Origin of the sequence: Leptolyngbya sp. CCNP1308, assembly GCF_034932455.1 — a bacterium.
Classification (GTDB): Bacteria; Cyanobacteriota; Cyanobacteriia; order Phormidesmidales; family Phormidesmidaceae; genus Nodosilinea.
In genome coordinates this window covers 57,672-113,602 of the sequence record NZ_JAYGIH010000105.1, presented here as the reverse complement: position 1 = coordinate 113,602, position 55,931 = coordinate 57,672, and the positions used below count along the sequence as shown (strand labels likewise).

Below are 55,931 nucleotides of genomic sequence, written 5' to 3'. Positions count from 1 at the left end.
CGCTATGCCGACGAGTAGATGCGCTAAATCAAAATCAAAGCATTTAGCGATCGCACTCCAGAATCAACGCCCCTCTTTTTGGGGATGAGAAAACCCGCTAGCCAACTGTGGTTGGCGGGTTTCTTGAAAGGGCACCGTCATGGGATAGATATTAATTAGAGGTCATGCGATCGCCCCAATTAATACTTATTTTTTTGGCGATCAGATGATTTCATCGTGGATGTTCATCCTCAAGGAGATCTTTCAAATGCATGGGGATCATCTCCTCCCTGGGGAAGACTTCACTTTGTAAAATTATCCTTACGTTGTAGTGAGAGCTTGTGGAGCTTAGAGCTTTAACTCTCGCCTTTGCGATCAATTTTTCTAAGCAAAAACCCTTTCAGCTTGGCGAAAAAGCATCGAAAAGCAGATGTAAAGACTTTTGGATCACAAGCCAAGATTCTTTTGCTAGTAGAAAGCAACAGCGAATCTTGTACAAAATCCAATTTTGAGGTCCGCGATGAAACGACTATCTATAGGCACAATTTCAGCACTTTTTCTCGCAGGGGTAGCTGCGCCTGCCGCCTTTGCCGAAACTCAAGGAACTTTGCAGTCTCAAGCTCCCGGTCAGCAACAAACTCCTGGGCAGATGCAAGCTCCCAACCAAGCGCCTGAGCGGGTGCCTGGGCAAAATCCAGAGTCTTATCCTAACCAAACTCCGGGCCGCCAACAGCCGCGATCTCAGGATTCTGGGCAAATGCAAACCCCTAGCATGGATCGGACTCCCAGCCAGGCTCCTAATCAAGCGCCTGAGCGGGTGCCTGGGCAAAATCCAGAGTCCTATCCCAACCAAACCCCGGGCCGCCAACAGCCCCGATCGCAAGATTCTGGGCAGATGCAAACTCCCGGCATGGATCGGACTCCCAGCCAGGCTCCTAATCAAGCGCCTGAGCGAGTACCTGGGCAAAATCCAGAGTCCTATCCCAACCAAACTCCGGGCCGCCAACAGCCCCGATCGCAAGATTCTGGACAGATGCAAACCCCTGGGCAAACCTCAATGCCCAGCACTGAGTTGAACAGCATGGGCATGGGTGAGTCTCTCTCCACTGATCTAGTGAGCCCGTTCCAGCTGGCCTACATGGCCGTTAGGGGCGAGCTAAACCAAGGCGGCGGCGAAGGTTACTCGGCTCACAAGGCGCGCCAAGGCAATGCCGAGGGTCAAAACATCGTTGAAGCTGCTATCAACCAGGGCTATATCAGCAGCGCCCTCATGGAAGACCAGGGCTACATTGACAGTGTTAACCAAGTTCTGAGAATGCGAGCTTCTGACTGGAGAGGCTAGAGTCCTCCAGTGGTAAGGCTCTAGGGTCAATCTGCCATCCATAGGTCTCCCCCGCCTGGCGCGATCACAATCGCACTGGTGGGGGAGACCTGTTGCTGGGGGGCTAGGCGCTGGCTGGGCAGAAACGTTGTCTGAAGGCAGAGGCTATGTCAGCGATCGCTCAAAATGCCCCGGCTAAGTCGTAGCGAATCCGACTTTGTGCCGGTAGAATAGTTAGAACCGATACATTTATCTGATCTGTTCCAGAGTCGAACCCGCTTCCTGTGGTCATCGTCTGGAAAACGATCTACCGTCGATCTAGCACCCTTTACCGTCTACTCCGTGGGAGTCACCATGAGCAACCCGCCCAGCCCCGATCGCATTCTCATCTTCGACACCACCCTGCGGGACGGCGAGCAGTCTCCTGGGGCCACACTGAATGTCGAGGAGAAGCTGGTGATTGCGAAGCAGCTGGCCCGGCTGGGGGTTGACATCATCGAAGCCGGGTTCCCCTTCGCTAGCCCCGGCGATTTTGAGGCGGTGCAGAAGATTGCGCGGGAAGTTGGCACCGAAACTGGCCCCACCATCTGCGGCCTGGCCCGCGCCACCAAAGGCGACATCGAGCGAGCGGGCGAGGCAGTTAAGCCCGCCGCTAAAGGGCGCATCCACACGTTCCTCGCCACCTCCGATATCCACATGCAGTACAAGCTGCGCAAGAGCCGGGAAGAGGTACTGGCGATCGCCCCAGAGATGGTGGCCTACGCCAAAACCTTCACCGACGATGTGGAGTTTTCGCCCGAAGATGCGGGGCGATCTGATCCAGAATTTCTCTATCAGGTGCTGGAGGCGGCGATCGCGGCTGGGGCCACCACCGTCAACATCCCCGACACCGTGGGCTACCTCACCCCCACTGAGTTTGGCGACCTGATTCGCGGCATTAAAGCCAACGTGCCGAACATCGACCAGGCGGTGATCTCCGTCCACGGCCACAACGACCTGGGCCTGGCGGTGGCCAATTTCCTCGAAGCGGTGAAAGCCGGGGCGCGCCAGCTTGAATGCACCATCAACGGCATCGGCGAGCGAGCGGGCAACGCGGCGCTAGAAGAACTGGTGATGGCCATGCACGTGCGCCGCGCCTTCTACAATCCCTTTTTGGGTCGCCCCGCCGAGTCGGAGGAACCCCTCACCAACATTGACACCCGCCAGATCTACAAGACTTCGCGGTTGGTGTCGAACCTGACCGGCATGTTTGTGCAGCCGAATAAGGCGATCGTGGGGGCCAATGCCTTTGCCCACGAGTCAGGCATCCACCAGGATGGCGTGCTCAAAAACAAGCTCACCTACGAAATCATGGACGCCCAGTCCATTGGCCTCACCGACAACCAGATCGTGCTGGGCAAGCACTCGGGCCGCAATGCCTTTCGCACCCGCCTGCAAGAGCTGGGCTATGAGCTGGATGACCAGGCCCTCAACCGCGCCTTTTTGCGGTTCAAAGAGCTGGCCGACAAGAAAAAAGAAATCACCGACTGGGATATTGAGTCGATCGTCAACGACGAAACCCGGCAGACCCCTGAGCACTTTCACCTCGACCTGGTGCAGGTTTCCTGCGGTGACAGCGCCAAGCCCACCGCCACCGTCACCATTCGCACGCCTGATGGGCAGGAGCTAATGGATGCTGCGATCGGCACTGGGCCGGTGGATGCGGTCTATAAAGCGATCAACCGGGTGGTGGATATTCCCAACCAGCTGATCGAGTTCTCGGTGCAGTCGGTGACTGAGGGCATTGATGCGCTAGGGGAAGTGACCATTCGCATTCGCCACGAAGACCGGGTGTTTTCGGGCCATGCGGCGAATACGGATATTGTGGTGGCCTCGGCTCACGCCTATCTGCACGCACTCAACCGGCTGTACACGGCGTTGCAGACCGGGCAAGCCATCCATCCCCAGCGAGAAACGGTAACGGCTTCACTGTAAAAGCCACGGGGTAGATGTGAGGCTGATTCACTGTGTAGCACTGTTTCAGCCTTTCGCCCTCCAATTCTAAGGGAGCAGAGCTAGGGCATAAAGTCTTAGGGCCGGGTTGCGCCAACACCCTTGTGTTTGGCACTTTGAGAATTGGGGCTGTGTGATTTGAATTTGATATAACGTTGGTGCGCATGAACTGCGTGCAACTCACTTATTGCAAAGGGAGACACACCCCGGCTCGATGTGCTTGTTAGCTAGGGGCGGATTAGAACTTCGACTAGTAGCTCGCCCGACGTCTTACGTAGATCATTTTCGATTCCACGTGGATTTGCAATCCGGCCGTCGGGATCGTAGACGAAGCATACGAGAACATCACAGTTAGGGTGAGTCTCGTATCGGGCGATATCCTCGATGAGCTGGCTACCGAGCTCTTTGGCACCCAGACCCGGCCGCGTTTTTTTGATCTCGATGACCATCTGCTCTGACTTCAGCAGAAAATCCATACGAGACGTCTTGCCCGCGTAGCTTGGGCACCACTCCTCGGGACGGATGTCGTCAAAGTACAGTTGTAGCAACGCGTGCATTAGGTCTTGAACATCATATTCGTCTTGTACATCAAGGGTGGCGCGGTCCTCGCGCCTCGACCTAAGTTGCCGCGCAATTAGATGGAACCGCTCGCAGATCGAGCCGACAAGCTGAATCGGGTTGTATTCAGCCTCAGCAGAGCCAATGTCTCCGGATTCAAGATCTTCCTGAACCGCTCGTAGCACACCTAGCCCCGACTTAGCACTGCCGATATATTCCTTGTGCCCTGTAGCGGATCGGAATGACTCGATGTAAGGACTGCCTGGAGGAAGCCGCGATTCAAGGAACTGGAGGGTCTGGCTTCTCCAAGACGAGAAGGCGCCCGAATCGAGTGTGGGAAAACCGATAACGTTCGGTGGGTTAGGACGATGAGTCTGAATGACTTCCTCGCCCTTCTGAATAAGGCGTTGAACTTTCTCCAAGTCGTCCAAACTTTCACCCTAGCTAACTGTGTATTATGTGTCAGATGTGACGGATAAGTCCCTGATTGTAAGGTGTTATCTGTCACTTTTTGTGGTCCATTCCCCGGTAGGGGGTGTTGTTTGTCAATTATGTTGTATAAACTCTCTAAATGGGTGCTTATCCAACAGCCTTTAGTCTTACAATCTACAAAAGCTTGCGTTGGTAAGCAAAAGTGCTGTTGCACGGTTGACGGGGAGCGATCGCACCAACAACCTCTCCGCCAGTGTGGTACATGGGGTGAGGTCTGAGGTCACCCTACCCTTCACCTATTCTTACAACGCAGCCACCATTTCTGCGATATTACCCCTTTTTCTGCATTAGCGTCCAAATCGTTTGCAACAACGTTTCTGGCTCAATTGGTTTAGTAATATGCTGCTGAAATCCGGCTGCTAATACTTTCTGCTGATTGCTTTCTCCAGCATAGGCGGTGATGGCGATCGCCAAAATATCTCTAATCTGGTCGGACGATCGCTCCCTAATGTGCCGAATCAATCCGTAACCATCCATATCGGGCATGCCGATATCGCTAATGAGCAAATCAAACTCTGCTTGCTGCAGCTGACTTAAAGCCTCACTAGCCGACCCTACCTGAGTAACCTCTGCACCCTGCTGTTCTAGCAAAAAAGTAACTAGCTCTCGCGAATCTCTTTCGTCATCAGCAAAAAGCACTCGCAATCCGTTCAAATGCAGCTCTGAATGATTGTCAGACGAGGGATGATCTGGACGCAATTTTGAGCTGTCAATAATGGGGAGCCTCACGATAAAGGTTGAGCCTTGCCCTTCTCCTAAACTCGCAGCCTGAACGGTGCCGCCATGCAGTTCAACCAGGTGACTGACGATCGCCAGCCCCAGACCTAACCCCCCAAAACTTCGAGTGGTTGTGCTGTCGGCTTGCCGAAAGTAGTCAAAGACATAGGGCAAAAAGCTAGTGGTAATGCCTTTGCCAGTATCACTGACCGTAATTTGAGCATAGGTAACGGGGGGGCGTGGGGGTACAGCATGTTCTTCTTCAATTTTCTCTAGCCGTACCTGTACATTGCCACCCTGGGGTGTGAATTTAACGGCGTTGGAGATTAGGTTCCAAATCACCTGCTGTAACCGGCCAGAATCTCCTAAAACTTGCCCAACATCAGCATCAAAAACCGTCTCAATTTGAATGGATTTTGCTTCAGCCGCGAGTTGTACAGTCTCAAGCGCAGATTCAATCGTGAAGGGTAGATTTACTGGAACTGTATTTAAACTCAGCTTGCCTTGAAGGATACGAGAAACATCGAGTAAATCTTCAATCAGCTGCGCCTGCAATCTAGCGTTGCGCTCGATTGTTGCCAGCGCATATTGCGTTTTTGCGGCGTCTTGCTGTTTGGTTTGTAGTATTCTTGCCCAGCCTAAAATGGGGTTCAAGGGCGATCGCAACTCGTGAGATAAAACGGCCAAAAATTCGTCTTTGATACGATTTGCCTGCCGTAGTTGATCCGCTTGCTCACGGGTCATTTCATACAGTGCATCTAGGCGTTGATTGCGCTCTTGCAGAGTAATTTCTGCCTGCTTGCGTTCATCCTCGATCTGCTTGCGATTTGTAATATCGACCAGAGTCAGAACCGCACCGGTAAAGGTGCCAAATTCATTTAGCACTGGGTCCATTGTTTTGGCAAACCAGCGTGCTTGACTTTGCAATTCTAACAGCTGGCGCTGGTACGTTTCCCTAGCGCGGTAAAAGCAAGTGCCGTCTCCTACCCCCAAGATGGCATTCATTAACTCATAGTGAATTTGCCCTAAAATCTCTTCAGCAGGCTTATTGAAAAGCCGCATCATGGCCTGATTACAGCGCAAGATCTTACCCTGCTGATCGAGCAGGCAGACGCTATCGTTAATGGCATCAAAAGTGGTTTGCCACTCCCGCGCTGAAATTAGCGCTAACTCCTCGGCCTGGCGAATTCGAAAGAGCGATCGCACCGTCGCCAGTAGTTCAATCGGTTCAACGGGCTGGGCCAGATAGCCGTCAGCACCGCTGTCTAATCCTTCGGCCTTATCCTGGCTTTTGACAAAGCTAGCTGAAAGATGCAGCACCGGAATAAAGCGAGTTTGCGGATTGGCTTTGATCTGGCGGCAGACTTCAAACCCGTTTAGATCTGGCAGTTGTACATCTAGAATGACCAGCGCTGGGTCATGCAAGGCGATCGCCTCTAGCCCTTCGGTTCCTGTGGCTGCTTCTACGACAGCAAACCCCGCGTTCTGCAAAATTCGCTTCACGATGTAACGATTGGCTTCGTTGTCATCGATATGCAGAATGGTTTCGCTGGGCACAAACATCACGCATCCTCAAGCATCTAAAACGAGTCCGGCTTTAGCGAGGGCTTCTCGAAGGTGAGAGGCGGCTTCTGCTTGAGATGTTTTCTCCTTAGAAAGGATAGCGACACCTTGTTGAGCTAAACGACTCTGGGCTTCTACAGTTAGCTGGGTTGACGAATGGATGATCACCGGAATGGCCTGAGTAACGGGGTTGTGCCGCAGCTGCTCAAGTGCGTCAAACCCGCTCATCTCAGGCATTTCCAGGTCAAGCAGAATCACTGTGGGTTGTTCACACTCTGCCACCGCCAAGCCTTCCCGTCCACTTGCAGCTTCCAAAAACTGTAGCGGAATATCCGTCAACAACTGTTTAACCACGTATCGGTAGGCCGGGTCATCATCAATAAGTAAGAGTTTCTGAGTCTTGCCCTGACCCACGAGCGTATTGAGTTTGGTGAGCAAGGGCAATTGATCCACAGGCTTGATTAGGAATCCATCGGCTCCTAGGGCGATGGCCTGTTTTTCGTTATCCACGACCGTAATCACCAGTACAGGAATGTCGCGGGTCGCTTCATCACTTTTAATCTCTCGCAGGAATGTCCAGCCGTTTTGCCCCTCTAGCAAGATGTCGAGCACGATCGCCGCTGGCTGAAGCTGCTGTAGGGCCGCTCTGGCCTGAGCCAGGGTGCGGGTGGCGACCAGCTGATATCTAGACGCTTGCAGGTGTTTCTCGTAGATAAATAGCGTTTCAATGTGGTCTTCGATCGCCAGCACGGGCAGACGGGCTGGGTTCAGGGTGGTAATCGGTTGCAGTGAGTCGGGCAGTTCTGCCACGTTGGGGTAAGCGATTGGAATGCAGACCGAAAAGGTCGACCCTCGACCCAGCTCACTGTCAACGGAAACGCTGCCCCCCATCAGCTCGGCTAGCTTGCCCGATATCGGCAATCCTAGCCCCGTCCCTTTCACCTGCTTTTGTAGGTCAGACTCAATTTGCACAAAATCCTCAAAGATGCGCTCCTGATCGGCTGGTGCAATGCCGATGCCGGTATCAGACACCGAGAGCTGAATCATTTGACCGACTTGCTCGGCGGTGACGCGCACCTCTCCCCGCTCCGTAAATTTGAGCGCGTTTGAAATAAAGTTTCTGAGGATTTGGGCAATTTTCCCTTCATCGCTGTAGAGCGAGGGTAGGCCCTCAGGTTCGTCAAACACCAGCGACACCGAGGAACCCTGAACCAGCAGCGGCCGCAGCATGCCTCGCAGGGTGGCAAACAGGTCGCTCACGTCAAAGGAGCTAGGATTCACCTCGGTTTTGCCCGCTTCTACCTTGGCTAAGTCCAGCAGATCGTTGACCAGCTCTGACAACCCATCCGCCGCTTTTTGAATGAATGTCACCTGCTTTTCTTGCTCTGAGGACAGATCCCCATCCATACGAGTCAACAGCATGCGAGATAGCGACAAAATCGAGTTGAGCGGCGTGCGAAATTCGTGGCTCATGTTGGAGAGAAAGCGGGTTTTTAGCTCGTTGGCCTGTTGCAGAGAGCTGGCTTTCTCGTCTAACTCAGCATAGAGAGCAATCACCCCTCGGTTAGTGTCTTCTAACTCGCGGTTGAGGTAGGTGAGCTCTTCCTCTCGCTTGCGGAGTTCGGCCATTGCCCCCAGCAATTCCTGGTTTTGCCGCTGAATTTCGTCGTAGGGGTTTTGGGGCGATCGCCCCGCGACGGCCTCCCGAATCTGCTGGAGCTGTAGGTCTGTGAACAGGGGCGATTCTCTTTCAGAGAGGCTGCGCCAACGCTTCGGCAGGGCTTTGCCGATCCGCACGGTAGTCCCTTGCTCGGTCGATTCAATTTCAAAGGCATCCATCAGTCGGCGCGTGCCAACGATCCCGAGCCCCATGCCGGTAGCAGACTGGTAGCGTCCGTTTAAAACATCGCGCAGATGGGGAATGCCCCCGCCCTGATCCTCCACCTGAATCAGAAAGATTTGGGGGCTTTCTTGTAGGTCAAACGTCACCGTGCCACCCTGGGCGTACTGAAACGCATTGCGGGCAATTTCTGAAACCGCCGTTGCCAGCCGCGCCTGATCTTGTCCGTCAAACCCCAGCTGTTCGGCCAGCTCGCGGGTGCGCTGCCGCGCCTGCACTACATCCTGTTCGTAATGAATTTGCAGGGTGAAGAGGGTGGTCATGCGCCCGTTCCTTTCGCCGCCAACATAGTTACATCGTCGCGCTCACGGTGGAAATCGCGGTGCAGCACCCCGGCGATCAAACTGGGATGCTTTTGACTGAGGCCGGGGTAGCGATCGAGATTCCACTGCGTACTGATGCCATCGGAGTGCATGGTCAGCAGCCCATTGAGGTACCAGGGGTAGGTAAACTCCTTAATCTTACGAACTTCGTGCCCCACGGTGCCGTTGTAAGACATCAAGTTGTGGTGTTCGGTCGCCGAAGAAATGCTGGCCGCAATGTTGCCAATGCCCGCAAAGCAAACGGTCTGCTGCTCAAAGTTGATTTCGGCGATCGCCAGGGCTGCCCCTCGGGTGCTGCGTAACGCCCCATGGGCCGCTTCAATAATGCGCTGCGGCGACTGGTGATGGTGATCGTGAAACACTCGAACAGCGGCGGTCGCCGCACTGGCCGCCGCTGGCCCATGCCCTAACCCATCGACAACGAGAAACAGGCTGCGGTGCTCATCCCCGTCCCAGGCCCAGGCATCCCCAGAAACCTCTTCTCCCAGCTTGGGTAACGCGACCACACCAATTTCAATGATTTTTGGTGGCGAATGAGTAGACGATTTTGCCCAGATATGGGCGAGCAGCGCCGTGCCTTTGTTGGGCTGCGAGTAAATTTCAAACAGGTCAGAGAGGCGGCGAATGGCACCCAGCCCGTTGCCTGATGTTCCGGCGGTAGAAAAGCCGTCTTGTAGGCATTCTTCCACATCTACCATGCCAGACCCTTGATCTAGCCCCAAAACTTCGATCCCGATGATGTCATTTCGTTCGAGCGCCCGCAGCAGCACCACGCCGCCGCCTGCGTGCCGAATCAGGTTGTTCGCTACCTCGGTCACCAAAAGGCCCACCTTGCCCCGCTCGGTTTCTTCAAAGCCAAGCCGGGTGGCCAATGCTAGAGAGGCGCGTCGGGCTTCCCCCGTTTGACTCTGCTCTGTGATGGCGATCGCCGTAGATTCATTCAATTGATATCCTCGAATTACTTCCAGCGTACGATCATTACCTTCGTCCCCTCTCCCACCACAGACTCAATTTCAAATTCGTTGGCCAGCCGTTTTGCGCCCCCTAGCCCCATCCCCAACCCTCCCCCTGAGGTAAAGCCATCCTTAAGCGCCATTTCAATATCCGGAATGCCCGGCCCCTGATCGTCAAAGGTGAGCTTGAGACCGCGCCGCCCGCCATTTTGAAGCGTTTCTAAGGTGAGAGTTCCTCCACCGCCATAGTCTAGGGTGTTGCGAGCCAGCTCGCTGGCAGCGGTGACAATTTTGGTTTGGTCTACTAACCCAAAGCCAAGCTCAATGGCAAACTGGCGCACGGCTTGCCGAACCAAAACCACGTCCGCAGAAGATAAAATTTTCATCTCCTCAATCTTCTGCATCGTCCTCTACGTCCCATTTCGTAGCCGTGACCTGGGCATTTGCGGATTTGCCCGCCGTCGCTTGCAACAGTGCCATTCCCTTTTCTACATTCAGTGCGGTGCGAATGCCGGTGAGGGATAGCCCTAGCTCCACCAGGGTAATGGCGACGGCGGGCTGCATGCCAACCACCACCGTCTCAGCATCCATGACCTGCGACATTTTGGCAATATTGCCTAAAATTCTACCGATGAAAGAATCAACGATATCTAGCGCAGAAATGTCAATTAAAACCCCGTTTGCATTGGTTTGACTAATGCGATTGGTCAGGTCATCTTGTAGCGTCATCGCCAGACGATCGTGCATATCGACCTGAATAGTGACGAGCAAAAACTCGCCCATTTGAAGGATGGGAATCCGTTCCATCAGTCTCTCCTTTAACCTACTGCTCTCCTCCAGCCTACTTGCGGGCGATCGTGGTTCCCATGCGCTTTAGCGCCATCAGAAAGGCATCCGCTAGGGTTGCTTTTGTCGTCACATCGGTCAAATCGATGCCGAGATACACAATCGTTTGGGCAATTTGCGGTCGAATGCCGCTGATAATGCAGTCGGCCCCCATCAGGCGAGCGGCTGTAACGGTTTTTAGCAGATGTTGAGCGGTCAGCGTATCGACGGTCGGCACTCCGGTAATGTCAATAATGGCCACTTCTGAGCCGGTTTCAACAATCTTCTGCAACAGCGATTCCATCACCACCTGAGTGCGGGCACTGTCAAGGGTGCCAATGATCGGCAAGGCCAAAATGCCGGCCCACAGTTTGACCACTGGGGTAGACAGTTCCATCATTTCTTCTTGCTGCCGCAAAATCACCTCTTCCCGCGACTTCTGGTAGGCTTCTACCACCAGCAGCCCGAGGCGATCGAGCAGGTCAGTGGCTTGCCAAATCTCTTCGCCTAGCTCAGCCGGGTCGTGCAGCTCCTGCCGCAGCCGATCAAACAGCGGTCGCTTAAATGAAAAGACAAAGGTAGCCGTTTCAGTAGGCGTAAAGCCTTTGTGGGAGCGCGATCGCGAAATGCTGGTCAGCATCTCCCGCACCTCTCGCCATTCGGTCGCCTGAACATTGCTCAAGTTGCCAGATTGAGCCGCGCTGCGAAGCAGCTTGATAAATTCTCGGCACTCTACCTGTAGCTCTGCTTCTTTAATTAACCCTTTGCGGGTATTGGTCGCGATCAGCTCTTGATTCCACTCCGACAGCAGTTCTGCCTCATAAATTTTCAGTATCTCGGGTATTTTGCTGCTGCGAGTCATTTCCATGGGGCATTTCCCTTCATCCATCAGCCGAGCGTTGGTTTTGTTCTAAATCTGCCATTGAGGGGCAATTAGCGCGCCTTCAATGGCAAATCTCGAACATCACCATCAGTGTATGACTATTCCAGCCGAGTGGTTTTCCCGAGAAGTGATTGCGCAACGCGATCGCCCAGGTTCACTGCGGCAGGGGTTTGGTGACCTTCACCAAACCCTTGCCGCAGTGAACCTGCCCTCCCTCGGATCGGCGGCCAGTGGTTGGCCGGGTGCCCCCACCCGGCCAACCACACCCAAACCCCCGTCAAAAAGAACACCCGGTAAGCCGATAAAATAGTGACATCGAGCAGCAGGTGATCGCCCGTGGTACAAGCTCAGCCCCAGCTCAAAACCTTTAGCGACTTTCTCGCCTACGCCCAGGAGGTCGAAGGCTACTACGAACTCACCAACGGAGAACTGGTTGAAATGCCGCCAGAGTCTGATGAAAACCTATATCGGGCAATGCGGCTCTATGAAGCCCTCAAGTCCGTTATCGATATGCGGCAAATTCGCCTTCAAGGTTTGGCGATCGCCATGCCGGGGCAGCCCAAAAATCGCTATCCCGACCTCACGGTCTTGCGTCCTGAGCACCCAGAGCAGATGCGCGAGCTGGGCCAGGCCGCCATCACCCTAGAGATGGCCCCTCCCCTGCTGGTGGTAGAAGTAGTCAGCCCAGGGGCCGAAAATCGCCGCCGCGACTATTTAGAAAAGCGCAACCAGTACGAGTGGCGCGGCATTGGTGAATATTGGATTCTCGACCCCGTAGTGGGCCAGGTGACGGTGTTGAGCATGACCACCCAGGGCTACAGTGAAGCCACCTTTGCGGGAGAGACGGTGGTGGTCTCGCCCAGCTTCCCCGACTGGGCGCTAACTGCTGAGGCCATGCTGGCTTTGGGCTAAGGCTACGATTTGCGATGCAATCCGCTGCGGCACCGTGCCCTGTCTACCGGCCTAAAATCCTTCACTTAACCTAACAGTGGCAATTTTACCTCTACCCTTAGAGTAAAATCTCGACACACCGTTGAGGCTGGGCCAATGCTAGATCGCTTCTGGGAAGTGCTGGGTTATGTCTTTGCCCTCAACGCCGAGGCCTTTCGCATCGCCATCACCGTACCGGCGGGGCAAAGCCTGGCGCTGCTGGTGGTGCTACTGGCGGGGCTCTCCCAGGGCATTGGCCAGAGCATTATTCTATTTGTTAATCAGGTGCGGCCTGCCCGGTTTGCCATCAGCCTGGGCATTAACGCGGTGCTGTTTGCCTTTGGCTTTTTGGCCCTGGTGCTGAGCACCTGGCTGGTGACCCTGACGCCCTGGGCGCAGAATATGCCCTTTGGGCAGCTGGTGACGGTGCTGGGCCTGGCCTACGCCCCTTTGCTGTTTAGCTTTTTGGGGGCGCTGCCCTATCTGGGGGTACCCATTCTCAATGGGCTGTCGGTGTGGCATTTGCTGGCCATGGTGGTGGGCTTTGGGGCGATCGCCAACCTCGGCATTGGCAACGCCTTTAGCTACGTAGCCCTGGGCTGGATTTTGCTACAAGTGCTGCAAACCACCGTCGGTCGCCCCGTGGCCAGCCTGGGCAAGCGCATTGCCAACCGGGCGGCGGGGGTCGAGCTGGTGACCCGTCGCCGCGATCTAGTTGAGTCTTACCGCGATCGCATGGCTGACACCCCCACCCGCTGGCAGGAAGAATTTACCCAGCGCATTGCCGCCTTCAACCAGGGGGATGTGATCGCGGCAGTTACTGGAGAACCGACCACTTTCGCCGCAGCGGGGGCGGGAGCGGGGGAATCTGCGATCGCCGTAGACCCTGGCCCCAATGCCGAGCGCCTGGGCAATCGCTTCAACGCGCTGCTGGGGCTAGCGGCCATGGCGGTGCTGACGGTGGTGGTACTGGCGCTGCTGCGGCCCATTCGGGCCTGGTGGTTCGGCTGGTTGAGCGGCCTGCCCAGCCCGGCGCTGCTGCTGCTGAACTTCATCTGGATTGGGTTTGTTGCCCTGGTTGTAGCCGGGCTGCTGGCCCCGCTGGAAACCCTGGGCTGGTGGGCGGGCTGGTACGACGACGAGGTTAACACCACCGTCAACGCCGGAGATCTGGCCGAGCCCGTGGCCGACCCCAGCCAGGTCAGCCGCTACGTGGTGTATCTGGATGGCATCGGCATCTCTAGCTTTGAGTACCTGCCCGACATCGAAGAATTTCTCGACACCCTGACCGCCACTTTGCCCAAGGACGTGGCCCTGATTCGCGGCATTATGCCCTACTCGGTGATGAACGCGCCCCTGGACCAAGACCGCCCGCTCTCATTCCTCTGGCGCTACGCCGACAAGCTGCGGTTCGCCAACCCCATGAGCGTGCTGGGGCTGCTGGTCAACATTCGCAACGTGCTGATTGTGGGGGTATCCGCCGACAAGCGCTACGGCCCGCTCTACAACCAGGGCATCGCCCAGGTGGTGTTTAACGGCCTGGTAAAGAATGGCTACCCCATCGGCAGCGGCACCCCCGTCACCCTGATGGGCTACAGCGGCGGCGGGCAGATGTGCTGCGCCAGCGCCCCTTACCTCAAGCGCGCCCTCGGTGCCCCCATCGACGTGATTTCCCTGGGCGGGGTGATCAGCGCCAACATCAATATTCTCAAACTGGAGCACCTTTACCACCTGTCAGGTGAGAAGGATGTGGTCGAAAAACTGGGACCAAAGATTTTTCCGGGCCGCTGGAAGCTGTTTCCCCTCTCCTACTGGAACCGGGCCAAACGGCGGGGCAAAGTCAGTTTTGTTTCCCTAGGGCCGGTGGGCCACCAGGTGCCGGGGGGCATTCTCGATCCCAAGCTGGTGCTGCCCGATGGCCGCAGTTCCCTAGGGCAGACCATCGACACCATCAACGCTATTCTGCGGGGCGAAATTTTAGAGGCTGAGCTAGAGCGGGGCGGGAAAGCCAACAATTACGACATTTTTGCTGCCAATCCCCTGGTGCAGTACCAGAGCTACCCCCTCAACCAGCGGCCCGACCCGAGCCGTTATGTGCCCATCGGCGAGTGGGTCGGGCGGCTAATTTTGCCCAACAAAGCCGAGCGCTTTGGCGGTGTCTTCTACGAAATTCACCACGCGCCAGAGGATCATCGGCGGCTGGTGGGTCAGGTGGTGAAGCTGCGCTGGTCAGACAACCCCCTCACCCAGCTGCTGGTGCAGGCCGTTACCCACGACGTGCACTTTAGCGCCGATGCCGAGTACGCCAGCCGCTTTGGCGGGGTAATTAACCCGGTGCGGCTTAACCACTGGCTGCGGGTAGACCCGCTAGAATCCCTCGCCGGGTCGCTGCCAAGCGACGACCTGATCGTAGTGGTAGAAAATCCCCAGGTGGTGCTGGATCGAGATGGGGTGACGCTCTTAATCAGCGCTCAGCCTATGGAGGTGACGGGGCGCTACTACGGCCTGGTGCAGTTTTTGGGGCCAGAGGTCGGCGATCAGTGGCGTGTGCGGCATTTTAATAAAGCCAGCCGCGCCTTCGACGGCCCTGAGGAGACGGTGAGCCTGCCCCCCGTGGCGACCATGGATGCCTACGGCAGCGATCCATCCACGACCAAGGATCTGGAGCGATCGCCCTACAACGAGTCGGGCTGGTACATCTACGGTGCCCAGAACGCCAGCGGCACCTTTGTGGTGCAGGCCCTCGGCCCCCGCGCCCTGTTTCGCCTTCAGCCGGAGCGGGTGGTATTTGGCGGGGCTAAAGTGGCCTACCGCTACATTCGCAAAGAATCCTGGGCCAACGTGGTGGCCCAAAAAGGTCGGGTGAGTTCGGTGCTCTGCACGGCCAGGGATAACGGTCGCCCGGAGGCGATCGCAGAGGCCATCGACGAATGGCAGGTGGGCGATCGCGCCCTGCTCCTTCACACCTACGGCGGTATTGGCGGCAACCACAAAGAACCCGCCGCCTTTAGCCCGATTTTCTTTGGCCACTTTGCCTACGGGCGGGCCGAGGTGGTGCACGACCCCCTGGCCGACGAGCGGCGATTTGAGCTGCGCTACTATCAGGTCTACGCCCACAACATCGACGGGCTGATTGCGGGGACAATTCACTGGTCGCGGTATCAGGGCGATCGCCAGCGGGGCTGGCTGGGCACCCGGCCCACCTGCGATATTCTCGTCAAGCTCGATGCCTTCAACCGCAACTACTACTTTGACGACGAGCGGCGATCGCCCCTCACCCGCATGGAGGCCCACCTGCAAGCGATGACCGCCCGCTACCGCATCGGCGACGGCACCGGGGGCACCTTCGTCGGCCCGTCTAACAACTGCTCCCAAGATTCTAACCAGGCGCTGTTTGCCAGCCTGCAGGGCACCAGTCTCAGCTTCTACCGCCACGCCGATGCTCTGATCGATCAGCACCCCGACCAGGCCGAGCCCCTGCACCAGCTCGCCCTCTTTGGCAAAGAGCTCAAAGACACCCTGCAACCCCTGGGCAGCCTGCGCCCCGCCTGGGAAAAGAATGAATTTAATCTGGGTAGCTCGATCGAAGACGAGCCGCTGCGCAACCTACTGATGGGGCTGGGCAGCTGGCGCACGGTGTTTCCCCGCAAGGCCAGCGATGTGGTGGTGCACAAGTTTCTTAAGTACGGTGCCTCAGCCTGGGTGCTGCGCACCAGCCAGGTGGGCGGCCACGCCCCCGACATTGAACCGATCGCCCCAATGACGTTTTGATGTTGTGGCCCTTGAGAACGAGAATAAGGGTTTACTAGAGAAAATTACTGGGGCATTGGCCTGACATGAAGGCAACTGAAGCCAAGCTACTCGCGTTTCTCAAGAAATCGACACAGTTCATCATTCCGATTTATCAGCGTACGTACTCATGGACTGAAAAGGAATGTCGTCAGCTCTGGGATGATGTCTTGCGGGCAGGTCGCAATGACAATATCTCAGTACACTTCATCGGTTCGGTAGTGTACATCGAGAAGGGTCTCTTTCAGGTAATGAATCAGCCGCCGCTACTAGTCATTGATGGGCAGCAGCGGCTCACTACCATAACGCTGCTGCTAGAAGCGCTGGCTCGGCAGTTGGGCGATACCGAACCGTTAGATGGGTTCTCAGCGAAGAAGCTGCGTAGCTACTATTTGCTTAACCCCCTAGAAGATGGCGATCGCGGCTACAAGCTGCTCTTGACCCAAACCGACAAAGATACCCTGCTAGCCCTCGTACAGCAAAAAGACTTGCCAAATGAGCAATCACTGCGCGTGCGAGAGAACTTCGAGTTTTTCGAGAAGCAGATTATGGTCCACAAAGACGACCTTACTCTGCTCTGTAAGGGGCTGTCTAAGCTTGTGATTGTCGATGTGGCGCTTAACCGAGACCAAGATAACCCCCAGCTCATTTTTGAGAGCATGAACTCGACCGGGCGAGAGCTGAGCCAAGCCGACCTGATCCGCAATTTCATTCTCATGGGGCTGGAACCCGACCACCAGACTCGGCTGTACCAAGACCACTGGCGACCGATGGAGGTGGAGTTTGGCCAGGAAGCCTACGGCAGCTACTTCGACAGCTTCATGCGCCACTACCTGACAGTGAAGACTGGCGAGATTCCAAATATCCGCGATGTCTATGAGGCCTTCAAAAACCATGTGCGAGTTAAGGACAGCAATGCTGCCGGAGTCGATCAACTGGTGGCCGATATCCACGCTTATGCCCGCTACTTTTGCGCCATGGCGCTCGGTAAAGAAACCGACAAGGTGCTAGCCGAAGCCTTCCAAGATTTACGAGAACTGAAAGTCGATGTGGCCTATCCGTTTTTACTGGAGCTGTACCACGATTACCAAAACGGCATCCTGGCGCGGGAGCACTTACTAGAGGCGGTACGACTGACAGAGGCTTACGTATTTCGTCGGGCCGTGTGTGCCATCCCCACCAACTCGATGAACAAAACCTTTGCTACCTTTGGCCGTGCGTTCAAGAAGGATCGTTACCTGGAGAGTATTCAGGCCCATTTCATGCTGCTGCCGTCCTATCGACGGTTCCCAAAGGACGAGGAGTTTAAGCGCGAGATCAAAGTACGCGATCTCTACAAGTTTCGTAGCCGCTCATACTGGCTGCGCCGTATGGAAAACCACGATCGCAAAGAAAGAGTGCCCGTGGACGAATACACCATCGAGCACATCCTGCCGCAGAACGAGAACCTGTCGAAACCCTGGCAAGAAGCCCTTGGCCCCGAATGGCAACGCATTCAGCAAACCTGGTTACATACCTTGGGCAATCTTACATTGACGGGCTATAACCCCGAATACAGCGATCGCCCTTTCCCCAACAAGCGCGACATGCCAGGCGGCTTTAAGGAAAGCCCGCTTAAGCTCAATGCCGGGCTGGGGCTAGCCGAAATCTGGGATGAGGCCGCAATTGTGTCGAGGGCAGAGCGGTTAGCAAGCCAGGCCGTAGGCGTATGGAAGGCCCCTGCTATTGCCCCAGATATAGTGGATGCGTATCGAGCTGTACCTCAGAAGACCGATGGATACACCATTGAGGATCATCACTATTTGATGGCGAATGCTATACGGCCTCTGTTTGAGGCATTTCGATCGCAGGTGCTCGCCCTCGACCCAGTGGTAAATGAGGAGTTTCTCAAGCTCTACGTGGCCTACAAAGCGGAAACAAACTTTGTCGATGTGGTGCCTCAGGCTAAGCGGCTGCGGCTGTCGCTCAATATGCGGTTCCCGGAGGTCTACGACCCCAAGGGCCTGTGTAAGGATGTGACCAATCTAGGCCGATGGGGCAATGGGGATGTGGAAGTTGGGCTAGAGACGCTGGATGAACTGCCCTATGCGATGGGGCTGATACGGCAGGCGTTTGAGAAACAGATGGGCAATGGGGAAGGCACAGAATGATTAGTAAATCGAAGGTAAGCAAGGGAGGTCCGAGAGCGTGCAACGAAGAAGCTAGAAGCGTCTTTTCGCTGCTTCAAAGGCTTTCTGAGCGAACTTGGCCTGGATGCTCTACGCTAGGGACATATTTTTCTCTAGTGCCGATCTAATGCGCGTTGAAGCTTGCTGTCAGGCTCTGTTTGAGAACCTATTGCCCGATATCGACCCCCAGCGCCAGGGACTGTGTATCGATGTCGGGGTCGGCACCTTTGCCTTTTACTGCGAGCTGTTTGCCCGGTTAGGGTTTGCCACCGTCGCCGTAGAGCCTTCCCCCACCGACAAGCTGCGATCGGTCTGCCAGCAGTACCCCATTCAGCTAATCGAGCAGTGTCTATCCGATCGCGTCGGTACCCAAACCCTGCACATGGGCCAATTTGCCAATGTCGCCAACAGCAACTTTAGCTCCCTCTCTGCCGACTGGTTTGGAGCCTCGGCGATCACCCGCCCAGTACCGACCCTTGACCTGGCGACCTTGCTCAACCAGATAGCCGCCACCCAGATCACCGCCTTTAAGCTCGATATCGAAGGTTGGGAACCCGTGGTGATTCAGCAGTTTACCGCCTTGCCTACCGAACAACTGCCTCGGGTCGTGATGTTTGAGTACGGCGGCGGCGGCAGCCGTACCCAGGGTGAGAAGGGCTGGTCGCCACAATTTTTGGCCGGTTCTATGAATTGCCTGCAAACTCTGCAACAGCGGGGATATGGCTTTAGCATCATGGTTGACTATGCGTCGGGCACCCCGGCAAAAGTGTTTGACCTCCAAGCCCTAGACCTGGCGAAAGACGTGCCCTTCTACCCCAATGGGGTCTATGGCAACATTCTCTGCTTTTACCAACAGCATTTCTCAACCAAACGCATTCAAGCTATCTGCGCCCCCTACGGCGGCGGACTGGCCAACTGGCTCGTGAGCAAGCTCGTGTCTTAGCCGTCCGAATCTAGGCTCTAAACCCCTTGGGCAATTGCTCGTCATAGTAATAGTGCGATAGCGATGCCACGGGTTCTTCCTCCATCGCGCTCCCGACAGGGGCATCGGCAGCCGCCGCCAAAAAGGCATTTGGGTCGGCTCGATAGGCCGCTAGCAGAGCCTTCTCTTCGTTGGAGAGATCGGGGGAGCTGTCTTGCTCAATCTCTTCGAAGGTGGTCTCGATCAGCTCCATCTGCGCTTCGGCAGCGCTCAGCTCGTGGTGGGTTTCGCCATTGAGCAGTTGTTCGAGGGGTTGCAGTTCGTCTACGTGGCTGGCGAGGGCTTGCAGCTTCTCTTCGTAGGTTTGGGTCAGCTGCTGTAGCTCCTGCTGATGCTGGGTTTCTTGTTCGTCTAAGGTTTCTTGCAGGCGGGCTTCCTGGCGCTCTAGGGCGGCTTGCAGTTTTGTCTTTTCGACTTCAGCGGTACGCAGTTTGGCCTGGTGCTCTTTGAGGGCTTTCAGTAGGGGTACCATCTGCCCTTTGAGGGTCATGTGGTCGACATCGAGCTGGTTAAACCGCTCTGATAGGGTAATGTAGGCGCGACAGAGGCGAGTGTAGCGCTCCACCATCTGATTGACGTGCTGAAAGTTTCTCACGGCCGTCTCCAGGCGATCGGTAACCATAGCAACATCCTGTCCGATAGAGGGCGTTGAGGTCGGGGCTGGGTATTGTTGACCCTTACCTACCACGTTTATTCTAGTAAGTTCAAGCCGCAGCGGATACAGTTAGGGCTACGATATGCCTTTAGCCTGTAGATTCACTTCCCTTGGCCCAATCACTGACAACAGTCATCCCCAACGACAGGTTGTGTTTCGGGGGAGGTTTTAGTTAATGTGTCAGAATGTTGGGTAACTATCAGCCCGTCTTCGCTCCCACTCCGGCAGTGCTGTGCGTACTTATAAAAGCCAAAAGATCGACCAGAACGCCGACTATCCCTGCCCTTGTCGCCGCAATGGGTGTATTAAGCCCATTATTTTGACCGAGGCCTTTGGCTGCGATCGCTGCCAGCAGATTTTTGTGGTGCAAGACGACGGTTACGTCATCGAGCAGCTCTCGACCCACTATCCCTACAAGCGTCTCTGGCGCTGGACGGGCCAGCAGTGGCGTCTCGATCGATCGTCCCTGAGCGTCAGCTATCTGCCCTTGGTGGTGCTAGCCGCCTTTGGCATGATGGTGTTTTTTTTACTGCTGGCCACCCTGCAAACCCCCGACGGGGCTCAGTCGGTGGCGCGGCTGCTGACCACCCTGGCGGTATCGCTGGCGGTGGTGGGCATGTTTTGGCTGGCCTCTCGGCGTTGAGTTTATGGTAAACCTAACCACTCAGACAGACTTTAGCGCGGCGGTTGAGCAGGTGCGGCGGGCCGGTCGTGACCTGGTCGCCGCTGGGGCCGATGCCCAAAGCCAACTGCTTGAGGCCGTTGCCACCGCCATTGAGGCTAGCTTCGACGACATTCTTGAAGCCAATACCCTCGATCTCGAAGCCAGCCTAGACATGGCTGTTCCCGAACGGGTGCTCGACTGGCTCAAGCTCACCCCCGAGCGGCTGCAAACCACCGCTAAAATTCTGCGGCGATTGGCCTACCTGGGCGACCCGCGCGGGCTGCTGCACCCCGCCCCCAGTCGGTTGAGCAAGGCGGTAGCGGGCTATGGTCAGGTGGTGCCCTTGGGGGTAGTAGCCCTGGTGTACGAGGCGTTTCCAGAGCTGGCGGCGATCGCGGCAGGGCTTAGCCTGCGCACGGGTAATGGGCTCATTCTCAAGGGCAGCAACGAAGCGGGGCAAACCAACCAGGCCATTTTGCAGGCGCTTTACCAAGCTCTAGAGTCCACGGGGCTATCCCCCGACTGCATACTCTCGCTGACCGAAGAACAGGGGGATGTAGCCCGCACCTGGCTTCTGCAAGACCCTGGCGTCGATTTGATCATTCCCTACGGCCGGCCGAGTCTGGTGCAGCAGGTGGTGCGCCAGGCTGGGGTGCCGGTACTGCCGACCAGCATGGGCAACTGCTATCTCTATTGGTCGGCCACCGGTCAGCTCGACACCGTTGTTCATATGGTGCTCGACAGCCATCGAGGGGAGCCCGACGCGGTCAACGCCGTAGAAAAGGTGCTGGTTCACCGCAGCTGCAACCCTGCGGCTCTGGTGCAACTGTGCCACACGCTTTGGGATCAAGACTTTGAGGTGCTGGCCGATGAAGACTTGCTGCCCGACCTGCCCGATGTGAAACCAGCCACTGCCGCCGACTGGAACCGCTCATTTTTGAGCAAAACGGTGGCTTTGCGATCGGTAGACAGTGTGCGTACGGCGGCAACCCTAATCAATCGGTACAGCAGCGGTCATGCCAATGCGATCGCCACCGAAACCTATGCTGAAAGCAGCCGCTTTTCCCAGTTAGCCACCAGCGCCGTAATCTACATCAATACCTCTCCCCGGTTTGTTAGAAACCCCGCCCAGGCATCCTCTATTGCCCTGGGCATGACAGCCCAGCGCGGTCGCTGCAATGGCTTTGTGGGCCTCGGAGCCTTTGTTACCACGCAGCATATTTTGCAGGGGATTGAATAAGCTAGTACAGTTGCAAGCCATAGCGCGTCAAGCAAAGGGCGCAGGCAAAGAAAGCTGTCTATGCTGAACCAATCTGATAGGGTTGGTCAGCTTTGCCTGCTGGCGCGGGCTTCACTCTTTCTTAACACTTGAAGACTATCAAATCCAAGGTCGGTAAAGTTACGTAGAAGGATCTAGGCTTGCAGGATAAAATTCTGGTTTTATATTAAGACTGTTACTTCCAACCGCAGGGTTGTTTGCAAGCATAGTTCGGGTATTGGTGCGATCGGCACAACTCTGTCTATCTCTATAGTTGTTAGTAATCTTATTAAATGTATTAATTAACCGAAAATTTTTCGGAGGATTTAAAAATGGATATCGCTCTGAAGTATAAAGTTCCAGGTCTGGAAGTCGCATCTTCAATGATGTATGGCTTTCCTACAGGTGCGAGGGATTTATGGCATCCGTCCGCTGAGCAAGTGCTAATGCCAGCGGAATATCTTGAACCTTACGAAGTAGACATCAAAGTCCAATCTGCCACAGCCAAATTAGAACTGACAAAAACTTTTAGCTGGAAGCGAAAGACTCAACTAATTCTTTCTAAAGCAATCAAGCAAAAGACTCAATCATTTCAATCTCTTCTCCCCAAGGCAACAAAGGGAGGGGGAGCACTTGACTATTCAGGAAAATTCATCTTTGATGCTCGCTTTGATGTATTTACGAACATCAGCCATATTCTTGGAAATATAGCGGAACCAGTTTTTTTAGCGCAAAAGCTCTTGAGTGAGCATCTTCAAAAAGATATTAAAATTCACATCATTTTAAGCTCTAGGGTGCCTAAATACAGCATGCCTATGGACGTATACAGATTGCTTGGTAATCCTGTCATTTTTACAGATGATGATGTCTACGGTGAGCTTGTTACCTGTTCAAAGCAGAGGGTTTATAGTACTGCACCTCACTTTTTGAATTTCGAGTTTCCAGGGTACAAAGAAAAAACGTACGAGAGAGTATTTGTCGCCCGCCGGGGAAACCGTAGCTTAATCAACAATGATGAGGTAATTAAGTTTCTGGAGGATCGGGGGTTTAAAACGCTTTACTTTGAAGATCTATCCCTCGAAGAGGAGTGGTCAATTGCTCGCAATGCAAAAGAAGCGGTAGTAGTAGCTGGTGCTGCCAGCGGCAATTTCGTTTTAAATCGTGTCGGACTGCGAGATAATGCTGAGCCAGGGAGTGGGCTTAAGCTAATTGAGCTTATGTCTCCTGCATGGAACTTTTTTGAGCATCGGTACATGGCTAACACCTTAAATGGCAAGTGGTGTTGTGTACGAGGTCAGATCACCCCTCAAATGCTCGAAGCGCTCGATTTCTCTGAAACACCTCCTGACTCGCTAAAATCTCCATACAAAGACCCTTTTAGGGTAGATTGCCAGACTATTCAAATGGCGCTTGACTACCTCTCCATGGGTAAATAAGGAGTGTTACGGGCGGGGTGATGGGGCAGGCGAACAGCCAGCTCACGCAGTGACCACAAAAATAATGGCGGGTCGCACTGTGCAGGCCGCCAATCATTGGGCTACCCAATGTAACTTTGAAACTTTTGCTGGGGTAGAGGCCAAGGGACTTGCACTAGCTAGTTGTGAGGCGTTACATTCTCTAAGCCTGTGTTGTAGTTGACGGTTTGCGGCTTGCCGATCTGAATGCTGTTGGCCTCAAAGGCTTGGTGCACCCGTAGCCGAAACTCGCGCCCCACAATCCACTGCTGCATGGGTGTGGTCTTGGGCCAAACGCGGACGAGCATGCCGGTGTGAGACAGATCGTCAATGCCTAGGACTGTAGGACGTTCTGGCAGGCGATCGCGCCATTCTGCCTCGCTGTAGAGCTGTTCGCAGACCTGCTGCAAAACGCTGAGAACCTGCTTAAGATCGTTCTCATAGGCCACCACCACCGAAAAATCGACTCGCGACCACAGGCGAGTGAGATTGCTGACATCGGTGATGTTGCTATTGGGAATGGTGATCAGCTGTCCCTCGCTATTGCGGAGCTGAGTTACGCGCAGGTTGAGGTTTTCTACCAGTCCGCTTTTCTCCCCAATTTGAACTACATCCCCTACAGCAAACTGATCTTCAATCAAGATTAAACAGCCGTTGACCAGGTCTTTGACCAAGCTTTGGGAACCAAAGGAAACGGCTAAACCAATCACAGCGCCCCCGGCCAAAATTGAGCCGGTAGGGATGTTAAATAAACTGAGTGTCCAAATAATTCCCACAATGACCAGTACCGAGGTCGTCAATCCCTTTAGGGCATTGGAGATCGTTGTGGTTCTTAGCGCAATGCGCTGCGATTCTCCTAACGGCAGGTAGGGACTGGTTTTCCAGGAAAGGGTTAAACGGTCGATCAGGCTGCTGCTGCTGCGAATGGCTAAACTAATGCCAAACCAAAGGGCAATAAATGCTAAAGGCGTTGCCCATACGTAAAGGCTCCACCGCATTAAAAGGGGAACTGTGGCCACGATGCGAGCAATGCCGATGTACCACATCAGAATGAAAATCCAGAACAACGCCTATTTTAGAAACTTGTCAATGTCTAACTGACGCTGCACGCTAAATTGGTGCTGCACTGTTGTGAGGAATTGCGATCGCATATTCGCCATCGCTCTCGCCTCAGGTTTTTCTCCTGCCATCCTCTCCGGTGGGGCAGTCGGTTCTGGTGACACTTCCTCTGCGCCGGTTTCTAGGGATGGGCTGGCCGTGATTGCGGCTAACTGGGTTTGATATAGGCTTTCCAAGGTTTGCTGCCTGCGGGTCAACCTACGCCGCAAAAACCAGATTACGGCGCTGGCCAGCAGCAGCCCCAGCAGAATTTGCAGCGCCTGCCAGATTCGCTGAATAATTACCTCTGGCGTGCCCAACTGCCTGAACTGAGTCACCTCATCCTGAAGAAGCGTCTGCCATTCCTGGGCGAGTTCATCTAGCGTTTTGCCGTTGAAGTCAGCGTCGGGTTCGGTTACCGTTACGAGGCGGATAGGGCGAGACGACTGATCGTCACTAATTTGAATAATGGATTGATTGCTGAGCGTGGCGATTGTCACGGTTGGGACTTGTTGGCTGGTATAAATTCGGTAAAAAACCCGCCACAGGCGCTCATTTACCTCTTCAGCACGCACCTCAACCGGCAGCAGCCCCTCTGGAACGCTGTCGCGATTAAAAATCGTCGGCGAGGTGAGCTCAAACAATTCTTTGCGGTCTAGGGGCGATCTGATCGAGGCCGTTTCGTATTCTCCGTGCCGTCTGACCCCATTTGGCGCACTGAAGGCGCTATTGCCAGAGGCGGGTAGGGAGGGCAGCTGTCCGTGGGCGATCGCACCACTGCCGAGCACCAGCGCCAGCGTGATCAGGCCGATCAGCACCAACCGGACTGCCAAACGAAGGCATCGGTTAAATCGAACCATTTTGGAGGGAAGGGGTTGAGCACCTAAATACTAAGGCTGTCGATGGCAACTGCGATCGACACTTAGAAAAACACTGCTAACTCTACGCGATGCATTAGCCCCGCAACCGCCCCAGCTCACTTCGCCAGGAGGCGATTAGGGGATCGCTTTCCACCGCTTGCCCAACTTGCTTGACCCGCCACTTACGAATAGCCAGTTCATTCTGCGCCCGCACGATCGCAGCAGAGGTGCGGCGATTGAGGTGAGGAATGGAGCGCGTTCTAGAGGCGCGATCGCGCTGCATCGCCTCATACTCTTTGGGCAAAATCACGGGTGCGCTCTCATCGGCCAGTTCTTCGCGAATCACCTGTCGCTCCCAAAGGCCGCTCTGCCACAGCATCACCCCAACGATGAGAAAAAACGGGAAAAACCCAATTAATATTAAGTCCGGCTAATAACCCTTAGAATAGTAGAGTTGAAAGACGAGGATAAGGGTGATGGGGCGTCGTCTTACCCTGGCATCACATTTGAGCACCGAGGAACTCGAACAGTGTTACAAATCGGCTAAGAGCGGGATTGAACGGGGGCATTATCAGCTGATCTGGCTATTGCAATCTGGCAAGGGTACCGCTGAGGTCTCTGAGGTTACCGGCTACACCCCACATAAGACTTTGGTCAAATAAGGACGATCCCAGCCTATTTTGAGGCATTTCACCTTTTTGCAAACATTGGCAGAGAACTTCTGAGAGAGCAGGTTGAGGGCAATGTGTCGAAGGCAACCTTATCTATAGTGTCCCCACTCTTCTTAAAATATTGGCTATTACTCTAGAGCAGAAGTTGAGGTACTACCCCTAAAAGCTAAGGGAACAAAGCAATCTGAAACAGTAGCCTCCGGGTACTAGCCCCTACGGATTGGCCTTTTGGGAATCGGTGTGATGTGATTCGGATTTGGGAGGAGTCAGTAGAATATTCACTCCACCTACTTCACTTGCCCCACCCACTCACCTACTCCCCCATGTCCCTCCACCTCTACCTCCTCCGCCACGGCGAAACTGAATCGAGCCAGACCGGCACCTACTGCGGCTTCACCGATGTAGACCTGACCGCCGAAGGCCAGGCCATGGCCCAGGCCTTTGCCGACAAGTATCAGCGTCTTACCTGGCAGGCGGTGTATGCCAGCCCGCTCAAGCGCACTGTGGCGACCGCCACCCCCATTTGTGAGGCGACGGGCCACACCATGCAGCTGCGCGACGGGCTCAAGGAAATGTACTTTGGCGAGTGGGAGGGCAAAACCCACGATGAGGTGCATCAGCAGTATGGCGAAGACTACCTGCGCTGGCTGGCTGAGCCCGCCTGGAACCCGCCCACGGGCGGCGAGACGGGGGTGCAGGTGGCCAGCCGCGCCGCCTTGGTGGTGGCCGAAATTGAGGCCAACCACACCGATGGCAATGTGCTGATTGTCTCCCACAAGACGACGACCCGGCTGATTCTCTGTAATCTTTTGGGCATTGACGGCGGTCGATACCGCGATCGCATCGATCTGCCCGTGGCCTCGGTCAGCATTATTTGCTTCGATAAGTATGGCCCCATGCTGGTCAAACACGGCGATCGCTCCCACTTGCCCGAGGAGCTAGACGCGAGACCGGGTACTTAGGATGGAGAAGTTGAGGCAGGTGGGGACGGTAAGAACTATCCTAACTCCCTCATCCCCCCATCTTCCTCATCTCCCTCCTCCATAATTGCCAAATTTCAGGATCGGGTATGAAAATTCTGGTGCTCAATGCCGGGTCGAGCAGCCATAAAAGCTGTCTGTTTGACCTCAGCTCAGCAGATGCTGACCATTCCCCGAGCCCCCTGTGGCGCGCCGCCCTCGACTGGACTCACCAGGAGGGTGGTGTGGAACTCACTGCCACTAATGCGGCAGGCGATTCGATGCAGCAGGTGCTGTCGACTACCGACAAGGCCGAAGGCATTGAGGCCATGGTCAAGACCCTGGTGCAGGGGCCAACCCAGGTGTTGGGCGACCTCGCCGAGATTGCCGCCGTTGGGCACCGAGTCGTCCACGGGGGGCACAACTATCAAAATCCGGTGGTGGTGGATGACGAGGTAAAAGCCACCATTGAGAGCCTGATTCCTCTGGCCCCAGCCCATAACCCGGCCAATCTGCAGGGCATTGAGGCGATCGCCCAGAGTCTAGGCACCATCCCCCAGGTGGCGGTGTTTGACACGGCCTTTCACAGCCATATGCCCGAAGCCGCCGCCACCTATCCCGGCCCCTACGCCTGGGTCGAGCAGGGCATTCGCCGCTACGGGTTCCACGGCATTAGCCACCAGTATGTAGCTCAGCGGGCGGCAAAGATGCTGGGGCGAGACCTAGAAAGTCTGAAGATTCTCACCTGCCACCTGGGCAACGGCTGCTCGCTGGCGGCGGTCAAAGACGGCTTCTGCGTCGATACCACCATGGGCTTCACGCCGCTGGAGGGGCTGATGATGGGCAGCCGCTCGGGCAGTGTAGACCCCGGCCTTTTGATTCACCTAATGCGCCACGAGGGCTACAGCGTAGATGACCTCGACACCCTGCTGAATAAAGAGTCTGGGCTGAAGGGGCTGTCTGGCCTCTCGAACGATATGCGCCTAGTCACGGAGGCGATGGAGCAGGGCAACCCCCAGGCCAAGCTGGCCATTGAGGTGTTCATTCACCGTCTGCGCCGCGAAATGGGGGGCATGATCGCCAGCCTGGGCGGGCTGGATGTGGTGGTGTTTACCGCTGGCATTGGCGAAAACAAAAGCCTGGTGTGGCAGCGAGCCTGCGAGGGGTTTGAGTTTTTGGGGCTCCGGCTAAATGATGATCCGAGCCGGGCGCAGGACGACCAGGACATTGCAACGATGGATTCGGCGGTGCGGGTGCTGGTGATTCATACCCAGGAGGAGTGGGCAATCGCCCAGGCCTGCTTAGCTCTGCTGCAACCCGCTACAGGGCATATGTAGTTCAAAAAGCTGCTTTAACTGCTGTTGGTCTAGCAACCAGTCGAAAGGCCGAAAGCCTTAAAATTCAACGGAGAGGGAGGGATTCGAACCCTCGTTGGGTGTGACCCCAAAGCAGTTTTCGAGTCTGCTTTATTAATTCTTGAAAAGCCCTTCCAAAAAGGCTTTGGAGACTCTAACTATTTCATTGAACTAATCTTGATCTAGTGCGGCAGACTTCATGTCTGCGATCGCGGCGGCTTACCCATATTTTTTGGTTTTTTACTCTTACAGGTGGGGCAGGTTGGGACATTGCACCTAAAACCCTAACCATTGGGCATTTTCAGCAGATCCCAACCTAGTCCCAACCTCTATATAGGTTGGGTTGGTTGGGATAGACCAGGGTAAAACTGCTCAACATGCTCAACATTTACCCAACAAACTACCTATACACCTGATATATCAATGATTTGGGGTTGTTGAGCACTGCTCAACAACTGCTCAACATGCAGGTGAATTGGTATCCCATCACCCTGAGGTTTGGCGGGCGGCCCCCTGGGCAATCGCGGTGGGGCAGGTGTACCATGTCGAACCCCTGCGCTAAGATAAGTAAAAGCCGTAACCCTGCACCGGCAAAGCTTTCCCTACCGTGAATACCTCTCCTTTAGAGGTGCGCCCACAAGGCCCGTGGGTTGCTGTGTATTGCCGTGCCACTGCTGAGGTGTTTGGCGGGCTCTACAGCTCTGCTGAGGCGGCCACATGGAACGTGCCACTGCTGGGCATCAGCCCCTGAACCCGGCGCAGTTTGGCCAGCTCGCGGCTGAAGCAGTGAATCAATGCAAAATTTTAAGGGCTGACTAATGGCCTACAAGCTGAATATCGATATCAAGTCAGGCCCTGTTCAACGGCTGGGGCAGTTCTCGGGAGTGGTGCCCCAGCTTGCGCAGCAGATCGTTGCTGACTCGGCAGAGACGATCGCTCGGTACGGCAAAGAGTATCTGAGCGGGGTTCCTTTCACCAGTAAGACTGGCACCCACACGATCCAGAAGCGCACGGGGCGCGGTGCGGCCTCAGTGACAGCCCAACATCCCTACGGCTCACCATTTCGCTCTCGCGTGTTTGCCAGTGCCCACAGTCGTTATGCAGGCAACCCCGAAGAGGTCAATTATCTGGCGGTGCTGGAATATGGCCGGGGTGAGATTCGACCGAAGTACACGCCATCAGCAGCCCGTGGTGACTTCGCTAGAGCCCGCCTCACTATCCCTGGTGGCCCCCACAGCTTGGTGAATGGACAGAACGGCTTCAGAGGCATCAGTGGCCGCTACAGCTTTGCCAAAACCATCCCCCCCATGGGTGGCAAATTCTGGATGGAAGCAGCTGCCCAAGCAGCTGGGCCAGAGATTGAAGCCCAGGCCAATAGTTTGATTGATGAAACCTTGAAGCGGTATGGACTATGACATCTCAACTTCGCCCACGACAGCAGCCTCGGCAGCGCTTAGCCAAAACCGGCATGAACGGCAGGCTCTGGCCCCGTCCTAGCGTCGATTGGATTAGCGACCTCGTGAAGGTCGCAGCCGATCAAGCTATCGCCACCGATGGGCGGCGAGCCTTGCAAACGGTAGGCCACCTGGTAGAGCAGCGCCGCGACCTGAACGAAACTTTTACAGGCGCGCTAAATCAATGTTTGGGCCTGATCGGGCGTCTTGAACGTCGGGAGGCCCAAACCTCCACAGTGCTGGATTCAGTATCCCAGCGGTTTGACCAGATCGATAAGGCCATTGCTGACCTGTCCCGGCAAGTCGAAGCGTTGCGCAACCTCACTCCACCGCCGGAGCAAAATAAAATTTTTAATGAAGGCCTTGTCGAGGCCCTGGTCAACGGCCAGGGAGAAATGAATCGCGCCCTGGCAACGGCGCTCGACGAGATTCGCGAACTGCTCCAGGCGAGCATCGACAATGCTGAGCGGGAGCGTGAAAACGCCACCCCGCATGCCTGGGACGTTCGGTAAAATTAGATCAGACGTATTGCTGCCCCACGCCAGCGATCTAGGGTGTGGGGTTTTCCCATAATTCAGGAGGTTTCATGGGCGCGACTCTTCACTCGATCTGGCTTCAGGCCCAGATGGATTTGCCTGACAGCGAAATTAAGCTTCGTCGGTTTCAAAAGTCAGCCTCTGCTGGCGTGGCTGACTTCAGCGACAACGGCATGGGCGGTCAATCCATCAGCCGTGACCAGCTTGCCCAGATGCTTGCTCAGCTCCGCCCCGGCGGGCGGATTGAGTTGAGCGACTTCACCCTTGTGTTAGATGCCAACGATCAGATCCACTTTGAGAGCACGAAGGCTGTCGGCCTCGATGAGGTGCACCGGCACTACGACGATCGCACCCAGGCCCAGATGAGTAAGTCTGCTGGCCGCCGTGAGCCATCCTTCGGCGCAGCTCTCCAAGGGCTGTGGGCGTTGGGCAGTTCCGAGGAAATCTAATGCCTCCACAATCTCCACCCAACAGCATCTGGCTACTACTTGAATCAACTGCTGACGGTCTGGCCTCCACTAGCATTTCTGACGGGCACCGAACACTAACACTGGATGTGGATCGGTGGCACTGCCTCCCCGGCACCTGGCGCACCGCAGTGAGTGACTTGCAGCGCATCCGGCAACAACAGGGTGATTATGCTCGCTTCAATCTCCAAGTGTGGGACCCGATCGCAGCCCCAGCCCCTCAGGCTTAAATCCATGAACATCTAACCCCCCTGGCCCTGCGCCAGGGGGTTCTTTTATGGCACCAACTATTAACCCCTGGTTGATTAATTAACGATTTAGTTTTTTCGATAACAGTAGCTCAATTGGCTAGAGAGTCTGTAGCATGGCATATCTTCATCGTCAGAATCTGAATTTGACTCCATCCAGAAGACGTCTCTTTCGTAGGCTTCTGCAACCTCTCCGTTAACAAAATAGGAGCAAAAACCGTTCTCATCCCAATCTTGGTTAGGACAATAAGCACTCATCTCAATTGTGGTTGTTTGACCATCTAACCAATTGAGAGAAGCGTATTGAGCACCGGCTCCACTACCAGAACTTATAACGCATGGCTCTAATCGTTCAATATCATCACCTTGAAAGGAATAGCAAACCCCGACGGTATCAGGGTATGGCCTGGCTTCAACTGAGCTAATCCACGATAGAGATACTGTCAAGATAGAGAAGCCAATCGTAGTAAATGGATTAAATAATTTCATTGAATTACCTTTAGCAACAGATTTTGCTTTTGAAAGTATGCCCGGATGGGCTCTGTTATTGTTTCGGCCACCTTTGGTCATTCACAGGAAAGTTCACTTACGCCCCAGCAGGTAATTTATGGCAGGCAACCCCGAAAAAACCCGGCGAAACGCACTACTAAGCACTGGCCCACGAACCGCTGAGGGAAAGGCGATCGCGGCCAGAAACCGAACTACCCATGGGTTGTTAGCCAAGCAGCCGCCATTACTCGACAGCGAAGACTTCAGCACGTTCGAGGGCATCTTGCAGGGGCTAATCAAGCAGTATCAGCCTCAAGGGCCGCTAGAAAATCACCTCATCCAGCAGATCGGAATGTGCATGCTAAGGCAGCATCGAGCATGGCAGGCTGAGGCCATTGCGGGCGATCGCCATGCAGCCAATGCCACGTTGACTCAGTACTACCCTGAGGAAAAGTCTGGCGGCGGGTTGGATGCCCTTGTAGCTGCTCTGGCCACTGGAGGGGGCGATCGCAGAACACCGACACACCCCGAGGTGCTGACTACTGAGCGGCGGTGCCTGGCGGCGCTGGCCGAAGAGTTAGAAACGGCCTGGCTGGGTGCTCCCAAAAGCAAGGCCGCATTCTCGAAATGGTGTCGTCGCCCAATGTTTGAAGATGACGACCAGCAGAGCAACTACACCTGGGCTTGTGGTCACATCGCCCAAGCTGTGGCTGAAGCCTGCAAGGGCTACCCTGACCCAGCCCGCCCTAAGGAGCATGACCACACCCACCCGCTGCTGATTGGGGTGTACCTGAGCCATAGCTGCCAGCAACCTCCCGAGACTGGCGACCTGTGGCTCAGTGACGCCCTCTATCACCGGGAACGTAGCCAGACCCTATGCGCTGCGATCGCGGCCCGCATTGAAGCTATCGACCAGGCGCTGACCGAGATTGAGCACCTCACCGCCCTGACAAAACAAAGCCATTCCATCAGCGATGAGTTGGAGTTAATTGGGCGTTATGAGAGCCGTAACAGCCGACAGCTAAAGCAGGCCATAGAGCAACTACAGCAGCTCCAGGCAGCCCGCCAGTCTGCCGACGGCATTAGTTTGAATGGCAAAAAAGGGCTGCAGCTTAAGGTGGTAGGGCAGGGCTGATTTCACCGCTCCAACAGGGGCCGCCACGGTGCTAACCATGGTTAGCACCCACTTTCCCCCGAAAAAAGCCGAAGAAACAGAATCCTTATTGGTGGTGCGATCGCAAGGCGGCTTTTCGCTGGTTAGCAGATAGGGTAGTGAACACGGAAAGCCCTGAATTCTAACGGTTTCAGCTACTTCTATGGTACCCAACCAGCGGCGGCGGTGCTTACCGGGGCTAGTCCGGTGGGCGCGATCGCAATGTGAATATGCTTGAACAGCAAAAAGGGCTCATTGCTGAGCCCTGAAAGACTTATTAACCTCGAATTACTTTAGGTTGATGTCTATAAGCTTAATTAGAGAGGTGAATGCCTCAATACGGCTGACTACATACATCATCAGCAAGTCTGTGAGGTACCACACTTCCCAGAAAACTAAGAGGTGCTTGTTCATGCCTTGTCGTTTAAATCTACTGAGGTGCTCAGCTCTCAACTCGACCTTCATCTCTTCCTCCGGCCCCATTAGGACGCTGAGAGGTGAAGCAAAGTTTTTGATGAAAAAGAACTCATCTCCCAGCGTCGCAAGGGGAGGAGGACTAGACCGGCTCTCTTTCGGGAACCCAGGCAGATAGCCTTGAAATAAAGTCGTTTGCATAGCTAACGACTGCTTCTCCATCCTTGGTGAGATGGTAATACTGCCGTTTTGCTCCTCCTGCAATTGGATCTCCCTCAACAGAGGTGATAAACCCTCTGCTCCGCAATCGCTTGAGGCTGGAGTAGAGGGTTCCAACTGAGATGCACTCGTTTCCCCTGCTGCAATCGGCAATGGCCCGCTGAATGTCAAGTCCGTAGACTCCTTGACTACCCGAATTACTAATTGCCCAGAGGATGAGTAGTTCAGTCTGAGCTGGGAGTCGTTGGTCTTTCCATTGGTGGACTGGCTCTGAGTTTGGGGCATATGACGGCTCTTTTACTAGTAATGGATCTTTGGTTAGGGTTTGCATGGCTGGTGATCTCTGGGTAGGACTGGTGAATAGTGTCACTTTATTTAGTATACCTTTCAAATCAGATAATTGCAAACCCAATAATTGCAGACCCGATAGCTAACTTGCTAGCTAAGGCGATCGCATTCTCAACCCCTTGTCAGCAGAGGCGTTGCCGCCCCGTGAGCACTCCCACAGCCGATTGCGCAAAATAGGGTTGCTGTACTGCGATCGCCCTGCCGACCCCGTTGCCGGTGCTAACCATGGTTAGCATCTAACCAATTCCGATCGCGGCGCAGGGCTAAACCGGTCAATCCGTCGGCTGGCCAGATGCTGCTCGATCGCCTCCAGGTCAGCAGGTAGAACGTTTACCTCAGTATTGGTCGGGAACTCAAGCCGACCGCCACGGATTTGGAAGCTCTCTTTATCCACCATGGGGTTTTTAAGCATCACCGGCACGGTGCCCGCTGGGCGGATGGGAACTGTGGGCTGCACCCTGGCGGATAGCGCCTCGGAGAGCACCCGCTTAGCCTCGCCTGGGTTGTGATCCCACAACTCCAGAATCTCGCCGACCATGCCAGCTAGAGCGCTTGGAATAGCCCGGCCCTGAATCGTGGCGGCTGGTAACGCAGTACTGGCCGTGTTGGCGGGTGTAGGCAGCATCTCCCCCTCGGCCACGGCGGCGATCGCCTCCAAAGTGATCCTGGGGTTCGCCCTCAACGCCTCGGTCAGAGGTGGCAGCTGTGACAGTAACTCCTGCCCGGTTTCGGTAACGGCCAGGGTCGCGATCGTGGCCACTACCTCGCCCCCCTGTACTTCATTGAGGGAATCGCGAAGGGTAACCAGGTCATCTTTCCAGGTCGGCGGAATTTTTACAGGCGTCATGGCCATCGGTAACGCTCCAAAGAAAATTAATACTCTGTCTCACTGCTAGACCAGTGCTACTCATATTGTAACCGGGTAACCCTTTGGCATAACACGGTTACAGCGTCTTATTATTCTCATGATGAGACAACTTAACGAGAAAACAAGGTTTTTGGGCTGTCTCATGCTGTCTCATGTTTCCTTGCCTGACCCGATGCCCTGAAACCCTTATAAACCGTTGTTTTCTACTAGACAAAATACAAATTATGTCTAGTAGAATAGGGAGAGGTAAGAGGGATTGACCATGAGCACCAACGGCCAGGCCAAGGTGTTGACCCATAACGAAATTGCCCGGCTGTTTGGCGCGATGGACTCCCCCCGAGATCGGGCGCTGTTCGGCATCATGCTCTACTGCGGCCTGCGGGTGAGCGAGGCGATTTCGTTACGGCCCAGCGACATTAAGGGCTCGGTGCTGGTGCTGCCAGCCAAGGCGACGAAGGGCAAGCTGGCCACCCGGCAGATCGACATTCACCCCAAGCTGGCGGCGGTGCTGGTGGCCTACGACAACAGCGGGGCTGAGTACCTGTTCCCCGGTCGGCATGGTCGGGGTCGGTTGGCCCGGTCGTCGGTTGATTGGCTGCTCGACCAGGCGCTAGCCTATGTCGGGCTGGATGGGCTGGGGATTAGCACTCACAGCTTTAGGCGCACCGCCCTAACCAATCTGAGCAATGCCGGGGTGCCTCTGCGGGTGATTCAGGAGATTAGCGGCCACCGCTCCCTAGCCTCGTTGCAGCGGTATTTAGAGGTGAGCCCTGAGCAGAAGAAGGCCGCGATCGCAGCGCTGGGATATTGAGTAGGCTCGAAGACTAGAACAGTCGCCCGAACCAAGGTGGTGCTGTTTGCGGTCAAATCTCTCTTGTGGGTTACGTAGGAAACAAGTGCTATTCGTTCAACACCACGAACAGTTTTTGACAGCCAACGGTGGCATGCGGGTTCCAGAAGCTTTTCCCAGTAGCTTAGTCAACGAGAAATCAAGGGTTTCAGCATTTTCTTGGGAAATGACCGAACTATTGATTGACTTCAATGTGGGTGCAGTCCTGAGACTAAGCTAGGTAATAAACGCATAACCCGGCAAAAAGTCACTATAAAGACAGATTTAGATGGATGACGTAGTTTAGCTTGTCAGGCTAGGATGGGACTCCATGACCAAGCAGGTATAACGGATGTAAGTATGTTTTGACGTTTAGGAAAGAGACTTAAACCCCTCACAAGTGCAAATGATCTGGCTTAACTATTTTTCAACCTGTCTAAGTGCTAATTCTAGGCTTCATATATAAATGTCTTTATATATTGTAGGTTTTGGAGGTGAAAATGATAATACCTCAATTCGGTTAGAAACTAAGAAAAAGCGCTTCATCCCAAACTCACAACCACCTGAAAGGCCTCCAGAATCGCTTAAAGAAGCAATCAAAATATGTACAAGTAAAGTTCCAGGAATCACGTTTAGAAGAGCTTCTGCAACTTACAACTGCGTAGGCATGGTTTTTGCTTCCAGAAGGACTGCTATTGAACCGGAACATCTTCAAATGATAATTGAAGATGATGGTTATAAAAGGATAAGGGATGAAAAAGATGTAAAGATTGGGGATATTGTTCTATACCGAGATAGAAATGAATATACCCACATCGGTATCATTGTTGGAATTGAACCGGATATTAAGGATTGCAGGTTTGAATTTACTGTTCTAAGCCAGTGGGGAAGAGACGGAGAATATGTACATTCTGTAGAAAAAGTTCCAGAAGAATATGGAAATGATTGGGAGTTTTGGACTGAAAGGGAGGAATTTAACGGTGGCTGAAGAATGCATGAATTATATCGAGAGTACTCAGTTTTCTGCACTTGTGAATCTGTCAAGTGGTCGTAGAACCTTTGAAAAAATATGTGGCAGAGATTTGGTGGTAAAATCGCTACTCGAAAAGCTTCTTGATTCAGAAAGTGTTTTTGGCTGGCAAGTCCTGAGCAGAGTAGCTACTCTCTCTCAACAAAAAAATGATTGTCAGTATGAAAATCCAAATGATGTTGCACTTGCAGTCTACATTTGGGCTTTAAGTCTCGTAAAATTGGAATTGGCCGAAACTGCTGCACAATTTGCCTTGAGCGCTCCTAATTGTTGGTGGGCTAGAATATTTGCGCTGCACATACTGAAAAACATTCATCCACAAGATAATGCTAGTTATTCTCGTAAAATTGTCAATTTTGGTGGGAAGCTAGGAAACGAAAGGCCACTAAGGCAAAGCCCAACCCGGATCATGGCTTACTCAAGTGCAGGGTTTCAAAATGTTAACCCCTACAGCAAGTTCATGAGTTTTCCTTCTGTTAGGAAAACTCATACGCATCCCCACAAGAATAAACCATTACAAATGGCGTGGAATATTGAAGGCAGAAAACATGTTTAAGTGTAAATGGATGATACTTTGCGAAAAAAGCATCCGAAACGAGGAATCTGACAATATAAGCATGATAGAGGTATTTGATTCCTTGAAAATACCTTCACCTCCTTCTGATGAGCAGAAAGAGGAACAGCAAAGATGGCTTTTCCCGCATAGATTCGACTTGGTAATTTATTGGCAAAATGAAGAGGATAATGAAATTGATAACAGCTTGCTAGTTCAACACGGAAGCAAAGAGAGTAAGGCTGAGTTGCAAAAATTCAAGCTAGAAATAAAAGCCCCTGATGGCAGAACTTTGTTGCAAGGTAATTTGCCTACCGCGCAAGAAAGAAAAGACTATATAATTGTATTGCCGTTTGATGGAATTCCAGAGCCGGATGATGGTAAATATCAATTTGAAATTTACGAAGAAAAAAGTGATGACTGGTTGAAAATACAGTCTACAACATTAACTATTTCTTGCTCAAACATTGAGGATATATTGGCGGAGCAATAAAATTATTGTGTTAGTGCTCAAAATTAGTAATGGTGGCAGAAATGGATCCTAAATTTGCAAATATTTTAGTGTCCTGACCCATTACTCTATCCTCTTAACGTTGACCTATGGGGCAAGGTTGAGTACGGCGGCTATTCATAGTGCCTAAACCAATTGACCCCGATGAGTTTGCTAAACTAGGGCACTTAATAGACTGAGCAGCGAGTTCCTGAGAGCACCAAATCAGGAGATACACCCAAAATCCCCCCCGGCTACTGCTGCTGGGTTACCTAGTATCCTCAGCAGCAGGCGGTGCTTAGTAGCCTATTCCTGAAGGTTTAGTCCGCGATTGCAACAAGTAGATCTAGATATCGTTGCATCACCTAGGGGCAAACTCAGCTAAACGGATGAATTCAGCATGAATCCATCCCTGCCCCACCTGGTACCAAAGATTGCACTCTGGCCCAATGCCGGGAACTGAATCTACAGAAAAAACGCGGGCAGGGAGCGAAACCTGCTGACCCACTCTAACAGTCCCGACAACTTTCCCTTCAAAGCTTGGGCGATCGCGCACATTTACTACTGAGCCTGGAGTTTGCCCATAAACGAAGCCAGGAATAGAGCCGGTTTCGGCATAGGCCACGACATCGGCCTCATCGTCATCTGTGCAGTAATAGGTACTCTGTGCGGGCAAAGAGCTTGCTGTTGCCAGGGTCGCGATCGCGCCAATCAGAAGCCCCTGAGCTACCATCATTGCCTTCATCGCTCAACCTGCATCAAAGCTCTAAGCTAGCCTCCAGCAGGAGCTGATGTCGAGGGAAATCAACCATAGACAGGGCTAAGCCCCCCTCGGTTACGGGGGTTGCGATCTACGCTGCGCCTTTGTTCAAATTCATCCACCGATGCTGTCTCAACGCCAGTTCTAGCGGCCCGCTCCACATCGCCAGGGTTGAGGTTAGAGCCATTCATCGCGATGTTGACCACCACACTTCTCGAGCCAGCTGCCGATGCCTGCGTATTCCCGCCAGGCTGGCGAAGGTATCGCAGCAGCTGGTCAGAAAGTCCTGGCACGCGGCTAAAGCCATCGTCTACACCCTGCCAGTTGCTGCCGCCCATCCCTTGACGGCGCATCCACTGTTCCAGTTGCGCCCCAGATTGAATTTGCCCGCTCTGTACGGCTTGAGACAGCTGCGCCGCCCAGTTTTGCCCTCGACTTCCGTTTGGCTGCGCCCTCTGCCCGGTTAGGATGTCGGCGGTGAAGTCGGCATAAGCACGAGGATTGCTAGTCTCATCGTCGTGGTATCGCAAATTGTATTGCGCAAATCCCAACATATTTCGGCCTGTGCCACCCCGACGACTGAAGTAGTCATCAGCGGTGCTGCCACGGCTGTAGACTTCGCTACCGCCAATCCCCAGAGCCAGCACTAGGGCCGATCGCCCCTCGGGAGTACTGGGATTGAATCGTGGGTCTAGGGATGATAGCTCATTGGCAAGACCTTCCAATGAATCGTACCCTTGCCCTAGGTCGGGTAAACCGCCAGGGCCTCCGGCACCCGCCACTGGGGCTGTGGGGAGCGTTCTGTCTTGGGGCAATGCTCGTCGGTTATCGCCGTGACCAGTGGTCATCACTAGGTTGCCGTTGGCGTCATAGAGTCGGACGAAGTTTCCATAATTCCCCGCCGTGCCGTAGTCTAACCGGCCCCCAGGCGCTGAAGGTATCATAATCTCGGCCCCGGCAGAACTAGAGTTGGGCGATTCACTCCGAGCATCATTGCCTTCGGGAATGTAGTAATCAAAGCTGTGGAATCCGGCCCTGGGTCTGTGCGCCCCCGCCGCCCGTCGAAGCATGGCGATCCGATCGGCTTGGTCAGCGTTCGGGTCGTAGACCTGTCCGCTGACGGCGGCATTTGAAAACTCGATCCTTCTGCCCTGCTCCTGGTAGGCTTGGGCCATTTGCATGAAGTAGGCGTCAATTTCCTCCCAAGACAGCGACGTGCTGAACTTGGTATCAATGTGGTTGGGGCTGCTGCCGCCGATGTTAGCCCTAGGCCCAGTAAATAGGCCCGAGGCGATCGCCGCCAAAGAACCACCTCCGGCCCCGCCTGTTCCACCGCCGCCAATCCCACCCATTGAAGCCACAGCATCTCTAACGGCTCCGATCGCTGCGATCGCCACCGGGAAATAGCCTTCAATCTTGGCTAGCAGCCCATCGCGCACCCCTGCCGCTGTCACTAGGGCGAACGAGGTTTCCATGAGATACGGCACATACTTGGCCGTCAGAGTCTCAATGTCCGCCTGGGTTTTTCCAAACAGCTCGTGCATTTTGTCCACGACATCTTGCAGAACCCCTCCCTGCTCCTGCTCCTCACGATGCCACTGGGTACCGAGGGCGTGCCCCTGCACCATGGTCAAATTCAGATCGGTCAACGTTGAGCCGCCGCTGGTGGCCCCCTGCCGCGCTGTCACCACGTCGCCAGGCGCAAAGCGGAAAGTATTGTAGCCAGGGGTAGCCGTTACACCACCAGGCGTGTCATTAAAGCTATCGTCAACCCCCAGGAGCCGCCGAGCCAAGCCCATTGCACCCCTAGCCCCAGGTAGAACGGCATCCACCCCCACTCGCGCACCCGCGCCAACAAAAGCCTGGGTGACGGGGTTTCGCATAGCGGCCCCATACCCTGGCGCAACGGCCCCCACAACATTTTGACCGAGGCCAAAGGCACCTTTCAGGATCGTCATCATCCCGTCGAAGCCAGCTTTCAGCCCCGGCAATAGGTTGTTGTCAGTCGCCCATTGGATGACAATATCGCTCATCTCAAAAATTTTGTCGCGGATTTCAGGGGCTTTCTCAACCAGCCATTTAGCTCCCGTCTCCATTAAATCCATGGCTCCGAGGATCTTTCCCTCAACGGCCTTTAGATCCATGCCATTGAACCATTCAGCTATGCCAGTCATTTGCTCATCAATTTTGGTCTGCAAGCCCATGAAATTGCTCATAGCCTGCATCACCGCATTGTGCCGCGCCGCCTCTTTCTGGCGCATTTCGTCGGCAGGGCTGGCCTGAAGCTGCTTCATGAGTTCCTCGACCCGTGCGGCCCCCTCGCCGCCGCCCGTCGGCAACTGCCCACCATTGGCGGCGCTGAGATTGGTCAATTCTTCGTAAGCCCTCAAATCCTGAGCCGTCGCATCTCGCCCGAGGAACCCGCCCACGATGCTGGCGGTTTGCCGCTGAAGACCAACATTATTGCCGATCAGCCCCTGCACAAAGTTGGGATCTGCCGCCGCCGCCGATTGAAACTCGCTCGCCGACATGCCCGACATCTGCTGCAACCGGTTGGTCGTGAACCCTAGGCTACGCTGCGCATTCTGAGCAATCTGTTCAGTGTCGTTAAACCGGGTATCGAGCTGCGCCTCACCAATCCCTGCCAGGCGCATGTAGGCCGCGCTGGTGCTGTAGGGGTTAGCTGTCCCCCCATAAGACATAAAGCTCTGCACCCCGGCCCCAGCCATCTGGGCATTGTCGCGGAATAGCCCCGCCGTATTGGAGTTACCCCCCGTCAGACCCGCAAAGACATCCTGGAGCATTCCGAAAGCGCGATCGCTGACCCCCTGCCCCGTGCTCTGCACCGACTGCATCCGGGCACTGCCCATCACATCAGCGTACTGCTGAATGTTGGACTCAAAGCCGCTACGAATAGCCCCGCCCACAACATCGGCCAGATACCCGCGTGCGCCCTCGTCCCCCTTCTCGCCACCAGTACGACTGTAGAGACCCACCATCTCGGCGGTAGCCTCTACGTTGAGGCCAAGCGCCCTGGTCAACTCCTGCACCGCCCGCACCATGGGGCCAGCCTGGGCAGGGTCACTGATGGCCCGGTTCTCACGCAGGCGATCGCTTAGGCCGGCCGAATCTTCAGCGGTGTATCCAAACTCTTCGCCCTGGCGATAATTCCGCAGGGTGCCGAGACTCCCCAGGCCGAAGCGCTGGTTCATATCGGTAATGTCTTTCTCGTAGGCCCGTGCGCCCCCGGCACCGCCCGCGAGGCTCTGGAAGAATCCGCCAATTCCCCCACCGATCGCAGCCCCGGCAGCCATCCCCGCAGGGCCAAAGAGCAGCCCCGCTGCACCGCCGAGGCCTGTGCCAGCAGCCCCGAGCAGGTTGCCGCCCTGGGCTTGGCCCATAACTTGGCCGCCCAGGGACATGAGCGACTGCATCTTGGTCCACTGGAGCAGTTCGCCGATGCCGTCTTTTTTCTTGCTATCCTCCTGGATGGTGCCCCGCAGCCCGCCCAGCGAGTCGATTAGCTCCTTAAGGAGTGCCGTTTGCCCTGTATCCCCCGGCAGCGCCCCTGGGGTCGGAATGTTTGCCCCAGACGGCTGTGTCCATGGGTTTGTACCAGGGCCAATAGACAGCGGCCACTCTACCCCAGGGCTCGCCCCCGCGCCGCCGCCCGGCACACCCGGATCGGTGGTGGGCTGTGGCATAGGGGCAGGCGCACCAAAAACCCCACCAGGCGTGCCGGTTGGCATTCCTAGCGGGGTGAAGGGCGCTACCTTGGAGGCTATGCCCGGATCAAACGAGCCACCCGCTAGCTGCTCAACCTTGTTCTGAAAACTGGTTAGGTCTTGCTCAAGTTTGCCAAGATCCTGTGGGACGCGATCGGCATTGACGCTAATCCCAATCTCTACATGGCGCTCGGTCATTGCCTTCCCTTCATTCGCAGCGATATCCAAAGTTTACTTGCAGCATCTCTATGGTGCTTTGAGAGCAAGTTGGCCCAATTAAAAGCCCCTGCCAAAATGACAGGGGTACGGTGCTAACCAATGGTTAGTAGATCCGCCGTTTTTCGGGGGGCGTTTCGTAAAACTTGCGGATAGCCTCTGGGTTCCATGCGTGGTGGCTCCAGCCCTTGTGCGCGCCGTTGCTCGTAATGATGTAGTGAACGCCCTGCTTGAAGTAGCCCGCCCGCAGGTCGGTTTTGAGGCGGCTTGCGGTGATTGCATCACCCACCCTCTGGGTGAGTGTCTCAGGTTTTACCCAAGTTTTTCGCTGAGAAGAGTCAGCGACTAATTCTTCAAGGACACTCAGAACCCGATCCGTTTGTGCAGAGTCCTGTTGCTGCTGTTGCTGCCGCTGCTGCAACAATTCCAAAACTTGAGCTAGAAGTGTTTCCATAGTTTTCTCCTTAGTTGATGTTTGTTAGTTGCTAGGGCTTGCGATCGCTAGCGCTGGCTGCGTTCCCAAGCCGCCTGCAGAATCGATTGATTCAGGAACTGGTGATAAATCCTGGTGTGCACCGAGAGGTCATGGCCCATCATCTTGGCCGCGATCGCAGGGTCGAGGCCAAAGACAGCGGTACGGGCGGCCCAAGCGTGGCGCAGGTCATAGGGCAGCATGGGCAGCTTGCGCCGGTTGAAGAACTGAGCCACCTTGACGCCATAGTCAGAATTGCGACGGGCGGTAAGGTTAGGCCGCTTGAAGTGGCCTTTGCAATACAGCTCCCACCACTCACGGCGACATGGCCAAACCTGCCGCCAACCCGTCTTACCCTCTAACACCGTGCAGACGCCTGGCGGCTCCTGCAACGCTTGAAGGTCCACATGGAAAATCTCATGGTCTCTGAGTCCGTAGGTGGCCATGAGGGCGATCGCGAACCGCCACGCCGGGTTATCCATCCCCTCGATGGTCTGAATGATCGCCTCGTCGGAGGGGAGGTCGCGGGGGTTGACCGCGCCAGAGCTGTAGCGGCCCCGGTATTCAGCTATGGCAACGTCTACTCCAGCAAACTTGGCAAGTCTGCCGTAGGCGTTGCAGGCGCGTTGCCTGCAACGAGTGTCGGGCGGGTAAAGCTGGGCCGTCTGGATGAGAATGGCGGCCGAAATAAGCTGCTGTTGCGGCAGCCTGCGGAAGGGCATCAGGTAATCTTTTTCCCAAGTCGTCTCGCTCGCGGGGTTTCGCTCGCGGCGGTTAAAGTAGTCCACCTCAAATGCAGCTACCCAGTCAGCAATGGTGCGCTCCCCGAGCGGGTCTACCTGCGATCGCGACCAGTTAGCCCAGTCGAAGCGTTCCATGGTTAGCTCGTTGCGCAGGCGCAACGCCTCGGCCTCGGCTCGCTTGAGTCCAGCAGCGTTTAGGTAGACGCCACCAAGATTAACCTGCTGCTGATGGGGTTTGGCTTTGGTGCTGGTTGGCTTGGGCGGTAGGGTTGTTTGCAGGTAAAGCGTGTTGCGCTTCAGGATGATCGAGACCTTGATGTTCCCGGCCTTGAGGCGGGCATTGGCCTCAGTTAGCAATTTTTTGCTCTGCATAATGACGTCTCGTAAATGATCTTTGTCGTTCACCAGGGGCCAGTAGAGGCCCCTGGTGAACCCCTTACCCCTACTCGCTTACCTCACGGCCCCACCAGCAGAGGCGGTCTGCCGCGCGGCTAAACAGATGAGACAGGCGATCGCAAACACGGGCTAGAAAGTTGAATGCTGAACGGTACATGAGATTTCCTCGAAAGACATGTGTGTGGAGAGGTCATTGCAGGGCTGATGGCAGCCCCAAGACGGTCTATGCTGCGATCGGTCGGGCGATCGGCTTGAATTCGAGCACGTCCTTACCAGGGCAACGCTCAGCAGCGGCGGCAAAGATGCGATCGCGGGTACCCAGGCCTAGATAGGTATCGGGCACCTCAAGGCGGAAGCCATCAAGCACAAACTCAGTGCTCACCGGCTCACCGGCAGCGGTGTAGATGGGCTCGTAGCCGCCACAGCGGACGTGATACCAGCGGGTGGCGGGGCGACGGCCAGGGCCACGTTTAGCAGCGCGGGTGGTGGCGATCGCGGTCGATTGAAGTAGCATGTTGTTTACATCCTTTGACTAGGGTTTACTGCCCCTACCGTTTGGTTCTCAGGCCCCCGGTAGGGGTTTGTTGTGCCTGGGTTAGTCACCTCCCCAGGTGTCGGTCATGCACCCAAAGCTTTGAGCATCTGGGGTTTAGTGAGGTGCTTCCCTCCTTCCCTCACCCCTCGCCAGGCAATACCCTGACGGCTGCACTCCTTCCGCAGCTGCACCGAGGTCATGGAGCGCAGGTAGTCGGTACTGCTGGGTTGCTCCACCTCAATCTCGGCAATCCAATCATCGGGACTGGGTACCTCGACCCGTGCCACAGCCACCGGAGTAGCGACCTCAGCAGCCTGGGCAACCAGTGCTGCCGTGCGTGGGGGCAGCGGCTTGGCAATCAGCGCCTCGGCCTCGGCCATCAGCTCCTCCAGCGTGGGGAAGTCATCGACCACCGGCAGCGGTGCGATCGGGGTGGCCTCAACCTGGGGCTCAGCACGGAGCCAGAGAACGGCCAAGATGGCGATCGCGTACAGAAAAATCTCAAATGCGGTCATGGCGAAACCTTGAATAACGACGGCCCCGTGAAGTGATGGGGCAATGCCGGGGCGGGGAGTCGAACCCTGCCTACACCGTCCGGCGAATGTGTTGGGCCTTATCCTCAATCGCAGAACCCATCCTGCCGGGAAGCCGTTGGGTGGGGTGGCGCTGCCCTTGGGTATATGTCCACTATAGCAAATCAGTTTGCTATGTCAACAATCAATTTGCTATTTAGCGCATTGTTTTGCTATAACTAATTTGTTCAGTAGCAAGTGAGGGCGTATGCTACCCCTGTCGTTGCCCAATACATTTGTGAAGCTGAGTTTTGCTGAATGGTTCAAGCTGGCCCGGTCGAGGGTTGGTGTCTCCCAGCGTGCGATCGCTGATTCTCTGGGAGTATCTGTGCAGACGGTTGGCAACTGGGAGGGAGGGCGATCGGTGCCCAGCCTAGACCCAGACCAGATGCTGCGGCTGTGTACTGCGCTTGGTGTTTCCCTCGACGCGCTGGCCAAGGCGTTCAGGGGTGAGGTTGAGACCACCGACTAAGCCACCTGAGCGATCGCACTCGGCCCCTGCGATCGCGCTCCTTGACCAGGGCACCATAGATTCACAGCGGCGATCGCATATCTGTGTTAGATGCAAAAACCTGAAAATCCCCACAGGCACCGCTGACCTGTGGGGATTTTGTTTTGGGAACCCTGGCCATATTGCGAAGGGTGCAGCTATGGACTCTGGGGAATGGCCCGTTGATTGGGCGATGTATGTCGGCAATAACGGCCTGGGGGCAGACCTGCTCTGGCTGGTGGGCGTTGCTGTGCTGGTAGCGGTGTACCTGAGACAGCGGGCGTAGGCAGCAAAAGCTCCAGATGCACCTTGACCTTGAGTTAAAACCCTGAAACCCTTACTGGAAAAGGACTTTAGGCTATAAACATGTATTTCATGTATTTAGTGTGATTTAGACATCTTAAAACTGAAGAATCCTGCATACTGTCTCCTGACAGATAAGAGCGCATTTAGATTTGCTTACAATAATAATCCTTTGACACCCCCCAGATAGAATAAGCCTGAAAACTTGGGGAGTGGTGAAAAGGTGCGAATGGTATGGCTGTATATAAGGAACTATTGGACAAACGTACTAAGTATATTTTCAGCCCTAGGGCTTGGATCGGTTAGCGTCTTAGAATCTTGGGATCAGGGAACCTGGGTATGGGGAAGCCCTTACGGCATTATTTTCATAGTAAGTGCACTAGGTTCTTTATTTGGGCAAGGGGTTCAACTTCTGGATTCTCCCGGGAAAAGGAGCTTGCAGCTTGAATTTGAAAGAGCAGTGTCCTCGCTGGCTGAAAGGAGGGAAAGTGATTTGGTCATTCTCAAGAATGAACTAATGTTACTTTCAGAAATGCTTGAATTTGGGTCCGAGGAGAGAATAAGTCTTTATGCTCATCAAAATCAAAAATTTGTGATGATTTCAAGATATTCCAAGAATCCAGAATACGATAAGAGAGGGCGAGGTATACAAAATGAAGACCAGGGAATCATTGGGAAAGCATGGAGGGATGGGCAGGCTTTCGTATACGATCTTCCAGAATGTAACGGGAACGACGATTTTGAATATCTGCGGGTTATGGAGATTAACTGGGGTATAGATCGATCAATTGCTCGAAAGTTTTCTATGAAAAGTAGAACTTTTGGGGCTTATTCAATCGAAAATACTCAAGGCATTAGATCATTTGTATTGGTTTTTGAGAGCATGGACCCAGTGGGTTTTCTTCAGGAAGATTTAGATAATCTCATGCAAGACTCTAAGGAAAGGAGACGAATATCCTTGTTGTTGGATCATCTGAAAAACGTCACGCCCGAGCTTGATATTCCTTTGAACGAAGGCATGTAAGATGGCACACTTAGCAGACGTTTTAACTTATATTTTCGAGAATTATCCAAGCAAAAATTTAAAAAGCAAAGATCCTTTGAAAGGCTTGAGCCCTAGAAAAATCATTTGGCTTGCTTATCTAGCAGACTGGAAGAATGCCATACTCAACGGTCGCCAGATATCGGATGCTGCTTGGAAAATAATGGACTTTGAACCAAGTTTAGAGCCAGAATCTCTATCTGATGTAACGCTTTTTGCTGAAAGGAAATCAAGAAGAATACTCACTCCTCTAAGAACTGCTTTAATTGGTAATGGTTTGAGCAGGCAAGAAACGGGACTGATTGATGAAGTTATTTCAATAGCTAGGAACAGAACGCCTGAAGAACTCAAGCAGTTAGTTTATTCGACATACCCTGCTCTCTCGGGAGACGGGAAAGATACAGTTGACATGGTCGAGCTTGCTAGGAAGTATCAAGATATTATGCCTCAACGAAAGTTGCAAAGATCCAAGTAAATTAAACAAAAAAGTGCTTATAGACACAACCTTTCTTTAGTGCGACGGACTTTATAGCCTTGAAGATTAAAGACTCTGCTTCATCATGCTTACTAGTTCATCATGCTTACTAGCACGTTCGTGACTTTGCTCACCATTCCGGTGCAAACATCGGGCAGCACAACGTGATCGCCGTAGTCGAAACCGTGGGGGTTGAGCTGGTGCAATTCGAGTGGGGTGTAAGGGCATTGCCAGGTCATGGTGGTTAACCTCCGAGGTAAACGGCTCTCTCTTTCTCGCGGCGCTTGACCAGCCCCGGCAGCACCTTACCCCCTGCCTTTGTCCAGCTCATCAGTGCATCAGCGGCGGCCTGGTGGTTACCTGCTTGGGCATGGCGGTAGGTATCACTGCCCGTGAACTGCGCTGGCCCCACGTTGTAGCAAAAGCTGGCCAAAGCGCTGGCCTGATGCTCAGCGAGTCCCAGGGGTGCGATCGCAGGCAGGCAGTTGCGCTCCAGGTAGGCCAGCAGTTCGCGCTCGGCCTGGGCCTCGTCAATGGTGCCGGTCGCCCCAGGTGCTTTGGTGCCATAGCCCCATGAGTGCTGCTGAAAATCCCAGTAGGGGGTAGGGTGGAAACCTTCAAAGCTCTTAATCAGCTCCGTCATCCCTGGCGCATCGATGGCAGGATTAGAAGCCGCGATCGCCGCATTGGGGTTAATGGCCAGGCGCAACACATCGGCGTAGGGACGAACCCATTCACCGCTGGCCAAGTCCTTAACCCGGTAGTCGAGGTGGGCCCCGGTGCTGCGGCCCGTGTTGCCCGTGGTCGCGAACTGCTCCCCAATGCCATAGCTCCCAGCGGTGCAGCTATCCAGGTGCAGCCAGAGATGTTTCTCATTGCCCACGGTGTAGGCTGCACCGATGCCACCGCCACCGCTCTGGGCCTCACTGAGACATTGCACCTCCACTGGCAGCACCGTGTAGAGCGGGGTGCCAACCGGCGTGGCCAGGTCATAGCCCTCGTGCCAATCCTTGCCCCCAAACACATGCCGCCAGCCCACGGTGGAGCTGATGGTATAGCCCTCCAGGTCTACGCCTTTCCTCAGCAGGTCGCCGGGTCGGGAGAACGCAACCACCTGTTTACTCTCGGCAGCACCAGCCGGAGCCTCACCATCGGCGGCAGGCTGCTCCATCCCTGGCAACATAGCCTTGAGCCAACCTGGGGCATTGCGAATCGCGGCCACATAGACCTGACTCACGAAGATGATTGATAGCAGCGTGGCCCAGGTAATCGCATCGAATTTAAGGTCTGACCAGGCAGCGGCGGCGCTTACTTTACGCTCAGTGTCGGCTTGGGTTTTTCGGAGGGCGGTAACGTCGGCTCCGAGTTGGGTAAAGCCTGCGTCGGTGACGGCTCGGAGTTCCCGGAGTTCTCGGTAGAGTTGCTCTGTTGCTGCCGTGAGTCTTCCCAGGTCGTTGTTAGTTTGGTTTCCCATGTTTCTACCCGCTCAGGTTTCCAGATCCACAGCAGCACTAGAGAGAATGTGAGCCAGCCAGCGATTCTTAAAAGGTTGGCGATCGCAGTCATTACTCAGGAGTCTCCCAGTTGGTGTCGGCGCGGGTTTCGTCACCAAAATTCCAATCCCGTTGGGTCACGGCCTCAAGGATGGTTTCGGCCACATCAAGGGTGAGCCCGTTTAGGTTGATGTTGTCTCGGGAAAGGCTTTTGACGATGGCGGGAATCAGAATCATGACGATGACTAAGCCGCCAACAATCTGACCAAAAAAGCCGTTTTGAGTGCCGTACATGGGGGTCTCCTTTTATCGTTTTGGGTATGTGGTGCCCTGCTCAGGGGGCCTGCTTTCTGCTCACGATTCTGCTTTCTGCTCACGAGCAGGCAAACCTAGAGCAGCGCAATCTCGCTGCTCTAGCTGCTTTGCTCGCCTTGCTCACTGTTTTCAGGGGGGCTCTGTCTGAGCGATCGCAATCCGTCAAGAACTTTTTTGAAAGCGCGATACTCAGGGTTTTTATCGGTGCGTTGACCGCTGGGCTTACCTAGCCATTCCCAAGCTTTGTTGTAAGACAGCGGAGCATCAGCAGGGTAGACGTGCAGTAGCTCGATAAATTGCCGTTCTAGTTCGTCATCCTGGGGCAGAATCTGCATCAAGCTGGTGTCGATGTAAGGCACCCCAACCACCGACCAGGCGCTGTCTACGTAGGCGATCGCGCTAAAGGTATCTCCTACCTGTCGGGGCATCCCTTTTATCGTTTGCTGGGCTTCGGCAAAGCCCTGGGGCAGGTTGGTAACGTCGGTAGACTTGGCTTGGTTTGTCCACTTCCACAGCGCTAAAACATTCCATCGGGCCAGTTTCTGCTGGTCAATACCGAGACTCTTAACGCTGGCATCATGGCAGGCCAGAAAGGCAAAAACGTCCTGCTTTTTGCCCCGGATAACGATGTCATTCAGCGCCTTGGCCAGTGGCTCACGGGCATCCTTATCCACTTCAGAAAGAAAGCTGACCCACTCATCAATCAGCAGCAGCTGGGGCTCAAACTTAGGGGCAGGTTCACCAGCGGCGATCGCCCTTTTGGTGGCCCGGCTACGGCGCTGCACCTCTTCCCCGGCGTCAATGATGGCGGCCAGGATGTCGTGGTGCTCAATCATGACGACATTGCCGACCGGCAACCCCATCCAGGTGTTGGGCGGGGCGTCGCCGTGGGAACTGCCATAGTCGAGGTCACCGATCTGCAATTTGCCCTGGGGGTGGGCTTGCAGGAATGCGGCAGCCAGGTAGTTCATGAGCTGGGTCTTGCCGTCGCCAGTGTCGCCCAGAATCAGCCCCGACTTGGCCTTAGCAAATAGCTCCAAGCCGTTGGTTTTAAGTGCTTGGCTCTGCTCCATCCGCTTGGCAATCGCGGCGGCCAGGGGCAGCTGGGAAAACACAGCGGTTTGGATCTGCACACGCTGACGGCCCAGGGCGTTACCCACGGGTGCCAGTTCAGCCCCAGCGCTTTCCCCGGCCAGGTTGAGCGCTCCCTTGAGGTTGTTGAACACCTCCCCATAGCTGAGCTTTTGGCGTAGGCGGTGGGCATCGGCGGCGATACACAGCCCGGCCCCGGCTAGCACTCGAAAGGGCGTAGGGTTGATGGCGACCAGCCCCGCCCCGATGGTGCCAACTACGGCAACGGTCAGGGCGTGGAGTTGGCGTTCTAGGTCACTCTGCGCCTGAGACATTCTTGAAGCCCTCCACGGTGGGGTTGGCGATCGCGTCACGGGTTGGGGCGGGTTCGCCGTCGGCCAGGGTTTGCATGGCTCGGTTGATAGCCAGGCGCTGCACCAGCTGCTCGGGGGTGGCCCGCCAGTCTTGGCCCAGGTCATAGAGCAGGTTGTTCAAGTCGGTGGCGGTGCGACCCTGGTCGAGGTAGTCGGCGGCGCGGTTGCGCACGGTCTGCTCCAGGTTCACCAGGTCGGTGTCGATCTGGTATTGCAGGTAGGTATAGGCCTGCTCGCCTTGCTCTGCCGTTGCTTCAGGCTGCTCACTGGGTAGGGCGGCGGACTGCACATTGCCGGTGCTGCGAGCGGTGGGGCGGGGCGTTTTGCTGATGGCGGTAGAGAAGCTGCTGATGGCGATCGCGGCGGCCAGCAGCCCAAACAAACCGGGGCGTAGCTTAAACAATGCGTTCATCATTTCCGTTGCTCCGTAGCGTTCAGAACTTCGATCCATAGGGCCTGCTCAGAGTCGCTGAGCAACGGCTGAGCAAGCTTTTCAGAGGCCAGACGGTGCAGGGCATCGCGATCGCTGGGGGTAGGGGCTGGGGCGAACCGCCACACCAGGGTGAAGGCTCCCATGGTGGTGACCATGGCCCACGGCCCCAGGTTGGCGACCATGCCCTTCCACCGTTCCAACTCGGTCAACTCGGCCCGCTGGCGTAGGCCCTGGCGTTGGATGTACTTCTCTGCCCCGGCCTCTAGGCCGAGGTAGATGCCCAGCACAATGGCGGCGAGGGTGAGCCAGTAGCGGGGGTCTGCAAAGCGTTTCATGGGTGGCGGTTCTCAGGTTTTGGGCTTAGCTGGCGGTGGGCGGCTCAGGTTGATTGCGGGAGCGATCATGATCAGCAGGGGTGACGCCGTTGGTTTGGCACCACCAGATTCGATATGCGGCCTGCCAATCGGCAAAACTGGGGTAGTCGCTTTGGCTTGGGGCTGGGTTGAAGTTGAACAGGGCGGTGGCTCGGGTAGGGTTTGCGGTGGCGGTGTGGGCTTAGCTGGCGCGAATGCCGCGAGGGGTGGCGACGGTGCCGATCACTTTGCGGGTGTCAGGGTCAATTACTTTGCGGCGATCGCTGTCGCCGTGGGCGGCGGTCTCTCCGACGCTGCCGTGGCCTTTTGCTCTGGTCATGGGTTTTCTCGGTAAGGGTGGATGGGCTTTAACCGGGTCATCTACAGGGCGATCGCGCTACTGCTGACGGTGCTGGGCCAGAGGTAGCAGCCTGTTCAGGTTGTCTACGGCATCCATGATTGCCAGGGCGCGATCGCGGCGCTCTTCCGGCGTCTCGTCTGGGAACTGCGCAGCCAGTCGCTGCTCTAGACGCGGGTCAATCTCTCGGGCGGTTTCAATGGTCATAATTGGGTATGTCCGTTTCGTGATGGTTTCGGGCAATCCCCCGGCAGGCTTCGCGGTTAGTCGGGGGTTTTTAGTGGAATGGTGCCAACCATGGTTAGTACCTTCAGCGGGTGGCTAAAGAGATAAAGCACCCCATTCACCGGATAGCTGTAATCCCTCGTCAGTAGCCGGTAACGGTGCGATCGCGGGCTGTGTCTGGGGGGGCTGCTGACCCCCGATGTAGTCCTGAGTGATTAAGGTTTGCAGGTAGATATCAGGGCTCACACCAGCAGCTGTGGCCCGCTCTCCAATAAGCTCGGCGTAGTCACGGGGTAGAAAGAATCGCTGCTTTGGCATGGCTTAAATCCGGTAGATTCCTTTCAACTCGGTCTGTTGAGGGTTTTGGCAGGTGCTCACCCCGATCGCCTGGGCTACCCCACCAACACCAGGCAGCAATGAACCGCCCCCGGCGATAACCTTCACTGGGCACCGGGCAAAGATGTGGGCACCTTTGGTTTTGGCTTCATGGATGCGGGCGCGTAGCCAGGGCTCAAAGGCTTGCTCATAGGCCCATTTGAAGCTTTCGCCGCTATAGCCATAGAACTCGAAGGTGCGGGCCTCAACACCTAACCGGATAGCCTCGGCGGTGGGGGCCGTGCCGGTGGTATTGGTCAATCGGCTAATTTCCTCGAATAGCTCTCCCACACCGCCATTCAGGCTCACCACATCAATCATTTGGCGGGTGGCGGGGTCAAACCCTGCGATCGTCGCGTTCTGGTAACCCAGGTCTAGGACAGCTACCGCACGGCCATCAGCGATCGCGTAGGACGTTCCCAGCCCTTCAGGTACCGCCCGAATAGCAGTAACGTTCACGGTCAAGCGGCGGCCATTTACCTCCACGTCATGCAATCCGACCAGTGGGTTTAGCGCATCGGCCATGTTGGGGCTAGGGATGCTGCACACCAGAGTGACGTTAAACAGCTCTACGCCTGCGGGTGCCAGTTGCCCCAGCATGGCCAGAGTGAGCGGTCCGTACCAATCAGCTTTGAGGCCATCAGCCACACTCAGCAAAGTGGTGGAGTTGTCGAGGTTTTCACCAGCCGCGAATTCACCAACAAAAGTGGAATTGGTGATTTTGACCCGCAGCTGCACCGCTGAGGCGGCCCCAGTGCGGGGAATCTCGCGGGTAACCAGCGATCGCAAACGGTAGAAATTGGCCCCGTCATAGGCCTTAGAAAAACCTGCCCCGACTGCGATCGCAACCTTGACCGCATAGGGACTATTCGGGACAGATACGGACGGGGTAGGCAGTGCGCCCCCCATGGTTGGCTTGGTCTTTGAAGTGGCTAAAGGCATTGTCGTCTCTGGGGTTAGAGGTGCTTTGATGCAAAACCGAGCGGCTTTCTGAATCGGTCTGTAGGGATCCGTTACGTTCGGTTTCTACAATAGTGATAGCATATATCTGGATATCCGGATATCTAAATATCCGGATATTTATGATGAGCGCAAAATACTAATGCAAAATAGGGGCAGCAAAATGGCTCAAGAATTGATGGATCGCCGGAAACACCCCGACTACAGCAGCATTACGGCCTATCTGCCCAAGGAGAAGATCCGTAAGCTCAAGGCGGCTGCCGCAATGGGTGACCTGACATTAAGTGAGGCGGTTGAAGAGGCTCTAGATAGCTGGATGGCCGGGCAGTCCGGGCAAGATTCCGCTTGAGCGTAGCAGCAGCTACGGCGAGGCTTTGTGACAGTTGGGGCGATCGCTGGACTAAGCCTCCAAAAAACCAGGGCTAAACACTGTGTGCCAGTTGCCCCAAAACGGCCAGATTTTCCAAAATTCATAACGGCAGCATAGGCATTTCTGGCTTTTCTCGCCTTGCCTAGTTGCCTCACCAGGCAACTACCCAACTTTTTTTATTGGCCCTGATGCTAACCACGGTTGGCATCAAAATCTTTATAAAACGATTTTGGAGATTATTCGATTGCCAATGATTTGGATAATGCTGAGAAATCTATTTTTAGCTCTGAAAATGGCACACAGATAGTGTCAGTGTCAGTGCCAGCAAGGGTTGTAGGTTTTCCTTGCATGATCCGAATCTAAAGTGTTTACGCTAGAATCTACAACCATGATGGATACAAACACAATCTCTCGCACTGGGAAAAAAGAACGAAGCGGTCAGCCTTGGCCGGTTCGAACTGGCCGCTCGGCTGGTGGATTAATCGTTTCAGCTCGCCTAAGGCCAGATCTTTATGAGCGGTTTGATGTTGAGCGCAAAAAACTTGGATGCAGCAAAAACGATCTGATCGAGATGGCCTTGGAGCAACTGTTGCAAAGCCACTAAGTTAAAAATCCCTCAGGCCGCCACAGCCTGAGGGATTGAAGGGTTTAGGAGTACTTTCCAGAAAAAACTTACTTAGGAAAGCAAATGATTCAAAACAAAAGAATCGCAGCGTTACCGATGGAGGTGCGCCATGATTTCTAGTATCTTAACAGCTCACCAAAAAAACGGCAAACTATTGCCCAGCAACGGTAACCGCCGTTTTGACAGCACTCCTGCTATCTACTCCGGGCCTCCCAATCCACAGTTAGAAAGCCTGGTAGACCGTAGCTATACGCGCGATCGCTCTCGCTTGGTAGATCGCTGGCTAATCTATTGTGACGCCGAATTTGCTGTTGCCCCTCTATCGAAAAAAGGGGGTGCGCTATGAGTACCCTCCAGCAGTTAGAGCTATTGGGCTATGGCCCTGGCGATCGCGTCAACTACCGGGCGTTCCTCCCCGGTGCGAAAGACTCAGGGCGAAAGGCGTCGGCTGTGCTGCCCAATCTCCCATCCGAGCTGGGGCAGTGGCAGATTGAGGGGCGGGGCGTCTACGTGGTGGTCAATTCCGGCGGCCATAAGGATGCCGAGATTACCCAATGTCGTGCGGTTTTCTATGAGCACGATTCGGTGAAGGCTGACGGGCTTGTTAAGTTGCAAGCGATGTTCCCCGATGAAACTTTTGAGATTAAGCCTCGGGAGCCCGGCGACAAGGAAGATCAGTGGTTTGTCCCCAAGCGGGTGCAAATTCATCTATGGGCAGCACTGGGCCTGCCAGAGCCTACCTTTCAAGTCGATACAGGCGGCAAGTCGATTCACAACTATTGGGTACTGACTGAGCCAGTGACCCCTGGCCAGTGGCGATCGCTCCAGGCTGACCTACTGGAGTTTGCCGACGGCGATTGCACCCTCAAAAACCCCTCCAGGGTGATGCGGCTGGCGGGCTACACCCACGCTGAGACGGGGCAGCAAGCCCAGGTGATTGCAGCAGGTGGACAGCGGTACGACTACGCTACCCTGAGGGCGATCGTCCCTCAGCAGCAGGTTCAGCAGCGCTCTAGCTGGGCTGACTTCGACAAATCTTTTACCCTCCCCTGGCCTGGGGCGGTACCCCTAGAGGCTTGCCTTTCAAAACCTAACCGGGCGCTGCTGGCGGAGGGAGTCTCCGAAGGCGGGCGCAATGATGGCGGGGCCAAGCTGGCCCGCGACCTACTGGGCACCGCCGACTACCTCCACAGCCTGGGGCAGCGGTTCGACGGCGATCCGCGTGGCCTGTTTGAGCTGTACTGCGATCGCTGCCACCCTCCTCTAGAAGATAGTGAGCGAGAGACTATCTGGCGATCGGCAGAATCGACCAGCCCCGGCCCCTCCCTCAGCCCTGAGCTGATCGACGGCTGCATTAAAGGAGCGGCATGGCGAACTACCAAAGGAGAGCCTCAGGGCGTAGCAGCCCCGGCGGCTGAGAAGCGCGATCGCCCCAAGGCAGTGGAGAAGAAGGCCCCCGCCGTAGCAGAGGCCCCTAAGCTGGCTATCAAATTCAGGGCGGTAGAGGCGTTTCTCGGTGAGCACCTGACCTATAACGAATTGACCAACCAGATTGAGCTGGATGGGGAAGTCATTGAAGACCCCGCCGACCTGCGGCTAACCTTGGCCCTCGACCATGGGCTATCGGTCTCCCAGTCTGACTGTGAGGCGATCGTTAAGCGCTTGGCCAAGACCAATAGCTACCACCCGGTAAAGGACTATTTAGAGGCTTGCAGCCGTGAGCACGGCACCTCAACCGCGATTCTTAATGCTTTGGCAGAGCGCTATTTTGGCTGTTCTGAGCCGATCTATCAGACTTTTCTC

Annotated in this window: 56 protein-coding genes (1 of these 56 only partly in view); 26 read left to right on the top strand and 30 right to left on the bottom strand. The window is 55.0% G+C overall.

Features of this window, described 5'->3' with window-relative positions:
* The first annotated feature begins 751 nt into the window (after positions 1-751).
* Together VB780_RS26190 and VB780_RS26185 are read left to right on the top strand one after the other, a co-directional pair.
* Positions 752-1,321, top strand: coding sequence for a hypothetical protein (locus VB780_RS26190; protein ID WP_323354132.1), 570 nt, complete (start codon positions 752-754; stop codon positions 1,319-1,321).
* Positions 1,322-1,654: 333 nt separating this feature from the next.
* A complete protein-coding gene (locus VB780_RS26185; RefSeq protein WP_323354131.1) occupies positions 1,655-3,274 on the top strand; it encodes a 2-isopropylmalate synthase in 1,620 nt (539 codons plus the stop codon).
* A 245-nt stretch (positions 3,275-3,519) separates the two neighbouring features.
* On the opposite strand, the gene VB780_RS26180 is transcribed toward VB780_RS26185, so the two are convergent.
* The 7 genes from VB780_RS26180 to VB780_RS26150 all read right to left on the bottom strand — a co-directional run bounded on the left by VB780_RS26180 (position 3,520) and on the right by VB780_RS26150 (position 11,491).
* Positions 3,520-4,281, bottom strand: a complete 762-nt coding sequence (locus VB780_RS26180; RefSeq protein ID WP_323354130.1) for a hypothetical protein — start codon at positions 4,279-4,281, stop codon at positions 3,520-3,522.
* A 331-nt stretch (positions 4,282-4,612) separates the two neighbouring features.
* A complete protein-coding gene (locus tag VB780_RS26175; RefSeq protein ID WP_323354129.1) occupies positions 4,613-6,622 on the bottom strand; it encodes a response regulator in 2,010 nt (669 codons plus the stop codon).
* Positions 6,623-6,631: 9 nt separating this feature from the next.
* A complete protein-coding gene (locus VB780_RS26170) occupies positions 6,632-8,785 on the bottom strand; it encodes an ATP-binding protein (RefSeq protein WP_323354128.1) in 2,154 nt (717 codons plus the stop codon).
* Entirely contained in the window at positions 8,782-9,789 is a 1,008-nt protein-coding gene (locus VB780_RS26165) for an ATP-binding SpoIIE family protein phosphatase (RefSeq protein ID WP_323354127.1), read from the bottom strand. The genes VB780_RS26170 and VB780_RS26165 overlap by 4 nt, the downstream gene beginning before the upstream one ends.
* A gap of 14 nt (positions 9,790-9,803) precedes the next feature.
* Entirely contained in the window at positions 9,804-10,184 is a 381-nt protein-coding gene (locus VB780_RS26160; protein ID WP_323354126.1) for an anti-sigma regulatory factor, read from the bottom strand.
* A 4-nt stretch (positions 10,185-10,188) separates the two neighbouring features.
* Entirely contained in the window at positions 10,189-10,605 is a 417-nt protein-coding gene (locus tag VB780_RS26155) for an STAS domain-containing protein (RefSeq protein WP_323354125.1), read from the bottom strand.
* A gap of 34 nt (positions 10,606-10,639) precedes the next feature.
* The gene (locus tag VB780_RS26150; RefSeq protein ID WP_323354124.1) at positions 10,640-11,491 is read right to left on the bottom strand and encodes an STAS domain-containing protein; all 852 of its coding nucleotides are present in this window, start codon (positions 11,489-11,491) and stop codon (positions 10,640-10,642) included.
* A 351-nt stretch (positions 11,492-11,842) separates the two neighbouring features.
* Between VB780_RS26150 and VB780_RS26145 the strand changes: the two genes are divergently transcribed.
* The 4 genes from VB780_RS26145 (at position 11,843) to VB780_RS26130 (ending at position 19,336) form a co-directional block, all read left to right on the top strand.
* Positions 11,843-12,418: a Uma2 family endonuclease gene (locus tag VB780_RS26145; protein ID WP_323354123.1), complete on the top strand. Its 576-nt coding sequence runs from the start codon at positions 11,843-11,845 to the stop codon at positions 12,416-12,418.
* Between the two features lie 135 nt (positions 12,419-12,553).
* Positions 12,554-16,207, top strand: coding sequence for a CAAX protease (locus VB780_RS26140; protein ID WP_323354122.1), 3,654 nt, complete (start codon positions 12,554-12,556; stop codon positions 16,205-16,207).
* A 65-nt stretch (positions 16,208-16,272) separates the two neighbouring features.
* The gene (locus tag VB780_RS26135) at positions 16,273-18,375 is read left to right on the top strand and encodes a GmrSD restriction endonuclease domain-containing protein (RefSeq protein WP_323354121.1); all 2,103 of its coding nucleotides are present in this window, start codon (positions 16,273-16,275) and stop codon (positions 18,373-18,375) included.
* Positions 18,376-18,520: 145 nt separating this feature from the next.
* Positions 18,521-19,336, top strand: a complete 816-nt coding sequence (locus VB780_RS26130; protein ID WP_323354120.1) for an FkbM family methyltransferase — start codon at positions 18,521-18,523, stop codon at positions 19,334-19,336.
* Between the two features lie 10 nt (positions 19,337-19,346).
* Here VB780_RS26130 and VB780_RS26125 read toward each other — a convergent pair whose 3' ends face one another.
* Entirely contained in the window at positions 19,347-19,997 is a 651-nt protein-coding gene (locus VB780_RS26125; protein ID WP_323354119.1) for a hypothetical protein, read from the bottom strand.
* Between the two features lie 265 nt (positions 19,998-20,262).
* On the opposite strand from VB780_RS26125, the gene VB780_RS26120 reads away from it, so the two are divergent.
* The 3 genes from VB780_RS26120 to VB780_RS26110 all read left to right on the top strand — a co-directional run bounded on the left by VB780_RS26120 (position 20,263) and on the right by VB780_RS26110 (position 23,388).
* On the top strand, positions 20,263-20,673 hold the full coding sequence (locus VB780_RS26120; RefSeq protein WP_323354118.1) for a hypothetical protein: 411 nt from the start codon (positions 20,263-20,265) through the stop codon (positions 20,671-20,673).
* Between the two features lie 4 nt (positions 20,674-20,677).
* The gene (locus VB780_RS26115; RefSeq protein ID WP_323354117.1) at positions 20,678-21,934 is read left to right on the top strand and encodes an aldehyde dehydrogenase family protein; all 1,257 of its coding nucleotides are present in this window, start codon (positions 20,678-20,680) and stop codon (positions 21,932-21,934) included.
* A gap of 350 nt (positions 21,935-22,284) precedes the next feature.
* Positions 22,285-23,388, top strand: coding sequence for a glycosyltransferase family 61 protein (locus VB780_RS26110; RefSeq protein WP_323354116.1), 1,104 nt, complete (start codon positions 22,285-22,287; stop codon positions 23,386-23,388).
* Positions 23,389-23,546: 158 nt separating this feature from the next.
* On the opposite strand, the gene VB780_RS26105 is transcribed toward VB780_RS26110, so the two are convergent.
* The 3 genes from VB780_RS26105 to VB780_RS26095 form a co-directional block, all read right to left on the bottom strand.
* On the bottom strand, positions 23,547-24,452 hold the full coding sequence (locus VB780_RS26105; protein ID WP_323354115.1) for a mechanosensitive ion channel family protein: 906 nt from the start codon (positions 24,450-24,452) through the stop codon (positions 23,547-23,549).
* Positions 24,453-24,476: 24 nt separating this feature from the next.
* Positions 24,477-25,364, bottom strand: a complete 888-nt coding sequence (locus tag VB780_RS26100) for a hypothetical protein (RefSeq protein ID WP_323354114.1) — start codon at positions 25,362-25,364, stop codon at positions 24,477-24,479.
* Between the two features lie 94 nt (positions 25,365-25,458).
* The gene (locus VB780_RS26095; RefSeq protein ID WP_323354113.1) at positions 25,459-25,743 is read right to left on the bottom strand and encodes a hypothetical protein; all 285 of its coding nucleotides are present in this window, start codon (positions 25,741-25,743) and stop codon (positions 25,459-25,461) included.
* 615 nt (positions 25,744-26,358) lie between these two features.
* Between VB780_RS26095 and VB780_RS26090 the strand changes: the two genes are divergently transcribed.
* From VB780_RS26090 to VB780_RS26070, 5 genes are all read left to right on the top strand, one after another.
* On the top strand, positions 26,359-26,997 hold the full coding sequence (locus VB780_RS26090) for a histidine phosphatase family protein (RefSeq protein WP_323354112.1): 639 nt from the start codon (positions 26,359-26,361) through the stop codon (positions 26,995-26,997).
* 107 nt (positions 26,998-27,104) lie between these two features.
* On the top strand, positions 27,105-28,331 hold the full coding sequence (locus VB780_RS26085) for an acetate kinase (RefSeq protein WP_323354111.1): 1,227 nt from the start codon (positions 27,105-27,107) through the stop codon (positions 28,329-28,331).
* Between the two features lie 836 nt (positions 28,332-29,167).
* Positions 29,168-29,764: a hypothetical protein gene (locus VB780_RS26080; RefSeq protein ID WP_323354110.1), complete on the top strand. Its 597-nt coding sequence runs from the start codon at positions 29,168-29,170 to the stop codon at positions 29,762-29,764.
* Positions 29,761-30,315, top strand: coding sequence for a hypothetical protein (locus tag VB780_RS26075; RefSeq protein WP_323354109.1), 555 nt, complete (start codon positions 29,761-29,763; stop codon positions 30,313-30,315). Before VB780_RS26080 ends, VB780_RS26075 begins: the two co-directional genes overlap by 4 nt.
* Positions 30,316-30,389: 74 nt before the next feature.
* Positions 30,390-30,788 carry a hypothetical protein gene (locus VB780_RS26070; protein WP_323354108.1) on the top strand — a complete coding sequence of 133 codons (399 nt, stop codon included), beginning with the start codon at positions 30,390-30,392 and terminating at the stop codon, positions 30,786-30,788.
* A gap of 335 nt (positions 30,789-31,123) precedes the next feature.
* On the opposite strand, the gene VB780_RS26065 is transcribed toward VB780_RS26070, so the two are convergent.
* Positions 31,124-31,624 carry a hypothetical protein gene (locus VB780_RS26065; protein WP_323354107.1) on the bottom strand — a complete coding sequence of 167 codons (501 nt, stop codon included), beginning with the start codon at positions 31,622-31,624 and terminating at the stop codon, positions 31,124-31,126.
* 37 nt (positions 31,625-31,661) lie between these two features.
* Here VB780_RS26065 and VB780_RS26060 point away from each other — a divergent pair, with 37 nt between their 5' ends.
* Entirely contained in the window at positions 31,662-32,678 is a 1,017-nt protein-coding gene (locus tag VB780_RS26060; RefSeq protein WP_323354106.1) for a hypothetical protein, read from the top strand.
* 574 nt (positions 32,679-33,252) lie between these two features.
* Here VB780_RS26060 and VB780_RS31510 read toward each other — a convergent pair.
* Together VB780_RS31510 and VB780_RS26050 are read right to left on the bottom strand one after the other, a co-directional pair.
* Entirely contained in the window at positions 33,253-33,660 is a 408-nt protein-coding gene (locus tag VB780_RS31510; RefSeq protein WP_416349266.1) for a PadR family transcriptional regulator, read from the bottom strand.
* A gap of 246 nt (positions 33,661-33,906) precedes the next feature.
* Positions 33,907-34,530 (bottom strand): hypothetical protein, encoded by a 624-nt coding sequence (locus tag VB780_RS26050; protein ID WP_323354104.1) that lies wholly within the window; start codon positions 34,528-34,530, stop codon positions 33,907-33,909.
* 277 nt (positions 34,531-34,807) lie between these two features.
* Between VB780_RS26050 and VB780_RS26045 the strand changes: the two genes are divergently transcribed.
* From VB780_RS26045 to VB780_RS26030, 4 genes are all read left to right on the top strand, one after another.
* Positions 34,808-35,356, top strand: a complete 549-nt coding sequence (locus VB780_RS26045; protein WP_323354103.1) for a tyrosine-type recombinase/integrase — start codon at positions 34,808-34,810, stop codon at positions 35,354-35,356.
* Positions 35,357-35,840: 484 nt separating this feature from the next.
* Positions 35,841-36,362 (top strand): hypothetical protein, encoded by a 522-nt coding sequence (locus VB780_RS26040; RefSeq protein ID WP_323354102.1) that lies wholly within the window; start codon positions 35,841-35,843, stop codon positions 36,360-36,362.
* Positions 36,355-36,960, top strand: a complete 606-nt coding sequence (locus tag VB780_RS26035) for a hypothetical protein (RefSeq protein ID WP_323354101.1) — start codon at positions 36,355-36,357, stop codon at positions 36,958-36,960. The genes VB780_RS26040 and VB780_RS26035 overlap by 8 nt, the downstream gene beginning before the upstream one ends.
* A 61-nt stretch (positions 36,961-37,021) precedes the next feature.
* Positions 37,022-37,450: a hypothetical protein gene (locus tag VB780_RS26030; protein WP_323354100.1), complete on the top strand. Its 429-nt coding sequence runs from the start codon at positions 37,022-37,024 to the stop codon at positions 37,448-37,450.
* A 358-nt stretch (positions 37,451-37,808) separates the two neighbouring features.
* Here VB780_RS26030 and VB780_RS26025 read toward each other — a convergent pair whose 3' ends face one another.
* The 6 genes from VB780_RS26025 to VB780_RS26000 form a co-directional block, all read right to left on the bottom strand.
* The gene (locus VB780_RS26025; RefSeq protein WP_323354099.1) at positions 37,809-38,192 is read right to left on the bottom strand and encodes an SH3 domain-containing protein; all 384 of its coding nucleotides are present in this window, start codon (positions 38,190-38,192) and stop codon (positions 37,809-37,811) included.
* 59 nt (positions 38,193-38,251) lie between these two features.
* Positions 38,252-42,130 carry a hypothetical protein gene (locus tag VB780_RS26020; RefSeq protein ID WP_323354098.1) on the bottom strand — a complete coding sequence of 1,293 codons (3,879 nt, stop codon included), beginning with the start codon at positions 42,128-42,130 and terminating at the stop codon, positions 38,252-38,254.
* A 124-nt stretch (positions 42,131-42,254) separates the two neighbouring features.
* Positions 42,255-42,602 carry a hypothetical protein gene (locus VB780_RS26015; RefSeq protein ID WP_323354097.1) on the bottom strand — a complete coding sequence of 116 codons (348 nt, stop codon included), beginning with the start codon at positions 42,600-42,602 and terminating at the stop codon, positions 42,255-42,257.
* A 47-nt stretch (positions 42,603-42,649) separates the two neighbouring features.
* The gene (locus VB780_RS26010) at positions 42,650-43,735 is read right to left on the bottom strand and encodes a hypothetical protein (protein ID WP_323354096.1); all 1,086 of its coding nucleotides are present in this window, start codon (positions 43,733-43,735) and stop codon (positions 42,650-42,652) included.
* Positions 43,736-43,982: 247 nt separating this feature from the next.
* Positions 43,983-44,273 carry a hypothetical protein gene (locus VB780_RS26005; RefSeq protein ID WP_323354095.1) on the bottom strand — a complete coding sequence of 97 codons (291 nt, stop codon included), beginning with the start codon at positions 44,271-44,273 and terminating at the stop codon, positions 43,983-43,985.
* Positions 44,274-44,377: 104 nt separating this feature from the next.
* Positions 44,378-44,809 carry a hypothetical protein gene (locus VB780_RS26000; protein WP_323354094.1) on the bottom strand — a complete coding sequence of 144 codons (432 nt, stop codon included), beginning with the start codon at positions 44,807-44,809 and terminating at the stop codon, positions 44,378-44,380.
* Between the two features lie 295 nt (positions 44,810-45,104).
* Here VB780_RS26000 and VB780_RS25995 point away from each other — a divergent pair, with 295 nt between their 5' ends.
* The 4 genes from VB780_RS25995 (at position 45,105) to VB780_RS25980 (ending at position 47,176) form a co-directional block, all read left to right on the top strand.
* Positions 45,105-45,338 (top strand): helix-turn-helix transcriptional regulator, encoded by a 234-nt coding sequence (locus VB780_RS25995; RefSeq protein ID WP_323354093.1) that lies wholly within the window; start codon positions 45,105-45,107, stop codon positions 45,336-45,338.
* A gap of 178 nt (positions 45,339-45,516) precedes the next feature.
* Entirely contained in the window at positions 45,517-45,642 is a 126-nt protein-coding gene (locus VB780_RS25990; RefSeq protein ID WP_323354092.1) for a hypothetical protein, read from the top strand.
* 246 nt (positions 45,643-45,888) lie between these two features.
* A complete protein-coding gene (locus VB780_RS25985) occupies positions 45,889-46,683 on the top strand; it encodes a hypothetical protein (protein ID WP_323354091.1) in 795 nt (264 codons plus the stop codon).
* A gap of 1 nt (position 46,684) precedes the next feature.
* The gene (locus VB780_RS25980) at positions 46,685-47,176 is read left to right on the top strand and encodes a hypothetical protein (protein ID WP_323354090.1); all 492 of its coding nucleotides are present in this window, start codon (positions 46,685-46,687) and stop codon (positions 47,174-47,176) included.
* Positions 47,177-47,268: 92 nt separating this feature from the next.
* Here the strand turns inward: VB780_RS25980 and VB780_RS25975 are convergent, their stop codons facing one another.
* The 10 genes from VB780_RS25975 to VB780_RS25930 form a co-directional block, all read right to left on the bottom strand.
* A complete protein-coding gene (locus VB780_RS25975) occupies positions 47,269-47,415 on the bottom strand; it encodes a hypothetical protein (protein ID WP_323354089.1) in 147 nt (48 codons plus the stop codon).
* 5 nt (positions 47,416-47,420) lie between these two features.
* Positions 47,421-48,650 (bottom strand): glycoside hydrolase family protein, encoded by a 1,230-nt coding sequence (locus VB780_RS25970; protein WP_323354088.1) that lies wholly within the window; start codon positions 48,648-48,650, stop codon positions 47,421-47,423.
* Between the two features lie 91 nt (positions 48,651-48,741).
* Entirely contained in the window at positions 48,742-48,963 is a 222-nt protein-coding gene (locus VB780_RS25965; RefSeq protein ID WP_323354087.1) for a hypothetical protein, read from the bottom strand.
* A 119-nt stretch (positions 48,964-49,082) separates the two neighbouring features.
* Positions 49,083-50,390 (bottom strand): hypothetical protein, encoded by a 1,308-nt coding sequence (locus tag VB780_RS25960; protein ID WP_323354086.1) that lies wholly within the window; start codon positions 50,388-50,390, stop codon positions 49,083-49,085.
* On the bottom strand, positions 50,371-50,880 hold the full coding sequence (locus tag VB780_RS25955; protein ID WP_323354085.1) for a hypothetical protein: 510 nt from the start codon (positions 50,878-50,880) through the stop codon (positions 50,371-50,373). Before VB780_RS25955 ends, VB780_RS25960 begins: the two co-directional genes overlap by 20 nt.
* The gene (locus tag VB780_RS25950; protein WP_323354084.1) at positions 50,841-51,197 is read right to left on the bottom strand and encodes a hypothetical protein; all 357 of its coding nucleotides are present in this window, start codon (positions 51,195-51,197) and stop codon (positions 50,841-50,843) included. The genes VB780_RS25955 and VB780_RS25950 overlap by 40 nt, the downstream gene beginning before the upstream one ends.
* Positions 51,198-51,417: 220 nt before the next feature.
* A complete protein-coding gene (locus VB780_RS25945; protein WP_323354083.1) occupies positions 51,418-51,555 on the bottom strand; it encodes a hypothetical protein in 138 nt (45 codons plus the stop codon).
* A gap of 57 nt (positions 51,556-51,612) precedes the next feature.
* On the bottom strand, positions 51,613-51,780 hold the full coding sequence (locus VB780_RS25940; protein ID WP_323354082.1) for a hypothetical protein: 168 nt from the start codon (positions 51,778-51,780) through the stop codon (positions 51,613-51,615).
* A 114-nt stretch (positions 51,781-51,894) separates the two neighbouring features.
* The gene (locus tag VB780_RS25935) at positions 51,895-52,116 is read right to left on the bottom strand and encodes a hypothetical protein (RefSeq protein WP_323354081.1); all 222 of its coding nucleotides are present in this window, start codon (positions 52,114-52,116) and stop codon (positions 51,895-51,897) included.
* Between the two features lie 3 nt (positions 52,117-52,119).
* Entirely contained in the window at positions 52,120-53,115 is a 996-nt protein-coding gene (locus tag VB780_RS25930) for a hypothetical protein (protein ID WP_323354080.1), read from the bottom strand.
* 181 nt (positions 53,116-53,296) lie between these two features.
* Between VB780_RS25930 and VB780_RS25925 the strand changes: the two genes are divergently transcribed.
* The 3 genes from VB780_RS25925 to VB780_RS25920 all read left to right on the top strand — a co-directional run.
* A complete protein-coding gene (locus tag VB780_RS25925) occupies positions 53,297-53,482 on the top strand; it encodes a hypothetical protein (RefSeq protein ID WP_323354079.1) in 186 nt (61 codons plus the stop codon).
* A 409-nt stretch (positions 53,483-53,891) separates the two neighbouring features.
* Positions 53,892-54,107 carry a ribbon-helix-helix domain-containing protein gene (locus tag VB780_RS31505; protein WP_416349265.1) on the top strand — a complete coding sequence of 72 codons (216 nt, stop codon included), beginning with the start codon at positions 53,892-53,894 and terminating at the stop codon, positions 54,105-54,107.
* Between the two features lie 363 nt (positions 54,108-54,470).
* Positions 54,471-55,931: the 5' portion of a VapE domain-containing protein gene (locus VB780_RS25920; protein WP_323354078.1), read on the top strand. Its footprint extends 1,023 nt past the window's final position; 1,461 of the gene's 2,484 nt are visible here — the first part of the coding sequence; it begins with the start codon at positions 54,471-54,473; the stop codon falls past the right edge of the window.

What these genes read in the sequence shown, in the direction of transcription:
- VB780_RS25940 (WP_323354082.1), bottom strand. Translation starts at nt 51,780, where the DNA reads ATGACCATTGAAACCGCCCGAGAGATTGACCCGCGTCTAGAGCAGCGA.
- VB780_RS26050 (WP_323354104.1), bottom strand. Translation starts at nt 34,530, where the DNA reads ATGGCCATGACGCCTGTAAAAATTCCGCCGACCTGGAAAGATGACCTG.
- VB780_RS25970 (WP_323354088.1), bottom strand. Translation starts at nt 48,650, where the DNA reads ATGGGAAACCAAACTAACAACGACCTGGGAAGACTCACGGCAGCAACA.
- VB780_RS26040 (WP_323354102.1), top strand. Translation starts at nt 35,841, where the DNA reads ATGTCTTTATATATTGTAGGTTTTGGAGGTGAAAATGATAATACCTCA.
- VB780_RS26115 (WP_323354117.1), top strand. Translation starts at nt 20,678, where the DNA reads ATGGTAAACCTAACCACTCAGACAGACTTTAGCGCGGCGGTTGAGCAG.
- VB780_RS25930 (WP_323354080.1), bottom strand. Translation starts at nt 53,115, where the DNA reads ATGCCTTTAGCCACTTCAAAGACCAAGCCAACCATGGGGGGCGCACTG.
- VB780_RS26045 (WP_323354103.1), top strand. Translation starts at nt 34,808, where the DNA reads ATGAGCACCAACGGCCAGGCCAAGGTGTTGACCCATAACGAAATTGCC.
- VB780_RS26100 (WP_323354114.1), bottom strand. Translation starts at nt 25,364, where the DNA reads ATGGTTCGATTTAACCGATGCCTTCGTTTGGCAGTCCGGTTGGTGCTG.
- VB780_RS26090 (WP_323354112.1), top strand. Translation starts at nt 26,359, where the DNA reads ATGTCCCTCCACCTCTACCTCCTCCGCCACGGCGAAACTGAATCGAGC.
- VB780_RS26075 (WP_323354109.1), top strand. Translation starts at nt 29,761, where the DNA reads ATGACATCTCAACTTCGCCCACGACAGCAGCCTCGGCAGCGCTTAGCC.
- VB780_RS26155 (WP_323354125.1), bottom strand. Translation starts at nt 10,605, where the DNA reads ATGGAACGGATTCCCATCCTTCAAATGGGCGAGTTTTTGCTCGTCACT.
- VB780_RS26080 (WP_323354110.1), top strand. Translation starts at nt 29,168, where the DNA reads ATGGCCTACAAGCTGAATATCGATATCAAGTCAGGCCCTGTTCAACGG.
- VB780_RS25985 (WP_323354091.1), top strand. Translation starts at nt 45,889, where the DNA reads ATGGTATGGCTGTATATAAGGAACTATTGGACAAACGTACTAAGTATA.
- VB780_RS26070 (WP_323354108.1), top strand. Translation starts at nt 30,390, where the DNA reads ATGGGCGCGACTCTTCACTCGATCTGGCTTCAGGCCCAGATGGATTTG.
- VB780_RS26085 (WP_323354111.1), top strand. Translation starts at nt 27,105, where the DNA reads ATGAAAATTCTGGTGCTCAATGCCGGGTCGAGCAGCCATAAAAGCTGT.
- VB780_RS26030 (WP_323354100.1), top strand. Translation starts at nt 37,022, where the DNA reads ATGATAGAGGTATTTGATTCCTTGAAAATACCTTCACCTCCTTCTGAT.
- VB780_RS26005 (WP_323354095.1), bottom strand. Translation starts at nt 44,273, where the DNA reads ATGCTACTTCAATCGACCGCGATCGCCACCACCCGCGCTGCTAAACGT.
- VB780_RS26065 (WP_323354107.1), bottom strand. Translation starts at nt 31,624, where the DNA reads ATGACCAAAGGTGGCCGAAACAATAACAGAGCCCATCCGGGCATACTT.
- VB780_RS25965 (WP_323354087.1), bottom strand. Translation starts at nt 48,963, where the DNA reads ATGTACGGCACTCAAAACGGCTTTTTTGGTCAGATTGTTGGCGGCTTA.
- VB780_RS26060 (WP_323354106.1), top strand. Translation starts at nt 31,662, where the DNA reads ATGGCAGGCAACCCCGAAAAAACCCGGCGAAACGCACTACTAAGCACT.
- VB780_RS25955 (WP_323354085.1), bottom strand. Translation starts at nt 50,880, where the DNA reads ATGGATCGAAGTTCTGAACGCTACGGAGCAACGGAAATGATGAACGCA.
- VB780_RS26160 (WP_323354126.1), bottom strand. Translation starts at nt 10,184, where the DNA reads ATGAAAATTTTATCTTCTGCGGACGTGGTTTTGGTTCGGCAAGCCGTG.
- VB780_RS26185 (WP_323354131.1), top strand. Translation starts at nt 1,655, where the DNA reads ATGAGCAACCCGCCCAGCCCCGATCGCATTCTCATCTTCGACACCACC.
- VB780_RS26015 (WP_323354097.1), bottom strand. Translation starts at nt 42,602, where the DNA reads ATGGAAACACTTCTAGCTCAAGTTTTGGAATTGTTGCAGCAGCGGCAG.
- VB780_RS26130 (WP_323354120.1), top strand. Translation starts at nt 18,521, where the DNA reads ATGCGCGTTGAAGCTTGCTGTCAGGCTCTGTTTGAGAACCTATTGCCC.
- VB780_RS26150 (WP_323354124.1), bottom strand. Translation starts at nt 11,491, where the DNA reads ATGGAAATGACTCGCAGCAGCAAAATACCCGAGATACTGAAAATTTAT.
- VB780_RS25975 (WP_323354089.1), bottom strand. Translation starts at nt 47,415, where the DNA reads ATGACCTGGCAATGCCCTTACACCCCACTCGAATTGCACCAGCTCAAC.
- VB780_RS26105 (WP_323354115.1), bottom strand. Translation starts at nt 24,452, where the DNA reads ATGTGGTACATCGGCATTGCTCGCATCGTGGCCACAGTTCCCCTTTTA.
- VB780_RS25925 (WP_323354079.1), top strand. Translation starts at nt 53,297, where the DNA reads ATGGCTCAAGAATTGATGGATCGCCGGAAACACCCCGACTACAGCAGC.
- VB780_RS25935 (WP_323354081.1), bottom strand. Translation starts at nt 52,116, where the DNA reads ATGCCAAAGCAGCGATTCTTTCTACCCCGTGACTACGCCGAGCTTATT.
- VB780_RS31505 (WP_416349265.1), top strand. Translation starts at nt 53,892, where the DNA reads ATGATGGATACAAACACAATCTCTCGCACTGGGAAAAAAGAACGAAGC.
- VB780_RS25960 (WP_323354086.1), bottom strand. Translation starts at nt 50,390, where the DNA reads ATGTCTCAGGCGCAGAGTGACCTAGAACGCCAACTCCACGCCCTGACC.
- VB780_RS26000 (WP_323354094.1), bottom strand. Translation starts at nt 44,809, where the DNA reads ATGACCGCATTTGAGATTTTTCTGTACGCGATCGCCATCTTGGCCGTT.
- VB780_RS26135 (WP_323354121.1), top strand. Translation starts at nt 16,273, where the DNA reads ATGAAGGCAACTGAAGCCAAGCTACTCGCGTTTCTCAAGAAATCGACA.
- VB780_RS26095 (WP_323354113.1), bottom strand. Translation starts at nt 25,743, where the DNA reads ATGCTGTGGCAGAGCGGCCTTTGGGAGCGACAGGTGATTCGCGAAGAA.
- VB780_RS26190 (WP_323354132.1), top strand. Translation starts at nt 752, where the DNA reads ATGGATCGGACTCCCAGCCAGGCTCCTAATCAAGCGCCTGAGCGGGTG.
- VB780_RS25945 (WP_323354083.1), bottom strand. Translation starts at nt 51,555, where the DNA reads ATGACCAGAGCAAAAGGCCACGGCAGCGTCGGAGAGACCGCCGCCCAC.
- VB780_RS25990 (WP_323354092.1), top strand. Translation starts at nt 45,517, where the DNA reads ATGGACTCTGGGGAATGGCCCGTTGATTGGGCGATGTATGTCGGCAAT.
- VB780_RS26020 (WP_323354098.1), bottom strand. Translation starts at nt 42,130, where the DNA reads ATGACCGAGCGCCATGTAGAGATTGGGATTAGCGTCAATGCCGATCGC.
- VB780_RS26125 (WP_323354119.1), bottom strand. Translation starts at nt 19,997, where the DNA reads ATGGTTACCGATCGCCTGGAGACGGCCGTGAGAAACTTTCAGCACGTC.
- VB780_RS26110 (WP_323354116.1), top strand. Translation starts at nt 22,285, where the DNA reads ATGGATATCGCTCTGAAGTATAAAGTTCCAGGTCTGGAAGTCGCATCT.
- VB780_RS26140 (WP_323354122.1), top strand. Translation starts at nt 12,554, where the DNA reads ATGCTAGATCGCTTCTGGGAAGTGCTGGGTTATGTCTTTGCCCTCAAC.
- VB780_RS25980 (WP_323354090.1), top strand. Translation starts at nt 46,685, where the DNA reads ATGGCACACTTAGCAGACGTTTTAACTTATATTTTCGAGAATTATCCA.
- VB780_RS26170 (WP_323354128.1), bottom strand. Translation starts at nt 8,785, where the DNA reads ATGACCACCCTCTTCACCCTGCAAATTCATTACGAACAGGATGTAGTG.
- VB780_RS26025 (WP_323354099.1), bottom strand. Translation starts at nt 38,192, where the DNA reads ATGAAGGCAATGATGGTAGCTCAGGGGCTTCTGATTGGCGCGATCGCG.
- VB780_RS26010 (WP_323354096.1), bottom strand. Translation starts at nt 43,735, where the DNA reads ATGCAGAGCAAAAAATTGCTAACTGAGGCCAATGCCCGCCTCAAGGCC.
- VB780_RS26175 (WP_323354129.1), bottom strand. Translation starts at nt 6,622, where the DNA reads ATGTTTGTGCCCAGCGAAACCATTCTGCATATCGATGACAACGAAGCC.
- VB780_RS31510 (WP_416349266.1), bottom strand. Translation starts at nt 33,660, where the DNA reads ATGCAAACCCTAACCAAAGATCCATTACTAGTAAAAGAGCCGTCATAT.
- VB780_RS25950 (WP_323354084.1), bottom strand. Translation starts at nt 51,197, where the DNA reads ATGAAACGCTTTGCAGACCCCCGCTACTGGCTCACCCTCGCCGCCATT.